The following is a 57,671-nucleotide window of genomic DNA, read 5'->3' on the forward strand; positions in this document are numbered from 1 at the left end:
GGCGCCGGGGTTTGGGTCCCAGGATCGGGCCGCGCGCGTGGCGGTAGTGGGTGGCCCGGGAACGTCCCAGCAGTCGGCACGCTGTCCGCACGGGTGTCCCGGCCTCGGTGAGGGCGTGCAGGGCCTGCTCGATCAGCGGCTCGACGGCGGCGGTGTGTCCGTGCTCTCGGCCAGCGACGCCAAGAGCTCGTGTGCTTTTCCCATGATCGACAGGGCTGCCTGGGTCTGGGCGAGTTTCGCGTTCAGCCGGGCATTCTCCGCGCGTAACCGTTCGGTCTCGCGTTCGGCCCGCGACAACCGGGCCGTCGTCGACGGGCCTGCAGAACCATTCGTGGATCCGGCCGGCGCGACGGCGTTGCGAGCCCGGGTCCATTCCTGGACGTGGGAATGGAACAGACCTTCCCGGCGCAGGACCGCGGATTTCTCGCCGTGCGGCGCGGCCTCGTACTCGGCCACCACCGCAGCCTTGTAGTCGGCGGTGAAGCTACGCCGGGTCGGACGCGGAGCCGGATCGACCGGCCCAGACCCGTTGGTCTCGGACGGCTGCTTGTTGCTGCTCACGTACGCATCTCCAGTCACGCCCTACAAGCCAACCCCGATCGCCGGGGTGTCTCACGACAGCCTGACAGGGAGGGCTTCGCGGGGCAGGTCCGCGTCCTCGACCACGAAGGAGGTCGGGGTGATGAGCGATGCGACGGCGGCAGTGACGGTCAACCGCATACCGACGGAGACGGCGTCCATCGTGTTGAGGGCTTTGCTGTGCGTCGGTTCCGGTTCGACGGCGTCCCGATCGCTGAATGCGGAGCAGCCTGTCAGCAGGACGAGGATCAGCAATAGCGGCGGGAAGTGCCACCGGACTCTCGACGACGTTCCTCGGACCATGCCCATGCCCGTGACCTGTCTGGACGGCGGTGCGGCGATCGGACTCCGACACCCTTCAGGCCACGCTAGGCGGGAGAGTCCACGCTGTCACCACAGGTTCATGTCGATCCCGTGACATCGACGCCAGGCGCCGCAAAGTCTTGATCGCTCAGGAGCGTCCGCTCGTGGTCCTGACAAGAGACAGCCGCCCTAGCACTGCGTGGTCTCACGACCGGCGCAGCACCACGAACGCCATCGGCGACAGTGCCTGCACCACAGTAGTCAGGCATCCGAAGTCGACGGGCTTGGGCAGGTAGCCCTGCACCGGTAGATCCTCCCGGCGCAAGATGCGCTCGGCGACCGGCGAGTCGACCAGAAGCATCACCGGCACCTGAGCGGTGTCGGCCCGAGTGCGCAGGTGCCGAAGCAGGAACCGGCCGTCGTGACCGGGCAGGTTGAGATCCAGGAGCACGATGTCGGGTGCCGGGGCGTCGGCGTACGGCGGCTCGCGATCCAGGAAGGCACACGCTTGTCGCACGTCACGCACGGCGTGGACCCGGTTGACGACCTTGTACGCGTTGAGGGCCTCGCGGGTATAGATCTCATCGACGGCGTCGTCCTGCACGAGAAGGAACTCGGCCGCTGCACCGCCGCTCATAGGCTCCCCGGTTACGTGCATGGTCACACAAACACCCCGGGGACTGCCCAAGGCCCGGACACCACCAACGGAACTGTCGACAAGCTCTCCGGCTGTCGGGTCACGCCGATCCAGGCCCAGGTCGCTTGCGAGTGGCACCGGGTACTCATGATCAAGCCAAGGGTCGCCGTCACGTATGGCGAGGAATACGCGTTCGTGTGACAGTTCGGTGACGAAAGTTGCCCGCCTCGCGCACGTCGGCTCACCCCGGGCCGATGAGCGATGAGTAGTCGCTGCTGTACAGCGGCCCCCGGGACAGTGAGCCGTCGGCACGGGGCACCTCCAGCCGGTCATTCCCCCGGGTGAAGACCACGGAGCCGACGTCTTCGCGGGCCGTCAGGGTGCACACGATCTGCGCGTACGCGATCATCTCGTCGTTGCGGGCGTTGGCCTCGTCCGCCTCGGTGACCTCCACCTGCGCCAGGGACGTGCCGTTGGGGAACTCGACGGCCAGGGACAAACCGGCGAGCGCGGTCGTCAGCCCCATCTCCCGCTCGGCGTCGGTCGGACCGGCAACTAGATGATCCGCCTGGCGCTGTGCCGTGGGCACCGACTCGATCCGTCGTACGGTCTGCACCAGCCGGCCGTCACGGACCAGACACAGCACCTCAGCGACCTCCCCGGCAGGACCAGGGTCGCCGGCACTCGGCGACGAAGTCGTGAACGGCCGCCGGGGCAGGTCCACGGCGTGGGGCTCGTCCTCCGCCGGCACCCCACACGCGCCCAACAGCAAGCCGGCGAGGATCAGGGCGGTGATCCGGACCGGTCCGCTGCTCACGGCAGACATCCGGCGAGCTCGAGCCGGAACCGGGCGCCCCCGCCGGGACGATCGGTGACGCTCACCGAGCCCTGGTGCGCTGCGGCGTGTTGCGCGACGATCGACAACCCGAGCCCGGTGCCGTCGGTGTCGCCACGCGCATGCGCCGCCCGGCCCCGGACGAACCGGTCGAATATCACCGCTCGGTCCTGCTCGGCGACACCAGGACCGGAGTCGTCCACCTCGACGAAACACCGGTCGGCGGCGGTGCAGCCGATGCGCACCGCGACGACCTCTCCGCCGTACCGCACCGCGTTGTCGATGAGGTTTCCGAGTGCCTGTTCGACGCGGCGCCGGTCCACGCGCCAGACACTGGGCGTGTCGGCCTGCACCTGCAGCACGTCCTCGGCGATCCCCCGCGACCGGCAGATCCGATCAGCGAGTTGCCGGACATCGACGGACTCGCGGTGCGTCGGCCGGTCGCTGCGGGCCAGCTCGAGCAGGTCTGCGACCAGCGCCTGGAAACGGGTGATCTCGCCGGTGATCAGGCCCACGGCCGCGGCCGCCTTGGGGTCGAGATCGGCACGGCGCCGGTCTATCACGCTGGCAGCCGCGGCCAGGGTCTGCAGCGGTGAACGCAACTCGTGGCTCACGTCGGCCGCGAAGCGGCGATCGCGTTCGATCCGCCGGTTCAGCTCGTCGGCCATGTGGTTGAAGGATGTGGACAGTTCAGCAAGGTCGGGCTCGGCATGCGGATCGAGCCGGGCGTCCAGATCGCCGTCGGCGATGGTCCGGGCCGCGTCGGCGACCGCGGTCAGCGGATACAGGGCGTGCCGGGTCACGTACCACCCGAGGGCGGCGCCGCCACCGGCGACCATGATGGCGACGGCGGCCAGGACCAGCGCGAGCACCTGCAGGGTGCGTTCCAGTTCACGCAGGGACACCACCTCGTAGAAGACCGCCGACGAGGACAACGGCACAGCGACGACCAGCGCCGGCTGGCCGTCCCTGCGCACACGCTGAGCGCCGGCCTCGCCGCGTTCTGCCATCGCCTGCAGCGCGGCCGGGATAGCTGCGCTGGCGTCCGGGTCGGCGAAGCGGGAGTACCACTGGCCGTCTCGTTCGAGCAGCACGTACCGGTCGGTGCCGGTGTCCAGTGACCGCAAGACCTCGATCACCGGGGGATTGCGCCCCGCCAGTCCCGCGTCCACCGCTGCCGCGTCGAAGTAGGTCGCCCGGACAGCTGTGCGTTCCCGCTCGCTGAACAGGGTCCGCCGGACCAGTTCGTAGGAGATCAGGGTCACGCACGCCGACAGCAGCAGGGCACCGATGGCGAAGGCCGCGCTTACCCGCGTCCGCAGTCCTACCCGCCTCATCGTGGCGTCGCCGGGTTCAGGCCGAGGATCTCTGTGGGCGGCACACGCGTCATATCCGCATGATGCCCCCGGGAACCCTCGCCGGCACGCCGCCGGCCGCCGGCCGCGCCTTTGTCATCCAACTGTCACGAGCCCGGGCAGCTTCCGCCGCATCCGCCCGGCAGTCTTCACGGCATAACGGAACTTCTCGCCCATGGAGGTGCGGTGATCAACAGTGCAGCCCTGACCGACCGGACACCGTTGGTCGCGGACCGGCTGCGGGACTACCCGCACCGGGGGGCGTCGAAGGATCTGCCGCGGTGACGGCAACCAGTCTGCTCACGGCGGTGACGGTCGGACTCGTCCTGGGCATCGTCGTCCGCTGGCTGGTGCCCGCCTGCCGTGGTGTCCCCTTCTGGCTGCCCCTGGCCGTCGGCGTGGGTGCGGCCTTGTCGGGCACCGTCGCCGCTCGCCTCGCCGGGGTCGACACCTCCCAGGTGAGCCTCGTTGAACTGGTTCTCCAGGTTGTACTGGCCGGCCTGGGGGTGGGTGCCGTCGCCGTGACCGCTGATCGGCAGCCTCGGACCAGCCGGTACGGCAAGACGGGCAAGCCCCGATGACCGTCGTGCCTCGCACTGCGGGCACCGCGGTCCTGATCTGCGACCGATGCGGCACGCAGGACCAGGCCGCCGCTGCCACGTCCGACAACGACGTGGTGTGGCCCTTGGTCGCCAGCGCCGGCTGGACCGGCTCACCTTTCGCGACCGGACCCCACAGCTGCCCGCACTGCGGTGATGTCGTGCCCGAACCCGCCGTGGCCGCCCAGCAGCCGCCGCCCGCGCCCGGCGCGTCGTACGGCATCCAGGTCCACGAGGACATTGACGCCATCGTCGTCACGCCGCTGATGGACATCGACGCCGACGTCGCCGAGACGCTGCGCGACGGGCTCACCGCCGCCGTCAACACCGGCCGACACGTCGTGCTGGACCTGCACGCTGTCCACCTGATCGACTCCGCGGGCCTCGGCCTGCTGGTCCGCGCCCATCAGCAGGCCAAGCGTCGCGGCGGATCGTTGTGCCTGGTGGCGCCGTCCCGGTACGTTCTCACCGTGCTGCACACGATGCGCCTCGATACCGTCTTCGCCGCCTATCCCGACGAGGAGGCCGCATTCTGTGCGCTACGCCTGGACGCAGGCCGCGCCAGCGCGCATGGGGCGGAATAAGAGTCGGTCGGCGAGCCATCCGCAGCGAGAGGGCGGACAGCGCCATGCCGCCCTCCTTCCGCGTGTGCTCAGCCGATCCCCACGATTCCCGGACGCGGCCGTCCGGCGGCGGAGCGGTGAACCGATCGCGCTGAAGTTGCCGTCGGTCCCGCATCGGTGACCGACCGGCCCCGGGGACTTGAGCGCCCCGGCGCGAGCGAAGCTCCGATGTGACGACCGGGTCGTTTGACGGTGCCGGCCAATGCTCCCCGGCGCCCGGTCCTACGCCCCACACGCCGGGAACGTCATAGGGCTGTCACCCGTTCTTGTCCGGACCACCACGACGACGGACCAACCTGGAAGAGACCCAACCAGCGGAGGGACGATGCGCACCTTTATCATGGCTGTCGCCGTTCTCGGCGCGGTCCTCGCCAGTGTCGGAGTCTTCCTGTCGTGGTGGTGGCTCGTACTCGTCGGCGCGGCGGCAGTGGTCTTCGCGGCTGTGACAGGTGCCCTCGCAGCACCGTCCACCCGGCGCGGCCGATGAGCGCGATCGATCATCGGCCGGCTCGTCGGCTGTGCCGGTAGCCCGCCACGGTGGGCCTATAACGGAGAACACGGATCCCCAAGATCACTGGCGACGAATACGACGATTGTCTCTGACATTTCAGTCAGGTAAGGCGCTTCGGCTGGTCGGCGGCGACACCCGTCCGCCCGCCTGGGCGCTGGCCTGGAGCGGCCCGACGCTGCCACCATCTGCGCCGACGTGGCCGCCCCTTGGCAGCCGCCCACACCCACGACCCGGTGCATCGCGACATCAAACCCCGGCAATATCGTGCTTTCCTGGCGACGTACATGTGGTCGTCTTCGGCCTGGTCGCACCCTACGGCACGGATCCCGCCAGCGACGGCCGAATCTGGGCACGCTCGGCTACCCAGCGGCGGGCAGTTCGACAACGGTCAGGCTGTTCCCGTCGGCGATGTCTACGCGCGGGGCGTCATGCAGTACGAATGCGTCGTCGGACGGTCGCCGTGGCCGGGTTCGTCGCCATGGTCCGCGGCCATGTCTCGCCAACCCCGGCCCTCCACCCAGATGCCGCGGCCTCGCCGGGCCGGAGGTTGTCACGGAATTGTCACCGCGCTGCGCGAGGTCTGCCATGTCTCCGCCGGACCGTGGAACTTCCCCGATTCGACGTGTTGGAGCACCCGATCATGGCATGGCCGATACCGGACGACCCGGACCACTGGAATCGTCAGCGGTTCCGGCGACGCGACGACCATGATGTGCAGTTGGCCTATCTGATCGTCGAAGAGCTGGTCGGCGACGTCCGCGTCAACAGCCAGCCGATCAACGTCGAGGTCCAGAACGGTGTCGCGGTGCTGACCGGCACCGTCGACACCGCGCAGACCAAAGAGCTGGTCGGCGACATCGCCCGGCGGGTGTACGGGGTGACCGACGTCTGCAACGCCCTTCAGGTCCCTGCCCCCACCGGTGGGATCACCGGTTCCCGGCAGTTCCACGACCTCGACTACCACTCCTCGGATCACCTGTTCCAGGAGATCATCGCCCGGCAAGCGAATGGCGATCGCGCACCGGACGGCGGTATACCGAACGCCCGGCAGTTCCGGGCGGTCCTGCTGTTTCTCGGAGCGGTCCTGTGGGGAGCGCTGACGAGCCTCATCATCTGGCTGGGCTGGGTGGGACTCGTGCTGGCCGGCGCCGCGGCCACGGTGATCGCGACGTGCTTGCACCACCGTGCCAGCCGTCGATGACTTGGCCGACCGAGAGCGGAACAACATGCCTGTGGAGGCCGCGTGGCGCTCAGGCCCGAACACCATGGGCGCCCGAGGATCTAGCCACGCTGACGGTCGGCAGGGACGTGAACGCGACTGGTCGTCACGAAGGTCCACGACCGCGTCATCCAGGCCACGCCAGTACCTGCACTCATGCACCGATCGAGGCGGGCTATCTCCGTACGCGCCGTAGGTAGATGCTGCGCGCCGCGGCAGCTGCCACCCCGGTCATCACGATCAGCACAGCCCACAACAGCCGCTGATCCACCAACGGCCGAATACCCACGTTCGCCTGCGCCAACGCCAGCTGTGAGGTGTCCTGCGCCGCCGGCAACGCGGCCGGAGCCAGCTCGGTGTACCGCACCAGACCGGTGCTCTCCAGCATCTGCATGTGGTGCATGACGAAGATGTTCGCTTCATCAGCCAGCTTGCGGACTACCGGGTTCCGCGTCCCCGCGCGGACCGCGCCGATAACCGGGAAGATCTTGCCGTGCGCCGCCCGGAGCCGGGCCACGAAGATCTCGTCGAAGCGGGTCCCGTTCGCCCCTTGCATTTCGTCGACCCAGCCCTGCTGGGCGGCGGTGGGGCTGGACGGCAACGCGGCGCCGAGCTTGTTCGCCGCCTCCACCACGAGCTGGTCCAGTTCCACGTGCTGCTGCGCGATCATCGTGCCGACCTTGCGCACCACCGCCGTACTGCCACGTTCGGCGGCCATCTGCCCTGCCGGGATCTCCCAGAGGCCGGCCTGACGCACCCCGTTGAACAGGGTCATGTCGGCGGCGTTGAGCTGGGTCGGCACGGCGGGAGCACCCGAAGCGGGAGATGGGGCCGCGGCGAGCACGATGCCAGCAACAATCAGCACAGAGGCTGCACGGACGGTCAACGTCGGACGGATCATCTCTACCTCCACAAGCGCACGCCGAGCGGCTGGGACGCGCATTCGGCAGGAGGTACGAGCGCCGCACCAAAAAGGTTCACATGTGCACCTGATTCGTGGATGAGGTCGCCTCGACGCCGTCCTCTTCCGGCACCGCGGAGGACCACTGTCTCCACCACTGGGCGTCCGGCACCTCGCCGGCAGCCTCGACCAGAGCGTGCAGTACCGCGGCGAAGGCAACGGGTCGAGCCAACGACAGGTCGGCGACGAGCGCGGCGATCGCCACGCGGCGGTGACGCATGACCTCGCCCACCAGATCCCGGCCGGCGACGGTAAGCGTCACCCAGGCCGCGCGACGGTCATCGGGCCGCTCCCGCCGGGCGACCAGGCCTTTGCGCACCAGCCGGTTACACATCCGGGTCGCCGTCGACGACGTGACCGCGAGTTCCTGAGCTAGATCGACAACCCGCTGTGGCCCTCGGGAAACGAGAATGACCAGCGTACGGAACTGTGCGAGGGTCACGTCCTCGCCCAGGCTGCCGAGTGAGCGGGCGGTCAGAGCGACGAATACGCGGCTGGTGGCCAGCAGCGCGTCGATGACCTCCTCTTCGGCGGCGGCCGGGGTGCGCTGCTGCGTCATTGCGTCGTCCATGGGTTTACTGTGCCACCAGGGCGAGACCAGTTGTCACGCGACTGTGATCGTTCCGATGGGAGATCGTCATACCTGCCGCAGCGCCGCCGGCGACGACACGGGGTTACCGAAGCGAACGTTGGTTTCCACGCTCGTCACCTCGATCCGCCTCCGCGCCTCGGCTGCACCGCAGCGCCTCGTCCTCCCGTCTGCCCGCTGGAACGGCGGCGGATGGCCCATCTGGCGACCGTCGCGGAGCAGCAACGCGGGCGTGGCCTCAAGCGCGTGCCATAGGCCGGCAGCCGCAGCCAAGCGGCGGCGAACTCTAGGACGACCGGAGTAGGCACTGCGATGCCCGCCGGCCGATGACGATGACCGCTTCGGCGGCCATGCCGTGCTGATCACTGGGGCCCCAGGCGAGCAGCGGCTCGATGTCAGGTCATCAGGACTCGCCGGTGCCGTCACGGCCGTCCGATGCGGAGCGGCGCAGGAAGTTCCACACCGCGGCGGTGAGCGTGCCCCACAGGCCGAACACCCCTACCAGCAGCATGATGACGGCGCCGGTGTCCACGTCAATCTCCGATCGATTCCGGAAGCTCCTCGTGGCGGCGCAACCTCTGCAGGACGAACGCCAGGATCAGCGTGACCAACACGATGCCCCAGCCCATCACGAGTAAGCCGCTGAGCGGATACTCCTCGTAACGATGCGTGATCTCCTGGTAGATGTTGATCGCCGCCATCACCGACAGCAGCACCGGCGTGATCACCATCAGGGAGACCGTCCACCACCACCCCACCCGAAGGTACGAGTCCCGGTTGATGTGCGCCTGGAGCGGGCCGAGCTGACGGGCGATCCAGGCGATCAGGATCACCTCGGCCAGCCCGGCGAAGATCAGACCGAAATTGTTCACGAAACGGTCCACCACGTCCAGGTAGTACAAACCGCCGCGGGTCACGTAGACGATGCTGATCAGCGCGGTGATCCCGCACGTCACGTTGATCGCGGCCACGCGCGAGAGCCGGAACTTCTCCCGGACACCAGCGACCGCGCATTCCATGATGGACACCGCGGAGGTGAGCCCGGCGAACAGCAGGGCGCCGAAGAACAATGCGCCGAACAGTGAGTTGAGCCCGGGCATCTCGTTGATGATCTGCGGGAAGGCCACGAAGGCAAGACCGACTCCGCTCTCCACCACCTCGGTGACACCGACGCCCTGCTGGGTGGCGAGGAACCCGAGCACGGAGAACACGCCGAGCGCGGCGAGAAATTCAAATCCCGAGTTGCCCATCCCGACGATGACGGCACTGTTGGACAGGTCGCTGCGACGCGGCAGGTAGCTGGCATACACGATCATGACGGCGAAGCCGATGCTGAAGGAGAAGAACACCTGCCCGTAGGCGGCGACCCACACCTGCGCATCGACAAGAGCCCCGAAGTCCGGGGTGAGCAGAACGTCGAGCCCGGCCGCGGCGCCCGGCAGCGTGAGTCCGCGGATGACGATAGCCAGAATCATCAGGACCAGCGCAGGAATCAGGATCTTCGCGGCCAGTTCGATGCCGCGGCGCACCCCGCGGCGCAGGATCAAATAGGTCAGCGCCCAGGCGACGGCGACGCTGAGCAGCACCTTCCACTGGATGCCGCCCACCGACCAGAAGCTGTCCGTGGTGCCCAGATAGGAGCCGAAGAAGAAGGCGTTGGGATCGTCGCCCCATCGGGTGCCGAACGAGTAGTAGAAATAGCTGAGCACCCAGCCGATGATCACGATGTAGTAGGTCATGATGATCAGCGAGATGCCGATCTGGAACCAGCCCAGCCACTCCGCACTCCGGCGCACGCGCCGAAAGGCGAACGGAGCGGCGTGGCGGTACTTGTGACCGAGGGAATATTCCAGGATCAGCACCGGCACCGCCGCCGTGGCGATGGCGATGAAATAGGGGATGAGGAAGGCTCCACCGCCGTTGTCGTACACAACGTAGGGGTAACGCCAGATGTTGCCCAATCCGATCGCCGAGCCCGCGGCCGCCAGGATGAACCCGAGCCGGGTGCCCCGCTGTTCTCGCGGTTCCGCCAGGGTGTCTCCGTCGGCCGCCATGTTCCCGCCTTCGACATAGCCGGATCTCATGGGATGTCGCATGCGTTAGTCAAGCTTGCTATATGCACCTTCGACCGGCACGCACGGCAGATGAGCCGCGCGGAGGGCGGCTATCCGCCGGTCCTCGACAGAACGAGGAGCTCCGCGCGCACTGCTGTGCTGCCTTCACCGAGTGCGTGCCGAGGACCGCTGGGCCAGGGCGCCCACCACAACAGACGCGACCAGGACCGCGACACCAGCCAGGATCATCCAGCCGATCGACGTCATCACGCCCACGAGCGCAAGCACAATTCCGGTCACAGCGACGACCGCACCGACTCGGTACATGAATGACGACCTCCCTCGACCCCGTGACGTGCGATCACCGGACAACGCGGCTGACCTGTGAATCCCGTTTCGTGGCTGACTATGGAGTGAAACTTCCCTCCATCGGACTCAGCCTGCACCGGTGACGTGGAGGATGCCGTGCAGAACTGTGACAGTTCGATGACAAAGCCGCAGGCACGCCAAGGTGTGTAGCCACACGGACGGTGGGCGCCGTGATCGCGAGCTGAACAACGGTTCCGACTGGTGGGCGCTTCTCGACGCCGAGCAGGCCGTTGTGGTCTCAGCGTTGACGGCGCAGGTCACGTCGTTGATCCCTGAGGTCGCGGGATTGCGTCGCCGGCTACAGATGGACTCTACGAACTCCTCGAAACCGCCTGTCAAGGCTCTTCCTATGCGCCGCCGCTGGCTGGTAGAACCACACTCGTGCGGTTCTCGCCGGTGTCGATGTTCGACCGCTGGGCGCCCGGGTACGACCACAGCGCGCTGCAGTCAGCCTATTCCCGTGCGCACCGAGCGATCCTGGGCTCGGTGACCCACCTGAGCGCTCCCCCACGAAGGATCTTGGACGTTGGCTGCGGCACTGGCCGGCTGCTCGCCGCGGCCAGCCACACCTTCTCGGAGGCCGAACTCCTCGGTGTCGACCCCTCTGCCGGCATGCTGTCGGTCGCGGAAGCGCGCAGGCCCGCGCGCTGCCGGCTGGTGCAGGCCAGCGCCGAGCATCTCCCGTTCCCCGACGACACGTTCGATCTGGTGACCGCGACGTACTCCTTCCGGCACTGGAGCGATCCGCATGTCGGGCTGCACCAGATAGCCCGCGTACTGGTCCCCCGAGGGCTGTTCGGCCTCGTCGATGTGTTTCCCGAGCAACGACGCCGGGGTTGGCCGTACCACCTCGGCGCCGACCGGCTGCTGCCGTCGGTCCTGGCCCAGACGCTGCGCTCGGCGCATCTGCGACCGACCGGAGTGACCACTATCAGCGGGTGCGGTGCGGTCACCGACATGACCGTCGTAATCGCCGTGAACGACAATGCGCAGCCCCACCAGCCAACTGGGCTCGACCGCCGCCGCGGCTGACTCGACCCGGGTCGACACCTGCCCGTGCGGCGGGAACGCACCCGATCCACCCTGAGGCGGCCAACCCACACGCGGCGATGGACGCAACCCACGGACGCCCGTCTGGCACCGCAAGCTCCCGCTCCATGTCGCGGGAGCTGTCCAGTTCTGGTGCGGTGTCGAACGGAGGTGTCAGCGGGCGAGGTCGCGGCGGCCCAGCCGCCAGGCTCCGACCGTGAGCATGACGATGGTGGCGGCGAGCAGCACTGCGGCGTCGATTGGTTGGACGCCGTTCTTCAAGGGCTCGCCACCGAAGTAGTAGCGGTACAGGGTGAGGTTGCGCAGCGAGTCGGCGCCGATTTGCGGGGCGAATCCGTACAGGCGTAGGTGGCGACGCCGAGGCCGGCGATGAGACCGAACACGGTGGCGCGGCCCTTGCCGGTGGCCGCACCGATGGCAGTGGCCAGGGCGCCGAACAGCAGTCCCAGCAGGGCCAGGTTGAGGAAGCCGCTCACGGTGATCGTGTGGAGCTCGGCGGCGGGGTCGTTCCACCGTTGCCAGAACGTGAGCTCGGGCAGCGTGCGGCTATGCCGAGGCCCGTGCCGGTCCTGCCGGGTGCCTGGGTCGGCCGCCCGGCAGGAGCGTCGGGCGGCCGATCATTGGGCGGTGGCTCAGCGGAGATTGACGTTGAAGATGGGGTCGGCGGCGAGGTCGCGGAACGTGGCCAGTGCTTGCGGAGTGCTGGCGATGCTGATGTTGCGGTCGCCCTCGTCGTCGCGTTCGGTGTCGAAGTAGACGATGGCCTTGACGGCGGGGCGCTTGGCCAGCTCGGGGGCGACGGTGCGGAATGCCGGTGACTTGTCGACGGTGTGGGTGGTGCGGTGATAGACGCCCCACTCAGCGACCATGATCGGTTTGGTGGGGTGGGCGGTGGTCGCCCAGTCGTAGAAGCCGGTGCCGCCGCCGGTGGGCTCGCGGTCGAGCAGGTCGGCGAAGTCGCCGTGGTGGTAGTAGCCGGGTTCGGCGCTGACGTAGGAGTCCAGGCCGATCCAGTCGACGACGTCGTCGCCGGGATACAGGTCGGACCACCAGGACTGCGCCAGCCACTTCTCGTTGCCCATGTACGCGACGACGTTGATCGCGTTGGTGACACCGGCGGCGCGTAGCCGCTGGATAACATGGCGGTACATGGCCGCGTAGTCCTTGGCGGTCATGCCAGAGCCGGCGGCCGGGTTGACGTCGTTCTCCGGCTCGTGGTGCAGGGCGAGGAAGAACTTCTCCGGGTAGGTGGCCTTGATGTAGGCGGCCCAGTTGTCGATCCGGGCGTCCTTCTCGCCGGCGGCGACCTTGGCCCAGGTGGTGCCGTAGGCGATCTTCCAGTTGAGCAGCAGTGCCCGGGGCTTGGCGGGGTCGCGGGTCATCGCGATCTCGGCCTTGGTGGGGAACTTCTCGTCGCCCTTGTGGTACTGGTGGAAGATCGTCGCGGTGCGGCCGGTGGCCTGTTCCCACTGCTGCAGCGCGATGTCGCGGGGGGTGTCGGTGAACCCGCCGGCGGCGGCTCCCCACAGCACGCCGCAGGACGGCACCAGCAAGGTGTCCACCACGCACTGCTGGGCAGCGGCGGGCGTGGCGGGTGCCGGTGTGGCTGGCGCGGGAGCGAGGGTCGTCTTGCGGATGGTCAGGCGCAGTTGGGGGCCGCCGGTGGTGGCGGTGCCGTACTCGACGGAGCGTAGCCGGGTGACGGCGGTGGTGGCCGACGACTTGAGCGCGAAGGCGTACACGCCGGGCCTGGTGACGACCTTGCTCAGGTCGAAGGTGGCCCCGGTGGTGGTGGACGTCAGTTTGACGGTGCCGACGGTGGCGCCGGCGCGCGGTGCCCGGGCGGTGGTGAGGGTCTTCTCCGTCCAAGCGGTGCTGGGTACCCGCATGAGGGTCAGCGTCGACGCCGGGGGCTTGGCGGCCAGCGGCAGCTTGAGCTGGGCACCGGCGAGGGTGGCGCCGGCGGGCAGGGCCTTGACGGTGAACTTGAGGTAGGACATGCGGGTCTCGCCGTTGGCGCGTCCGACGACGAGTTTGTCGGCCTGGCCGAAGGCGGTCGTCCGTCGGGTGCTGGAGGTGTAGGTGTCGTCGCTGGCGTACACGCTCGTCGTCGTCGTGGTGATAGTGGCTGCGTTCGCCGTCCCGGCCGGTGCGAGACCGGTAACGGCCACTACCGCGGCCACGGCCGCTGCGATGGCGCTGCGTTGTGCTGGCAAGACCCGTACTCCCGTCGCTGACGTCGCTGGTCAGTTACGACGGTGCGGGCCTGCCGGTACGGGCACCGACGCCAACCGGGAGCAGGACGGGTGCCGTTGCCACCGGCGACCCGCGGGCCGGCCACGCAAGCTGACAGCCCGTCACCGCCGAGCGGGAGCCGCGCGACAGGCTCCCGCTTGCCGCTTGTCCTGCAGCACCTGACCCGGTTCGCTGATCAGCCGGGCGCCGTCGGCGATGCCGGCCCGCGAGGCCGGCACTTCGTACGGCCCTCATGCCTGCTGCGAGCCGTGGCCGCCCCCCGGTGCGCTGGGCCTCGCGACGCTCGCGGTCGAGAGCGCACCGTCCTGCGCTGCCGCGACCACACCACCCAAGCCGCAGACCCCATAGGTTGGCCGACCTGCGTGGCCAGGACGCGGCAGTCGCCGACGGCGCGCTCCAACAATTGGATCGACGTGGGACGTGATCGCTTCTGATGTCGAGCTCGAGAGCGCTCAATCGCACGAGAACAACACGCTCCGCCAGTCCTTTCGCACCCGTACGGCAACCGCCCGGCCACCGCTCGGGAACCGCCGGAAGACAGGCACCCGGGCGGATACTCAGCACTAACGGCAAGGCACCTGAATAGGTGTCAACGAACCCCGCACGGCCGCCGAAAAAGGGAAGGCGTACCCGGCGATATGCGCCGGGCGGAGTTCGTCGAAAGGCTGTGCCCGTGCAGAAGACCCTGGTCCGTCGCCTCGCCACCCTCGCGCTGATCCCCGCCGCAGCACTGATCGGCCTGGTCACCGTCGCAGCGCCGGCACAGGCCGCGGTCGTGTCCACCTCGACGCTGCAGACGCAGGTCGTGGCCCTGTCGAACCAGGCGCGGGTCAAGGCCGGCTGCAAGGCACTGAAGGTCAACGCGGCGCTGCTCTGGGCCGCCCGCGGGCACAGCAAGTACATGGCGACCACCGGCCGGTTCAGCCACACCGGCTCGCGGAACTCCACGTTCATCGCCCGCGCCCGTGCCGCCGGCTACACCGCCGCGCGCAGCGAGAACATCGCCTGGGGCTACCGCAGCGCCCGCGAAGTCGTCAACGCCTGGCTGAAGTCCCCGGGCCACCGCCGCAACCTGCTCGACTGCCGCGCCAAGGCCTTCGCCGTCGGCGTCATCAACTCCACCAACGGCACCCCGTACTACACCCAGGACTTCGGCAGCCGCTGATGTTTCCACACCCGAAGACCGGTGGCATGCCCGTATGCCAGCCGGTCTATTTCTCGTGCGGGTGACGACGAAGGCGACCGCATCATCAGCGTGCCAGCACCCGCATTCCTTCGCCACGTGCCGCGCATTCGCCGCCGACATCCTGTTCAACGTCGACCTGCGCTGCCACCGCCACAGGCGGCGAGCCGGGCCGGCGGCGCCGACCAGGTGGCCCGCCGCCGTCCGAGGTTGGGGTTCGCCGCGCCGGCCAACCGACCGGGCCAAAGTATGCCCCGCACTGCCGTGGCTCACATCTTCAGGTGGTAGAAGCGCCAGAATTCGTTGTCGATGGGTAGAGTCTCGGCCGTTCCGAAGCCCGCGTCGAGTGCGTATCGGCGTACGGTGTCGGTGCGCATGACCGCTCCGGTGCCGGCGGCGGGCGGGTCGGTCATGCCGACGGGTAGGCAATGGGTCAGGCTGAAGCCGTAGTAGAGGCGCTCGATGTCGTCGCCCGGTGCGGTGAAGGTGTCCGCGACGCGCTCGTCGACGACGATGACGGATCCGTCGGCGGTGAGTAGGCCGCGGGCCGCCCGGAGCACCCGCGCGGGGTGTGACATGTCGTGGAGTGCTTCGAAGATGGTGACCAGGGTCGTAGCGGCCGCGCAGGTCCGGGTCGGCGGCGTCGGCCACGTGGAAGGTGACGCGGTCGGCTGTGCCACTGCCTTTTTGGTTGCGGAACGCCAGCTCGATGGAGGCCGCGTCGAGGTCGAGGCCGTCGACGAGGACGGTCGGGTACGCCCGGGCGATGGCGATCGTGGAGTGGCCCGCGCCGCAGGCCAGGTCGGCGACGCGGGCCGGCGGGTGGGCCTGGAGTCGTGCGTGGACGTCGGCCACCGCGGGGAGCCATTGGCTGCCGAGGAGGAACGCCGCACGAGCCACCAGGACCGTCTACTCCGGAATCCGAACCCGCGACCGCGACCACATCGACACCCGCACATCCCATCCCGCAGCCGCTGACGGAAGGAAACACGACCGCGAACAGGGATCATCACCCCACGACCGGCCAGACAGAACGACCTCGACGGCGTGTCACGAATTGGAAAGCAGAATCACGTGAGGCCACCTTCAGATTGTGCTCAGCAATTCCTCAGCACTCCGACAAGGATTCCGTGCACCCGGTCGGGAAACTCAGAGGCGTCGGTCGGGGTGCTGCACACAGACCCACGGTCCGGCGTCCAGTTCAGACACCCGAGAGAGTGAGGACACACGAAGATGCGCATCAAGATCGGAACTCCTGCCCCGACCCGCCGTCTGCGCGGCCTGGCGCTGGTCATCGCCACCGGAGCCACCGTGGGTTCGGTTCTGGTCGCGGCCGCCCCGGCGAACGCGAACGCGACCACCAAGAGGGTGGCCGCAGACGGCAACTCCGTCACGTTCACCACCAGTGACAGCAGCCGGGACGTCAGCGGGAGTGTCGAGTTCACGATCGACCGTGACGGCAACTGGAAGATCGACGCCGACGCACGCAACGGGAACCTCGTCGGCCGCAAGGTCCACTGGATCTGCGACCTGACGCTGGGGTCGTCGAACCTGCGCAAGTCGACCGGCACCAAGAAGGTGCCGGGCAAGAAGACCCGCAGCCTCGACGCCGCCGCTTACGAGCCGTTCATCGACGCCAGCTACGACCAGCTCGCCACGGCCGGGCAGGCCGACTGCGACATCGTCATCGGCTGACAGCACGTCGCGCGGACGCACCACGGCGCCCGGCGCCGGGCGGGTGCCAGAGCACGCACCGGACCAGGGTGTGGTGCGGCGATTCACGGCCGCACCACACCTCGAACGCCGAGTACAAGTGCCTGTCGGAGCGGGCTTCCATGGCCACCATGCCGGCAAATGTGCTCGGTGCCGCGCCGGCCCTCATGCGGGGTCAGAGGTTCCTCGAGCACCGACTTGATGTCAGCGGACACCGCGGATGCCGAACATGAGCAACCCGGATGCCACCGCGCACAGGGATCCGAAGAGGAACAGTGCAGGGTAGCCACCGAGCCAGGTGATCAATGCACCTGCCATGGCTACGGCGAGCAGCTGTGGCAGGCCGATAGCCACCTGAAGGATGCCCAGTTCACGACCCTCGCTGTCGGCATCGGGCAGGACCAGGGACATGACCGCCAGGTCGACGGCGAGGTGGGTGCCGATCGAGGCGCCCAGGCAGGCGGCGTAGATCAGCATTCCGTTCCAAGTAGGCATCGCCAGGGGGAACGGTCATCGATATGGCGACGCCGAGGGCGCTCACCTCGACGAACACCTTCCGGCGGTCCACCCTGTCGGCGATCCAGCCCGCCAGGACGGCGACGACCACCCAAACCCCGATGCTCAGGGTCAGCATGGTGGTCACCGCCGCTGCCACGTCACCGCCGGGCACATTCCCGGAGCCTATGGGGTCCTGCAACGTAGAGAAGGTGTATCCGCTGACCACGTAGTAGGACGCGAAGAGCATGAACCGGCTCGCGAAGGCCAACCGGAAGTCGCGGGTGACGAAGGCGGCGAAGAACGACCTCGGCAGCTGTGCGAGACTTCGCCGCTTACCCGCGCCGACCGGCAGATCGCGCGCCGAGCCTTCCCGGGCTCCCAGCAACAGCACCGCAGTCGTGAGCAGCAGAATCCCGGCGATGACGGCGTAGTCGGTCAGAGTTGAGCGCAGCCGATGCGGGACGGCATGGCCGCCGCGGCTACTTTGGTGCCCAACGTTCAAAGACCTTACGAACCTCTTGCTGCCATCTCCGGTCGCCGTCGGTCCAGCCGGACCCCGGCTCGCCCGTCTCCTTGTTGACTACCAATGCAGCAAGGGAAGCCTCGCCCGCCGCGTGGCAGCCTTCCGACACGTCGTCAAGGACATGCCGAAGCTGGTTGCGCAGGATGACCCCCTCCATGCCAAGGGCCATTCCGAGTTCCCCGTAGGTAAGCAGCGTTCGGCGAGTTGCGGCGATGATCAGCGCGGCGCGGGCCTGTGCCGCCCATAGGTCACGTTTCTCAGATGGCATTGGCCGATGATGCCTCACCGGCTCGCGTCGGTACACCGTCGAACGTACGAGGCAGGAAGCCGCCGATTGCCTGGGCAAAGGCGTGCCCATCTGGCTGTGTGCCCCTCGGAGTCGTGGCGTCAACAAGCTTTCGATCGGTGACCTGATCGCCGTGCGCGCCGGCTGGCCCCGGTTACCTGGCAAGACGTTGAGCTGGGCGCCGGTACGGCGCCACCGGGCCTTGACGCAGGTCTATCGAGCGGGTCTGATGATGGGGAGATGTCGCTACCCACGCACACCCCTCGGCACGCTGTCGTCATCGGTGGCAGCCTCGCCGGGCTCTGCGCCGCCCGGGTCCTCGCCGACCACGTCGAGCACGTCACCGTCATCGACCGGGACCACTTTCCCGCCTTGCCGGCCGTCCGCAAGGGGCTACCCCAGGCGCACCACCTGCATGTGCTGATCCCGGCCGGCCAGAACACGCTCGACCAGCTGTTCCCCGGCCTGATCGCCGGGCTGCACGAGCGTGGTGCGGTGCCGGTCGCGGCGCCGACGGAGGTTCTTTACCTCAGCCCCACCGGCTGGCGTGACCAGTTTCCCGCCACTCACCGGCTCGTCGGTGCCAGCCGGGAGCTGATCGACTGGGCGCTGCGCCAGCGTCTGGTGGAGGACGGGCGGGTGCGGTTCCGTACCGGATACGAAGTCGTTGGATTGTTGCCGGCTCAGGGCGCGCAAGCGATCGGGGGCGTGCTGCTGCGCGCCCAGTCCTCCGTTGCGCAGGCCGAGCCGTTTCCCGCGGACCTGGTGGTCGATGCGAGCGGGCGCGCCTCGCATGCCTCGGACTGGCTCGAGCAGCTCGGCTACGGGCGGCCCGAGGAGAGCCGTGTCGAGTCCGGCCTCGCCTATGCCAGCCGCCGCTACTCGCTGCCCGAGGGAGCAACCGGTGGTTGGAAGAACATCCTGCTGATGCCCAAGGCGCCGGACGTCCGGCGGGGCGGGGTGCTCTATCCGATCGAGAACGGCAAGTGGATGGTCACTCTCGGCGGGCTCGGCGGCGACGTCCCGCCCACCGACGAGAACGGCTTCCTGGAGTTCGCGCGTAACCTGCGCAGCCCGGTGCTCTTCGACGCGATCAAGAACGGCACCCCGGATTCCGCGATCCACGGCTACCGGCGGACCGCGAACCACCGGCGGCATTACGAGAGCATGCCGCGCTGGCCGGAGGGTTTCCTGGTGGTCGGTGATGCCGCCTGCACCTTCAACCCCGTGTACGGCCAGGGGATGACGGTCGCCGCCCAGGCCGCGGTGCTGCTCGACAAGCACCTGCGAGCCAACCCGGGCACGTTCGGCCGCGCCGCGCAGGCGGCAGTCGCACGGTGCAGCGAAGCGCCCTGGCAGATCGCCACCGGGGCGGACCTGCGGTACCCGACCACGGTCGGCCCCCGGCCGGGCCGGGCGGCACGGCTGGCCAACTGGTACCTCGACCGCACCTCCGACGTCGCCAACCGCGACGGGTACGTCGCCCGCGTGCTCGCCGACGTGCTGTACCTCGTCGCACCACCGACGGCGCTGTTCCGCCCCGGCGTCGCCCTGCGGGTGTTCCGCGGCAGGCGCAGCCCCGCCTTGCCGGCTCCGGCGGCACCAGCAGTCCCCTGACCTGGGAGAGCCGAGGCCTCATACGGCCGCCGGGCGTTCCAGCTCGATCGGTTGTTCGTCGCGTTCGCGCCGGGCCGCGGTGGACCGGACCCTGCCCTGGCCAGGCGACCGGCCGTGGAACTTCGAGCTGCCCGGCTGCGCGGCGACCTGCACGGTATGAACCGCGCGCGGCGACGGGTCGCCGCACGAAGAGCTGACGGACGGCGTGGTGGCACTCCGCGCGTACGAACTGACCGGTCAAGGACGATCTATGTGGCGGACCCGGATGACACCCTAAAATTCCGACATGTCGGATTCAGGATGGCGTCGCTGTTCCGGATTTCAGGTCTCCTCAGACTTTCCGCAGAAGTCCCTCAAGCGTTACGAGCGCTGATCGCCCAACATTTGGCTGTCCCCATCACGTGGTGTTCAAACAACGTACGTAGAAGGGGTCAAAGGCGGACGTCAGGCACAGATGTGGTTCCAGCGATACGGCGGTGACACCGCCGATCGGCGAGCGCCACACCGTGGTCACCGAAGTAAACCGGATAACGACGATGTGAGGATGTGGGGTCCGAGTTGGTGTGGATCCATCTGCTCGAACGGTGCCCGTGCGCGGTGAACGGATGAGCCTTGTCGACCGTACGCGGGTAGTGCTCGGCCAAGCCGTCGACGTGTACCGCGACACGCCCTACGAACAGCGGCTGGCCGCCATGCGCGACCGGCTCGACGAACCGCTCCGGGTGGCGATCGCCGGCCGGATCAAGGCAGGGAAGTCGACGCTACTCAATGCCCTGGTCGGGGAACGGCTGGCGCCCACCGACGCGGGTGAGTGCACCCGCATCGTCACCTGGTATCAGGACGGGCACACCTATCAGGTCGTGGCCCAGCCGTATCAGGGTCCGCCGCGGCAGGTCCGGTTCAGTCGTGAGGACGCCGCCATCGAATTGGACCTCGGTGACCTCGGTGCGGACGACGTGGCACAACTGGAGGTCAGCTGGCCGTCGCAGGCGCTGCGGGCCATGACGCTGATCGACACTCCGGGTATCGGGTCCCTGTCCGAGCAGATCTCGCAGCGGTCCTGGAGTCTGCTCGTCCCGGATGACGAGGAGACGCCCGCCGACGCTGTCATCTACCTCATGCGCCACCTGCACAGTAACGACGTCGAGTTTCTTCGCGCTTTCCACGATGTGGAGGTGTCCCGACCCAACCCGGTCAACGCCATCGGGATCCTGTCCCGCGCCGACGAGATCGCCGTGGGCCGGCTCGACGCGATGGCGTCGGCGGGCCGGATCGCCGCCCGCCTGAGCACCGACCCGAGCGTCCGGAAGCTGGTGCAGTCTGTCGTTCCTGTGGCTGGTCTGCTCGCCGAGACCGCGGCGACCCTTACCGAGGTGGAGTTCGCCCGGCTGCGCCGGATCTCGGAGCTGCCGCCGGCGGAGGCCGATCAGCTGTTGCTCTCTGCCGACAGGTTCGTCCAGACCATGCCGGAGCTGGGCATGACCTCGATCGAACGGGAGTCATTGCTGGACCGCTTCGGCATGTTCGGGCTGCGCCTGTCCGCAGCTTTGCTGAGGCATGGCACCTGCACCATCTCCACCGAGCTGGCCCGGGAGCTGACCGAGCGCAGCGGACTCGCACAGCTTCGGGAGATCCTCGGATCGCTGTTTCTCGAGCGCCGGGACGTGCTCAAGTCGAGGTCGGCCCTGCTCGCCCTGGCCGAAGTCACCCGCGTGCACGCCCGGCCGGGCAGTGAGATCATCGCCGCAGGGGTGGAGGAGATCATCGCCTCCGCGCACCCGTTCAACGAGCTGAGAGTGCTCTCCGGTCTGCGGGCCGGATGGGTGACCGGAAAGCCAGGCGTCGTAGCCGAACTGGAACAGCTCCTCGGCGGCAGCGGCGCAGCGCCCCATCAGCGACTGCGGCTGCCATCGGAGGCGTCCGGCGCGGAGCTGGAGGCGGCGGCGGACGGGGCACTGGCCCGTTGGCAGCGCCGCGCCGAGAATCCGCTGACCTCGGCGGCGATGGCGGTTGCCGCGCGGGTGGCCGTCCGCTCCTGCGAGGGTTTGATCGCCGGTCGGCACAGCTACGGTACGGCCGATACCAAAGCTCCATAGAAGACTGAGGTGTTGAGCCGGCCGCGGAGCTGACCGTCGCACGACTTGGGTGTTGGCGCCTCGCTACAACGGTCGCGAAGAGCGGGCCCGGCAATCTTGCGCCGGGCCCGCTCGAGTGTCTCTGCTGTCGGCGATCAGTAGCGCTGGATCGGGAAGCAGTTGCCGGTGTGATAGCTGCCGTCGTTGGCCTTGGCCAACTGGTGCCCGTTCTTCGCGATCCGGGCACAGATCTTCTCGGCGTCGGCGACGGCCTCGAAGTCCTCGTCCGAGGTTCGGCGCACCGAGGGCTGCTGGTCCTCGAAGTAGTACGTGCCGTGACTGGTGGCCTGGCTTCCCATCAAATCCTCGTCGGGCCGGGTGCCGTCGCCGCCGTAGAGATGCAGGTGAAAGCCGTTGGAGATGTTCGGCTTGCTGCCGTTCCACTCCGCGTCGAACCACACCGTGAACTTGCCGTCCTGCACGGTCGCCTTGGTGATGCAGACCCAGCGGGTGCTCTTCTTCAACTCCGTGCAATCCTCGTCCGGCGGGACCTCACCGGCGGTAGGCGCGGCGCCGGCCTGCTGCTCCTTCTGCGGCTGCCCCGCTGCCGCGGCGGTGATGTCGGTTCCCTGGCCGCCCGGTTTTTCCTGGCCGTTGCTACCGACCAGGGCCCAGGCTGTCCCGCCGCCGGTCAGCAGGACCACCACGACGGCTGCGGCGGCCAGCAGCGGGCCGCGCCGCCGGGCACCTTTGTCCGCAGTCGACGGTGTCGTGGGCATCTGCCCAGTGGAGTCGGCATCGTGACTCTTCGGAATGCCTGGCACGGCCGCGGCCCCGTAGCCGGTTGGGGGCCAGTTGCGTACAGCCGTTTCCGGCGCAGCCGACGCTCCGGGGCTCGAGAACGTGGGCATCGCGGCGGTCGGCTCGGGTACGACAACCGCGGTCGCGGACCGGGCGGCAGCGGGGCCGGGCTCGGCCTGCGCCGAGCCGAGGCCGGTGATCGCGGTGCTCGCCTGCCACGCGGCACCGAGTGCGACCGCGTGCTTGGGATGGGCGTCCACTGCCACCGGGCGGCCCAGCTCCGAACCGACCAGCTGAGCCACGAGCGGTATCCGCGACGAGCCACCGACCAGCAGGACCGAGTGCAGATCCTGCGGTTCCACCCCCGCGGAACGGACGGCTCGCCGCAACGCCTCGATCGAGCCGTGCAGCGCCGGACGGAGCATGGCTTCCAGTTCGGCGCGGGTCAGCCGGATCTCGGTGTTGATGTTCGGCAGCATCACCGGGATCGCGGCGTCGGTGTCGGCGGAGAGCGCCTCCTTGGCCTGCACACATTCCTCACGCAGCCGGGCGACCGCGGCGATCACCGCTGGGTCGTCCTCGTCCAGCTCCGCCAGTTTGTCGCCGATGGCCGCGGCGACGTGGCCGAAGATCGCGGCGTCGAAGTCGATGCCACCGAGCCGCTCGATCCCCTCCGGCGCGCCGATCAGGTCGAAGCCGCTCGACGTCTTGCGCAGCACGGCCGCGTCGAACGTCCCGCCGCCGAGGTCGTAGACGGCGACCACCGCACCGGGCTCCAGGCGCTGCTGGTGCGCGTAGAACACCGCCGCCGCCTCCGGCTCGGTGGTGAAGTGGACCGGCTGGTCGATGCCGGCCAACCGGACCGCCTGATGCATGAGGTCCATTTTGTATGGTCCCCAGTTCGCCGGGCGGGAGACGCAGATCGAGGCGGGCTCGCCGCCCTCGCGCGACACCACCTCGTCGACGGCCGTCCGCAGCATGCGGGCCATCAGCGCCTCCGCCGAGTACGGCACCCCGCCGAGCAGAATCGGGACGGAGTCGCCGAGGCGTCGCTTGAACTCCCGGGCCACCCGGTTCGGCTCGCTCAGTCCCCGGCGGTTGGCGCTGTCGCCGGTCAGGAACGTCTCGTCGGCGCGCAGGAGCACCACCGACGGAATCGCCGCCGAGTGGCTGCCCAGCGGGGCGATCTCGGCGCGGCCATCACGCCAGACAGCCGCAGCGGTGTATGTGGTTCCTAGATCGATGCCGAGTGCGTACATCCCAATGCTCCGGAGTTCGTCGAAGGTGAATCGCTGGCGGGTAACGGACTACGGTGATACCCCTGCTTACCTGGTCGACAGGTTCAAGGTCGGCGTGAACGGCCACCTGGCGCTGAGTTCCGCAAGACCATCGAACTTCTCAACGCCATCGTTGAGGATCTGACTGTCAGGACGGACAGGACCGGAAGACTCGCGTACGCCGACGGTGCCGCACCGGGCGATCCACGCCATCGGCACACCGGACGGGTGGGTGGCGAACATCCACGCGGCTTCCCGATCACCGACGACGTCCGAGGCGAGATCGTTCATCGCTTCGATCACGTCGTCCGCCGTCCTTGTCTGTGGTTTGTGGCACCGAGCATCGGCGCCGGGACACGACAAAAGCGTGCCAGCAGGTGCCGGTGCGGGGCATCGGGGTAATCCCCGTCGCTGCCCCGGGGTAGGGAACCCAATGACATAGCGAACCCCGAGCGGCCCAGAGACGACGACCGCGAAAACGGCGATGGGGGGGCGGTTGGGGGAAGTCCCCCTGTCGACACCTATGGCGCTTTTCCTACCGTAGCGACATGGCACCGGCCCGATCCCTCCACGAGATCATCACGGGGTTGACCGGCGAGGCCGGGACCTCGGACGATCTCGCCGCAGCCCTGCACGCCGGTGGCTATCCGGACCTGCCGCAGGACCTTCTGGCCGAGGCCGTGGTCAGCTTCGCCCACACCGCCCCGGCCGAGATCGCCGAGCAGCTGGCACCGTTCGTCATGGCACACGGTCCGATCGCCCACGGCGACACCACGGCGGGCGATATTGGACGGCTGCCCGACCTGCTCGCCGCTGCTCGCGCAGCGGAACCGGACGGGGGTTCGGTCCTGGAGATTCCGGAGATCGATCCGCCGGCCGACACCGGCGACGTCGGCGCGGCGGATCTGCTGGATGAGGAGGGCTCGGCCAGCACGGACGCCCCAGCGGGGCCCTGGTCGGACCTACCGGACACGGCGTTCGGTCACGGCGCCGACCACGATCGGACGGAACCGGCCGATGATGTGGCACTCGATGCCGTGACACCGCCGGCCGGGTATGCCGATGCGCGGCAGCCGTCGGCGCTGGACGATCCGGCGGTGCTGGACGAGGAGCCGGATCCGGGCGCTGATCCGTGGGTGGTGCTCTCGGTTTCCGATGAGGCGCCGGAGATCGACGACATCGACGACATCTGAGCCCACCCGCGGCGGAAGCCCATACGAGTTCGTTGCATGAGTCCGGCCGGGTCAGGAAACCATCGCCGTCGCGTGTTCTCGCAGCTGCCGCAGCCGGTCGAGTTCGGCGGTCAGATCGTGCAGGCGGCTCTCGCGCTCGGACTTGGTGCGCTGCGCCGCCTCCGCCGCGGCGCTGAGCGCTCTGGTGTTGGACTGGGACAGTTCGTCGGCCAGGCCGCTGTAGTGATCGCGCAGCTGACGCTGGATCCGGCGCAGGGTGTCCCGGGAGTCCTTGGTCATCACGAAGCTGACCTCGTCGCAGTAGCGCCGGATAGCGTTGCGGGCCTGGCTCTGCCGGTTCGTCCGTTGCCGCTTCTTCTCCTCGCGCAGGCCCTTGCGGCCCATCACCAGACCGATCCCGACACCGATCGGACCGAGGGCGACGCCGGCCAGCGTGCCGAGCATGGTGAACATCAGCGCGCCGCCGTAGGCGCTCTTGAGTGCGACCATCGCCTGTTTCCCGACTTTCATCTTCGCCAGTTCGATCTTGTGGTCGACCTGGGCGGCGCCGGCCAACGACACCGGGTCGGTGACCGCCACCTGGCGAAGGGCCTGCCCGGCGGCCTCCTGGAAGTGGGTGGCCACGTCGTCGCTGAGACTGATGGACCGGTCCCGGAGCATCATGTAGTTGGCCAGCAGCTCTTCGGAGATCCGGGCCTGCAGCCACCGTTCTGTCTCGTCCCAGACGTCGGCGGGGTCACTTTCCTCGATCTGTGCGTCGGCTTCCTCGATCAGCCGGCGGAACCTGCCGCGTAGGTCGTGGTCGATGTCGGAGCTGAGATCGGCGATGCCGTCGCTGAGGGTCTGCTGCCACTTCGCCGCGGCGGTCTTGAGCGCCTCGACTCGCCGCTTCACCTCGGCGAGGTCGTCCATCACCTTTGCCGCGGCGGCAGGGTCCGCGAGCGCGGCCTGTTCCGCCTCGAACTGGCTTTCGATCTGCTCGCAGACCCCGATGACCTGCGCGCCCGCCTGGGCGGCGGCCCGGGTGGCTGCCCCGCCGGACACCCGCTGGGCGACGAATTTGACCAGGTCGGGGAACCCGGACTCGGCGTTGAGTTGCTTGTCGCCGTCGGCGACGGCACGCCGCCGGATTTCGGAGGAGACGGCAATGATCGGCATGTCGCCCTCGCCGCGTAGGTGTCCCGCGTCGAGGTCACGGATCTTGCGCCAGTGCGGATAGAAGTCGGTTTTGGTGAGGACGCATACTGCTGTGGCGCACACCTCGCGGGCTTGGCGCAGGAACAGCACTTCGCTGTGGGTGAGTTCTTGGGCCGCATCGGTGACGAACAACAGTGCGTCGGCCATGGAGGCCGCAGTCAGGCTGGCGGCCGAGTGCACCGAGCCGAGGCCGCCGACCCCGGGGGTGTCGACGATGACGAGGCCGCTGGAGAGCAGTTGACGCGGCAACCGGACCTCTACCCCGGTGATACCGGCCGCTGTGCCTTCGGTGCCCTTGTCCAGGACGAACTCCCGGATCCGGTCGATCGGCACCGGCTCACGTCGGGGCGGGACCTCATCGAGGAGTAGCTGAGCGGACGGCTCCTTACCGTAGCGGATGTAGGTCGGCAGGGCGGTGGCGACATCGTCGTTCACCGGGCAGATGTCGTGCCCGACCAGCCCGTTCACCAGGGAACTCTTGCCCTGTTTGAATTCGCCAACGACGACGATGTGCACGACCGGGTCGGCTAGGGTGGCGCGGACGACGGCGAGCCGGCCGGCGAGGTCCGCCCGGTCGTAGGCCTCGCAGGCGCGTTGGGCGAGCTCGACGATCCGGGTCGCCTGTTGCAGCGTGCCGTCGGCGTCAGATGTTGCGGTGGTTGTGGTCAACGTCGTTCCTCCCCGTCCCATTGGGGTACGGCGGACCGAAGCCGGTCGGTCGATCGGCCCGAGCACGAGCATGGCGTGGGGGGTTCGCGAACCCCCCACGCCACGATGTCGTCATCCGGCTCGCCGTACGATATTCGCGAAGCTCTGTCCGAGCCTCGGCTCAGGCGCCGAGGCCCGGGTCCGGCTCGGCGTTGTCGCCCGAGTCTTCGATGCTGGTGTCGTTGTTGCTGAACGCGTCCACGTCATTGTTGAGCGAGTCGTCGTTGTTGAACGAGTCGTCAGTGGACTGGTCGTTGAACGAGTCGTTGGTCGACTTGTCGTTGAACGAGTCCTGCGCCGTTGACGCGTCACCGCCGGCGGACAGCGACGAGTCCTGCACATCGTTGGCGTTGACGTTCTGCTGGCTGCCCCCACCGAAGTTGAAGTTGATCGGGCCCAGGGCGCCACCAGCCCCACCACCGGCGTTGCCGCCGACGCCGTCGCCACCTGCCGCGCTCCCGCCGCTCGCGGTGCCGCCGGCCCCGCCGGCCCCGCCGTCACCGCCGTCGCCGTCGCCCTCGCCGCTGCCGCTGCCTTTACCCCGCAGCCCGACCCCGACACCGGCGCCGACACCGACACCGGCCGCGCCGTCGCCGCCGCTGGCGCCGTCGGCGGAGGCCGCACCGCCGGTGCCCCCGGCACCGCCGGTGCCGCCCGCGGTGCCGCCCGCGCCGCCGCTGGTGTCGATGTCGAGCTGAGCGGCCTGGTTGTTGTCCCCGACGACGGCCTTGTCCACGTCATCGCCGACGATGCCGAAGTTGTCGCCCAGGATCGCCTTGTCGACGTCGCCGTCGGCCTGGATGCCCGAGTTGGTGCCGGTGTTGACGACACCGTCGATGTCATCGCCCGCGGTCACCGCGTTGTCGCCGGTGTTACCCACCACGTCGCCGTTCTCCGAGGTGCCGAGGAACGCGCCGTCTCCGGTCGCGCCGAGCACGTCACCGGTGCCGGTGCCGACCACCGAGCCGTCGCCTGCGGTGACCTTGTCTCCGTCGACGAACTCCACCGACGAATTGTCGCCGGTGGCCGCGAACGCATCGTCCCCCGCGGCCACCGAGCCTCCGGTCGCGGCGACCTGGTCCCCATCGCCCTGCTGGGCCACCGCACCGTCGCCGGTAGCGGCGTTGACGTCACCGTCACCGGTGCTGGCGACGTTGCCGTCGCCGGTCTGGTTGAGGTTCGTGGAGTCGATGTCGATGTCACCGAGGACCGCGCCGTCCACGTCCAGGTCCACCGAGTTGTCGATGTCGGTGGAGTTGTCGGTGAAGGTTCGGGAGTTGTCCACGAAGTTCTGGGTCGTGAAAGTCTGTGCGACGTTGCTGACCTGTTGCACGGTCTGCACGGCCGGCCCCGAGGCCGCAGCGCCGCCACCACCGCCGCTGAAACCCCCGCCGCCACCACCGCCACCGCTGAAGCCACCGCCACCACTGCCACCGCTGAAGCCACCGCCGCCACCGCCGCCGCCGAAGCCGCCAGGGCTCTCGCTGCTGCCGAAGGCGGCCTCGTTGACGATCTGGTTGACATCGACCGCGGCGAGCGTCGCGGGGTCGATGTCGTTGGCGGCGAAGGATCCGGCCGGGTCGGCGAGGAATTTCGCGGTTTCTGCTTCGTTGCTGAAGATCTTCTCGAACAGTGTCCGGATGTTCTCGATGATCAGTGGGGTCACTTCTACAGTGGACATTGTTTCTCCTGCTTTGTTATTGGTTGGCCTCAACGGCCGGACACGTAAAAGCTTGCGTGTTGCTGCTGATGCTCCGCATCGGGGCTATCCCCATTCCAGGCGACGGGGATCGGCGATCGGTGGTCGGTCGGGATGGCAGGCTTACGGTTCGGTAGGAAGATGGCTGCGCAGTGCGGCGATCATCTCTGCTCGGCTGCCGGCGCCGAGTTTGGCGCGGATCCGGGCGGCGTGGTGTTCCACCGTCTTCGGTGACACGTAGAGCTGCGATCCGATTTCTCGGTGTGTGCGGCCCGCCAGGATCAGCCGAGCCACCGCCACTTCCCGGTCGGACAAGCCGCCTCGTGCTGCGTCCTGGGCTGACTCGTCCGAAACGAGGTCCACGTAGGACATCTCCCGGGCACGTTCCAACAGACGGCGTGCGGTCGACGGATCGCTGGTCCGGATCGCGGCGTGTCCGAGCAGCCGGGATGATTCCCATGGCAGGCCGACCGCGTCGAGTTCGGCGGCGTCGGCCAGCACGGCGTCCGGGCGTACTTCGCCGGTGAGTGCGGTGGCCCAGCGGGTGGCGGCACGGCACTGGGCCTGCTGCCGGGCGCCCTCCGGATCGAGGCTGCCGAGGTGGCTCGCGGCGACGGCCGAGGCCCTCTGGTCCTCGCCGACGATGGCTATCTGCAACCGGATCCAGCCGAGCGACACCGCCCAGTCGGCCGGCCGGCCGAGCCGGTCGATGAGCGCCTCAAGGTCGTCGAGGATCGGTGTGATTCGCCGGTGCTGGCGTAGCCGCGCGGCTGCGACCAGGATCTCCTCCATCATCTCCAGGTGCACCAGGTCCACCGCGCGCCGGGCAAGGACCGGCTCGGCGTACGCCCACGCCGCGCGGAGCTGAGCGATATCGCCCCGGCGCCGGGCGATCCCGGCGGTGAGACATGCGAACGCCAAACGTTCCCGGCCCGGTAGGGCCGTTCCGGAAAGGCGATCGAGTTCGGCCAGAGCGGTGTCGTATCGGCCGGCCCGCAACCGGGCCCAGGCCAAGAGCATGCGGTGCCGACTCTGTGCGACCGGCCCACCGAGCCCGGCGCTCAACGCCCGCTCCAGGAGACGCTCTGCGGACGCGGTGTCGCCGGCGGTCACCGCGACCAACGCACCAAGCGCGTGTGGCAGATCAGGGACGGGGACCGCCGGCGGGGCCTGTTCGTAGGCTTCCGCCGCCTCGATCAGCAGCGGCAGGGCGATCGTGGGGCGGCCGATCATCAACGCCGCCTCGGCGAGCAGGCGCAACGGCAGTTGGCCCGCACCGGTCGCCGCTGACCGCGCCCGTCCCGGCTGACCGGTCGCCATCAGTGCCGGAACGGCCAGGACCGGACCGGGGTGGTTGGCGCTCAGCAGCGCCTCAGCGGCGCGGCTGGCTCGGCCGTCGTGGGCGGCGGCGGCACCGGCGACCACCATCAGCCGGGCGGCGTCGGCCGGGCACGCGGTTGCGGCGTCCAGATCCACGGGCAGTCCGAGCAGGATGGCAGCCTCGGCCCTCCCGGCGGCCACGGCGGCCGGGGCGGCGCCGGCGTCGAGGGCCTCGGCGTACCAGAACAGGGCGCGGTCGGGCGAGGCGAAGCGGAGTCGGTCGGCGGCCTGCCGGTAGACGCCGGCCGCCGTGGGGGTACGGGCGCGGGCCGCGCGCAGCTGCTCGGCGGCCTGAACCGGGTCCGCGCCGGTGGCCAGCAGGGCCGTCGCCACAGTCTCATGCAGCCGTCGGCGTTCCGGCGGTGACAGGTCGGCGAGGATCGCGCGGGCGGCCGCCGGGATCATCTGTTCGCCGTCGGGCACCAGCAGTCCCTGGTCACGCAGCGAGCGTGTCGCCGCCGCCGCCTGCGCCGGGCCCAGCCCGGCGGCCGCGCAGACGACCTCGTCATCGAGTTCCAGTCCGAGCGCGAGAATCATGGCCAGGTCCGCGGTGTCGCGACCGGGTCCGGCGAGCCGGCGTTGCAGCCGGGCGACCAGTGCGGGCGGCGTGCCGTCGGGGGCTGCGGCCACCGCCTCGGCCAGGGCGGCCAGGCCGGCCGAGGCGGTGTGGACGGCGGCCACGTGCTCGGCCGTCGCCGGCCGGCCGAGCACGGCGGTGACCATCGCGGAAAGGGTGTCGTGGGCGAGCGGGCCGAGGTGCTCGACCGTCCCCACCGCGGCGACCGCCTCGTCGAGGTCGGCCAATTCCGGCCTGTTGATCGTGGGGCGGCGGGTGATCGCCATCGACACCCCGGTGCGGGCAGCGGCGGCCAGCATCAGCAGCGCTTCCGCAGGCAGTCGGTGTGCGTCGTCGACCACGACGATCGCGCCGTCGGTGCGGGCGCGGACCAGGAGCGTGCCCAGCTCGTCGACGGACGTGGCGGCAACCGGGAGGACCGGTCGGCCGGAGGCCGCAGCGACCTCGCCGAGCCGGCGAGTTCGCCCGGCACCGTCCACACCCACCACCACAGTCACCCGTGCGGTTTCCTTTCGTCCTCGTCGTCCTGGCAGTTCATGGCTGGTACCGGAAGGGGGTGCCGCTGTCCTGATGCGCGCAGAGGGGTGGTCACCCGCCGGCGAGGCGGAAGAGCTCCGCGTGGACCTGGCGCTTCGGGACTCCAAGCCGGCGCAGGGTGTCCAGCACGGCCACGGTGAGCGGTGGCGGCCCGCAGATGAAGACGTCGCGCTCGGTGATGTCGGGCACGAGCCTGGCGAGGCTTTCCGGAGCGAACGGGTTGTTGTCCGGTCCGGTGCGGCCGGTCAGCAGGTGCAGCCGGGCGCCGCGGGCCTGAGCGAGGTTGCGCAACTCGCCGCCCAGGACGGCGTTGGCGGCGTCCCGGACGCGGTAGAGGATGACGACGTCGGTCAGGTCCGGGTCTTCCAGCAGGGCACGGATAGGGGTGATACCGATCCCGCCGGCGATCAGCAGGGTCGCCTGCCGGACGCGTTGCGACGCGGTGAGGGCACCGTACGGGCCTTCGGCGAAAACTCGGGTGCCGGCCCGGAGCGCGCGTAGTCCCGCACTGGTGGTGCCGACACCTTTGGCGGTCAGCCGCAGGGAGCGGCCGTCCGGGGCGGCGGACAGGGAGAACGGGTTGACCTGCCACCACGGGTTGTGGCCGGGGAAGCGCCACAGGAAGAACTGCCCGGCGCGGGCGGGCAGCAGGTGCAGGTTCCGGCCGGTGATGTGCACCGAGACCGCGTTATCCGGTTCGGGGACCACCGCGGCGACCTGCAGCCGGTGCCGGGCGTTACGGACCAGCGGGAGGAACAACCGGCCGGTGAGCAGGGCACCGATGGCGAAGGCCCACAGCCCCCACCAGTAGATCTGGGTCAGTGCGTTGGCGGTGAACGCGGTGCCCTCGTACACCTGGTGGATCACGGCGAGCAGGACCACCGCGTAGAGCAGCAGATGGATAGTGTGCCAGACCTCGTACGGCAGGCGTTTACGGGCGGCCTGCACCGAGACCGCGACCACGACGATGATCAGGGCGACGGCGATCATCCCCAGCAGGACCGGCATCTGCTGGGAGAAGACGACCGTCTCGCGCAGGAACGAGACCTTGTCGTAGCGGGCGAAGCCCAGCAACACCACGACCGGGTGCAGCACCGCCAGCCAGAAGATCGCGAACCCGGTCCACCGGTGCCAGACCGTGAGGTGGTCCATGCCGAAACCGCGATCCAGCAACGGCAGCCGGGCGATCAGCAGCAGCTGCACCGTCATCACGAAGGCCAGATACAGCCCGAGAAGACGACCGATCGCACCGAGCGCGTTGTGCGCCGGCGGCCCGGCCAGGAAGAACATCACATGGACTATGACGACGTTGACAAGCAGGAAAGCCGAGGTCACGACGCGCGCGACCCGGGTGGAGTGGAAGGTGGTCGATATCGGTCGCTGGGATACAGCGGTCATCCCGATCTCCTGTCGGTCCGTCATGTCAGAGGGCTGCCGCAGTCCTCGGCACCAGGTCGGCACGCAACACGCGTACGGCGTAGTAGGCACGCGACTTCACGGTGCCGGGTGGGATGCCGATGGCCTCGGCGGCCTCGGCAACGCTGCTGCGCCGGTAGTAGAGCTCGAAGAGCACATCGCGGTGCTCGGCCGTCAGCCGACGCAAGGCGGGTACCAGCGTGGCGTTGGCGATCGCCGCGTCGGCGTGGTCCGGGACCGGGCGTAGCAGGCTGTCCCAGACATCATCGCCGGCGAAATACACCATCCGCCGTCTGCGCATCAGATCGACCGCGATGTTGTGCGCAACCCTGAACAGCCATCCGCGGACCGAACTATCACGACCGGTCAACGACTCCACATTTCGCCAGGCCCGCAACAGCGTCTCCTGCACCACGTCCTCGGCCGTGCTCCGATTTCCGGTTAGCCGTTGCACGTAGGCCCGGATCGGCTCCTGGTGCCGGGCGACCAACGCCGCGTAGGCCTGCTCGGCCGTGCTCGCCCCGCGCCACTCACCCGCACATCCGCCTGCGGTGTTCTGGAACCGCACCTGCCGTTTGCCCTTCATCGCGCCGGCGTCCTCGGCAACGGAGCCCTGGCCCGTTCTCACGTGCGGTGACCTTTCCCTCGGCAGACGGGGCCGTGATGTCAGACCCGGCCATAGCTTCCGGGCCCGGCACGCCCCAGACTTGGGGAAGATCTGAGGGATTGCTGAGGAACTCAGAAAAGGTCCTCACGGACCCTGCTCGGCGGCCTGCCGTCAGAAACCCGACCGCACCGGACCTACTTCTATTGACGACTCCGAGATCCGGAGTCGATACGCTGCGGCGATGGGCTCGGTGACGTATCGCTTCGGAGGGTTTGACCTGGACCCAGGCCTCGGCGAGCTCTGCCACGACCGGCGGCCGATCCGCATCGAGCCCCGGGCTTTTGCCCTGCTCTGCTACCTGGTGGAGCACCGCGACCGAGTTGTATCCAAAAAGGAACTACTGGATACGGTCTGGGACGGCGGGTTCGTCACCGAGGCTGCTCTGACCACCGGGTTGCGCACGGTCCGCCTGGCGATCGGCGACACCGGCCGCCAGCAAGGTTTCATCCGCACCGTACACGGGCGTGGTTACCAGTTCGTAGCCCCGACGACCGAGTCGCCGACCGGATCCGCTGCCGCCGCAGTGGCGGACACGACCGCCGCACCGATCACCACAGTGGCGGCCGACACGGCCGCCGGGTCCCGCGACATCATCCGGTTCTGCCGGACGGCGGACGGCACGCGCATCGCCTGGGCCGCCACCGGCACCGGGCCACCCCTGGTCAAGACCGCCAACTGGTTGAGCCGGATCGACCTGGAACGAACCACGACCCTGTTCACCCACTGGTTCGAAGGCCTGACCCGCGGCCGGCGACTGATCCGTTATGACGAGCGGGGCTCCGGGCTGTCCGACTCAGCGTCGGGTTTCACCCTGGACGAGTGGATGGATGACCTGGACGCCGTGGCCGACGCGGCAGGGCTCGGTCGTTTCCCGCTGCTCGGCGTCTCTCAGGGAGGTCCGCTGGCGGTGGCGTACGCCGCGCGCCGGCCCGAGCGGGTCAGCCGGCTGGTGTTGTGCGCGGCCTTCGCCCGCGGCCGGCTCGCCCGGGCGACCACCGCCGCCGAGCGCGCCGAAGCGGACCTTGACATGAAGCTCACCCTGGCCGGGTGGAACGAACAGAACCGCAGCTACCTTCGGTTCTTCGGCGCCCAGTTCTTCGCCGGCGACGCGCCGCATCGATGGGACGAATTCACCAGCTATCAACACCTGACGGCCTCAGCTGCCAACGGGGCCCGGTTCCTGGAGGAGCAGTCCCGCTTCGACGTCACGGACCTCGCCCGCCGGGTGTCCTGCCCGACGCTGATCGTGCACTCCCGCGACGACCCCCGCATTCCCGTCTCGGAGGCGATCGAACTGGCCGAGCTCATCCCGGACAGCCAACTGGTCCTGCTCGACGGCCGTAACCACCTTCTCACCGCTGACGAGCCGGCGTGGCCCCGGTTCCTGGACGAAATGTATGCCTTCCTGGCAGAGGAGGGTCCCCGCCGCGGTTGAGCCCGGCGGGGCAAGATCAGTAGGCTGCGTCGGTGGCTGGTGAGGCGTTCCGCTTCGGCGAGTACGAGTTGGACGTTGCTGGTCATCGGCTGCGCCGGGGCGGTGAGCCGGTCCATGTGGAACCGCGGGCTTTTGATCTGCTGTGTCACCTGGTGGCGCACCGGGATCGGGTCGTGGGAAAAGACGAGCTGCTCGACACGGTGTGGGGTGACCGTTTCGTCAGTGAAGCCGCGCTCACCACGGCGTTGCGGACCGCTCGCCTCGCGATCGGGGACACCGGCGAGCGTCAACAGCTGATCCGAACCGTGCACCGGCGGGGCTACCAATTCGTGGCCCCGGCCTCGGTGACCCGGCCCGCCCATGCGGCCCGCCCCGGGCGCGGTCCCGGCGTCGACGCGGCAGCGGTACCGATCGGCGCGGGCCGTCAGGTGATCCGGTTCTGTCAGGCCGCCGACGGCACCCGCATCGCCTACGCCACCGTCGGTACCGGCCCGCCACTGCTCAAGGCGGCGAACTGGATGACCCATCTCGACCTGGAGTGGACCACCCCGGTGTGGTCGCATTGGCTCAACGGCCTCGCCCGCGACCGCGAACTGATCCGCTACGACGAGCGGGGGTGCGGCCTGTCGGACTGGGAGGTGCCCAGCTTCACCTTCGACGACTGGGTCGACGACCTGGAAACCATGGTCGAGGCGCTCGGACTCGACCGATTCCCCCTACTCGGTGTCTCGCAAGGCGGCGCGGTGGCGGTGGCGTACGCCGCGCGGCGCCCTGAGCGGGTCAGCCGGTTGATCCTCGCCGGAGCGTACGCCCGGGGCCGGCAGGTCCGGGCCCGCGACGACGCCGAGCGTGACGCGGCCGCTGTCGATCTGGAGTTGGCCCGGGTGGGGTGGGGCAATCAAGATCCCCGTTTTCTCCAGGTCTTCGCCTCTCAGTTCCTGCCCGACGGCACACCGCAGGATTGGCAGGACTTCACCGCGTTTCAGCGGCGGACGACCTCTCCTGCCAACGGCGTCCGGTTCCTGGAGGAGTTCGCCCGGATCGACGTGTCCGACATCGCCCACCGGGTGCAGTGCCCGACGCTGATCCTGCACTCCCGCGACGACGCACGGGTCCCGGCAGCCCAGGCCAGCGAGTTGGCCGCCCTGATCGCGGACAGCCGGCTGGTCCTGCTCGACAGCCGCAATCACCTGCTCACCGCGACCGAACCGGCCTGGGCCGAGTTCCTGTCCCACATCGACGCCTTCCTGGCCGAATGACCCACCCAGGCCCGGCCTCGGGTGGGTCACTCGGCCGGGCGGTTGGCCACCACGGCCGGGGAGCGGCGGGCGGCCAGCAGAACCCGAAGGATCATGGCCGGGGTCATCAGCGTTTCGGGCCGGGCAAGCAGGTTCTGCACCCGCCGCGTCTGGTGGGCCACTGCACCCGAGGTGTGGCAGGCCCGGAACACCATGTCGAGGTAGCGGTTGAACAGGTCGGTACCGGCCGGTTTGGGTCCGCTGGCGCGAGGATCGGCGAAGGCGGCCCGGGCTGCGATCTTCCACGGCACGTCGACCACCTTGGCGGCCCGCCGGTAGAAGGCACGGGCCAGTCTCGGTGAGGTAGGGCCGTGACGCGTGACGGCCCGGTCGAGTGCCTGAGCCTGTAGGGCGGCCGACGACATCCCCTGCGCCTCGAGGGGGTTGAAGCTGCAGATGGCATCACCGAGCACGAGGAACCCCGCCGGGGTCTGCGTCAGTCGTTCGACGTGGCGGCGCTGGCTGGTGGGCATGCGGTGGGTCAGCACCGGTGTCGGTGCCTCGCTCCGGGCCAGGACGTCGGCGATCAGCGGCGACGGCAGGGACCGGGCGAAGCTCTCGTACGCCGCCGGCTCAGTCGGGGACACGTCGTCGTGGAAGGATCCGAGGGTGATGATCCACCGGTCGCCCTCCGCCGGCACCATCATGCCGATCCGATGGTGGTGGGCCGGGTCGTCGACCACGACGGTGAGGGCGCCGGTGAGGTCGTCCGGCCGCCGCGGCACCACGCATGTTCCGCAGGCCACATCGATGCGGACAGCCGATACCGGTGGTGCCGGGAAACCCAGCTCGGCCAGTTGCTCCAGGAAACGGGTGTGCCGGCCGGAGCACGCGACCACCAGGTCGGCCCCGTGCCGCACGCCGTCGACCTGAACACCGACCACCCGGCTGTCCTCAAGGATCAGCCTGTCCACCGCCGTTTCGTCGGTAACCGTCACGTTGGGCCGCTGCCGCAGCAGCCGCCTACGGATGGTGCACTCGAGCAGAGGCCGGCTCATAGACAAGACACGGCAGCCGAGATCGGACGGTACCCGGTGACCACCGCTCTGGTGCCACACCAGCTGGCCGGCGTCCAGGGTGACCGCGCCACCTGCCACCAGTTCGTCCGCGAGGCCCGGGAACCAGCCGTCCAGCAACCGCTGACCGGCGGCCAGCAGGACATGGGCGTGGCGTCCCTGCGGGACACCGCTACGCGCGACCGCGTCCTCGGGCAGGCGGTCCCGCTCCAGGATCCGTACCCGGTCGACGTGGTCGCTCAAGACCCGGGCGGTCAGCAGACCCGCCATGCCCGCGCCCACGACGATCGCACTCGTGCCCTCACGCCTGCTCATCCTCGCCCGCCTTCCGACTCACACACCCGGCCTGCCACGGGCTAGAACGTGGCCGAGGCCAACGCTGGTTTGAAGGCCGCCTCGGGTTCGAGTACGCCCGCTGTCAGCGCGTCGGCGTACAGCGCGCCGATCTCGGCGGCGTACTTCTGCGCGATCGGCTTGCGGCGCAGCTTCGAGGTCAGCGTGAGCTCGTCCCCGCCCGGCTCCCAGAAGACCGGCAGGAGCCGGAACCGCTTAATCTGCTCGGACCGAGACAGTCTGGCGTTGCCGTCGGCGACCCCCACCCTTACCCGGCGAACCACGTCCGCCACGGCGGCGAGGACCGCCGCCGAGGCATCCGCGAGCCCGTGCCGGGCGGCGTAGACAGCCGCGGCGTCGGCGTCCAGCACGACCAACGCGGTGTTGTACGACCGCCCGTCCCCGACGACGGCGATGCCACCGATCAGGGGGCATGCGGCCTTCATAACGTTCTCGATGTGTGCCGGCGACATGTTCTTGCCGGCCGCGTTGATGATGAGCTCCTTCTTCCGGTCGACGACGGTGAGGTAGCCGTCGCCGTCCACGGTCATCACATCGCCGGTGTACAGCCAGCCGTGGCCGTCGATCGCCTCGGCGGTCTTCGCCGGTTCCCCGCGGTAGCCCTTCATCACCAGCGGCCCGCGCACCAGGAACTCACCGTCCTCGGCGATCCTGCCCTCCATCCCGGGCAGCAGCCTGCCCACTGTGCCCAGCCGGTGCTCGGCCGGCGACACCACCGTGGCGACACAGCTCAGCTCCGACATCCCCCAGACCTCGCAGATCGGGACACCCAGCCCGCTGAAGAAGGCCAGGACCTCCTTCGGGATCGGTGCCGCACCGGAAACCGCCCACCGCAACTGATCCAACCCCAGCTTGGCGCGCAGCGGGGACAGGACCACCGCGTCGGCCTTGGCGTACTCGGCGGCCACCTCCGTAGGCAACAGTGATCCGGACATGTCGGCTTCGGCCTTGCGTGCCGCGACGCCCAGCGCCCACTGCAGCCCTTGCCGCCTGGTCTCGTCCGGCTCGGCCGCCACGGCCGCGAGGATGCCCGCCTTGAGTTTCTCCCACACCCGGGGCACGGAGGCCCAGATCGTGGGCCGGCAGTCGGCCAGCGCCGCGGCGATCTGCCGGGCGTCGGGGACCACGGTGATCTGCGTGCCCATCGTCTCGTGGAAATACAGCGCCGCCACCCGGTCGGCGATGTGCGCGCTCGGCAGAAAAGAGGTGGTCCGGTCGCCGAACTCCACCGGCAGCACGTCGGCGACGGCGTACACCTCGAACAGCAGGTTCTCGTGGGTCATCTCGACGCCCTTGGGTTCGCCGGTCGTGCCCGAGGTGTAGATCAGCGTCAACACGTCATCCGGCTTCACGGCCCGCCACGTCGCGTCGAAGTCGAAGTCCGGCGAGCCGCCGCCGACCAGCTCCGCCACAGTCATGGCGCCCTCGGGTGCGCCGTCGACGCACACCACGAACTCGACGGCGGCCCCGGATCGCCGGATCAGTTCGACGTACTGCTGCTCGCACATCACCACCTTCGCGCCGGCGTTGGCCAGCACATGAGCCAACTGCTCGGCCGCGAGGGTGTTGTAGACCGAGAACGACGTGGCCCCGAGATGCTGCGCCCCGACCTCCAGCGGATAGAACTCCACCCGGTTGGCCATCATCAGCGCGACCGTGTCGCCCCGGCCGACCCCCAGCGCGCTCAACCCCGCGGCGACCGCACGAACCTCATCCGCGTACTGGCGCCACGTCAGCGCTCGGGTGCCCCCGATGGTGCGCAGCGCCACCGCGTCCGGAGCCACGGCCGCGGTCCGCTGAAACGCCTCACAAAACGTCCCGGGTCTTCCCCCATCGGTCATCGGGCGATTCTCAGGTCCGGCCGTGCTGTCTCCCATGACGATCGCGGTGTCGCCGCTGTGCGTGCTCATGCTCGATCCATCCTCCGATTCGGCCCGGACCGGTAGCGGGCCGGGACCGTACGAACACTCGTCCACTCGTGAGGCCACCGCTTGGTCGAAGTCTGAGGATTCCCTGAGGAAGTATCGAGATCCGGATCTTCCGGGCCAGGCGCCGCGGGCCGGCTCACTCCCTGCTGCCGGCGGAGACCCGAGTTGGACGGCCCAGGGCGGCGGAAAAGGGCGACGGACCCCAGGACCGTCCGGTCGGCCGGGTATCGGAGGCTGCCTCGGCCAGCTACCCCTGACCGCCTGACCCGTACGACCTGCCCCTCCCAGCAGAAGACCGTTCCGGCATCAGGAGAACCGGCGCCCGCAGCGACACGCGCCACCCTTTGAACAACGTCCTTCTTGGACACAATCCGGTCGCGGTGCTCCACCGATGGCAGAGCAGGTCATATGCTCAAGGCTCGATGTGGACCGATGGGCCGAACATGGGCGGGCGACCAGAATGGGTCTGGCCTCCATCCCGCCGCTCCGCTCGCCGCCCGCGCGTGTCGGAATCAGGTGACCGGCGAGTGTCGGGACGCTAACTCACCGAGTTCGGTCACCGCGCGGTCGAGCACCGCCGGCCCGCCCAGCTGCGCCGCTTCGTTGCGCACATGCTGCAGCTCGTCCTCGTCAATGATCTCCTCCACACGCACAAACGATCGTGTGCTGTATCGGGCGATCTCCGGGCTGACGGCGGCAGCCGCGGGGATGGCGTCGGCAACGACCAGCAGCAGGGCCGCGGTTGACGGGCGGCCGGCCGAGGCGAGCAGCTCGGCCGCGTTGCGGGCGGTGGTCCATAGCTGAGTCATCTGCCCGGTGCGCCGCCAGAACTCAATGAGGTACGCGAAGCCGTCGGCCGCACCCGCCGCGTCCCCGGTCCGTGCCTGTGCCGACGCCAGGGACACCCGGGCCACCCCCTCGACGAAGCTGCAGCCCACCGAGACGGCCTCTCGGATGGCGGCCGAGTAGCACGCGATCGCCTGCGTCGGTGGCAGCAGCTCACCCTCGACGTAGGCGACGAAGGCGCGGTGCGATCCGCATCGAGAGGTCACCCGCGCCCGGTCCAGCAGCAGACGGGCCGATGCACGGTCACCGTCGTACGCCGCGGCGAGCGCGGCGGAGCCGACGAACGTCGCCTCGTCGGGGCTGGGTGTCACGGCGGCGCGCAGCCAGTACTCGCGAGCCGTGCCGAAGTCACCACGAAAGTGCGCGACAACCCCGAGCACGCTGCAACCGCGGATCTCGTCGCCCGTGTCGATCGCCTCGCGGGCGAGCCGTTCGGCCTCGTCCAACTCGCCGGTGAGACGCGCGGCTTCCGCCGCAGCGGCGAGTACGGCCGGGCGAGCTGGATGACCGACGATCGTCGAGTCGGCGGCGAGCTCCGCCGCCCAGGACCAGATTTCGGGTAGATCGCGCCACGTGGACGCCTGGTTCACGCCGAGCGTGATCGCCACCCGGTCGTCGAAGGACGCGAGGCCGCGCGCGGCGCGCAGATTGTCGAGCTCGGCCCGCAGCCTCCGATCGACGCGCGCCTCCTCGGCCCCTGACATCCGGGTGCCGATCTCCTCGGCGACGACGCGGCACCGGGACACGAACCGCGCGGACGCTTCGTCGCGCTCGGCGAGGAGATCGATCTCGTCGTGAAGGAATGCACGGACTGTGAACAGCAGCCGGAAGCGACCCGCGACCGCGTCCGCGACCAGCAGCGACGCGTCCACGAGCCGGTGCAACAGGTCCAGGGGGTCGTCGGGCAGCCCGACGCTCAATGCTTCGACGGTGGCGACGTCCACCCCGCCGGCGAAGGGCGCGATCGCGCGCAGGAGGGCCTGCTGGTCGGGTGTGAGCAGGCGATATGACGACGCGATCGTCGCCCGCAAGGTCCGCTGTCGCTGGGCCTCCGGGCCCTCGAGCCCGGTCGCGAGGTCGAGGGCCCGGTCCAGGCGGGTGAGCACATCGCGCATCGGCATCAGTCCCACCTGTCTGGCTGCCAGCTCTATGCCGAGGGGCAGACCGTCGAGGCGTTGCAGGATCTCGACAAGATCGGCCGCTTCCTCGGCAGCCAGCTCATAGGACGGCCGGCGCCGGCGAGCGTGCTCCACGAAGGCGCGCACGCTCGGCATGCGACGCAACGCGTCGAGGTCGGTCGCATCGCGAGGAACCGGGAGTGTCTGCAGCCGCACGACGTACTCCCCAGGCACCTGCAGCGTCACGCGCGAGGTGGCCAGCACGCGCACGCCCGGCGACGAGCGGCGGACGGCAACCACCAGATCGCGACAGGCGGCGGCGACGTGTTCACAGTTGTCCAGCACAAGGAACAGCGACCGGTCCGCCAGCGCGGTCGCAATGTGGGCCGGGTGGACCTCGCCGGTCATCCGTAGCCCGAGCGCGGACGCCACCGCTTGGCAGACGTGCTCGGCCCGGTCGACCACGGCCAGCGGTACGACCACCGCCTCATCGACGTCGGACGCGATGTCGAGCCCCAACCGGGTCTTGCCAACCCCGCCCGCGCCAGTGAGGATCACCACCGCGTGATCGGCGAGCAGTCGAAGCACCTCCTCGCGCTCGTGCTGTCGACCAACCATCGGACCGCTCGGTCTGGCGACACGCGCGGCGACCGCGAGGCGCCCGAGGGAGCCGGCCGCGACCCGCTTCTCCAACTCGGCCAGTGCCGGCGTCGGGTCCAGCCCCGTCTGGTGGACCAGCCGGCGGCGGAACGCCTGGGCCGCCGCCATCGCCTCCGCTGCGCGGCCCTCGGCCGCCAGCGCCCGGATCTGCAGGAGCGTAGTCCGCTCACGCAGCGGCGCGGCCATTGCCGCGGCGGCGGCGTCCACGGCGACATGCTCACCTGTGGCCAGGCGTCGCTCCAGGAACTCGTCGATCAGCTCCAGCTCCAGCCCGCCGAGCCGGACCGATTCCCTCGCCAGCTCGGGCAGCGAGCGGAACTCTTCCAAGGCGGGCCCGCGCCACAGCGACAGCGCCGCCCCAGGGTCGTCGGGAGCCAGGCGGTGTACGGCATCGACATCGAGCTCCCACGGCTCCAGGTGGAGGCGGTAGCCGTTGGCCCGCCGTTCCAGCCGCCCTGCCAACAGACCGAGGTGACCGCGCACACGAGAGATGTGGTTGTAGAGCGCCTGCACCGCGTTGTCGGGCGGGTCGTCAGGCCACAACGCTTCGATCAGCCGCTGGACCCCCACCGTCCGCCCGGCTTCGAGAGCGAGCAGCGCCAGCAGGGCTCGCCGCCGACTGCCGGGGACGTCGACGGTCCGGCCCTCGACAATGACGGCCAGCGGACCGAGGAGGTCAACGCGCAACGGGAGCCGGGATCGGTCCATTCCCGCACTGTGCCGCAGCGCGGACGCGAAGTCACGCGGTTCGCAGCGGCGCGGCGTAGGCCTCCTGTGACACCCAGGTGCGGAAGCGATCCAGCCCCACCGCCTCAACGAGGCCGCCGGTCTGTGACCACTGGCGAAGCAGTGCCTCGACCTTGCGATCCAGAAGCTCGTCGTCAAGCTCAAGCAGCAGCGCGAGCTCATCGTCAGCACACACCCGTGGACGACCGAGTTCGAAGACGTTGAAATTCTCGTCCAGGTCCGCGTCGAGCGGCTCCGGCCGTGCGACCGGATGCAGCAGCAACGGTGTCTCGCGGGCGCCGAGGATGGCCAGGTCGGTCCACCCGTTCACCGCCCGGTGGTCGGGGTGCCCCGTGAACCCGTCCGGGCCGAAGGTGACCACCGTGTCGGGCCGCACGTCGTCGAGCAGACGGCCCAGCCGGTTTGCGGCCTCGGCCGGGTCCACCGAGGCGCAGGCGCCGTCGTCGTACTCCAGCCAGTGGTGCTCGGTCACTCCGAGCACTGCCAGGGCGGCCTCCAACTCGGTGCAGCGCACGTCAGCATCACCGCCGGCAGCGCCGCGGGTAGCCGTCACGCACACGACACGGTGACCGGCCGCCGTCAGCGCCGCCGACAGCCCGCCGGCCAGATAGGTCTCGTCGTCCGGATGAGCCCAAACCATCAGGACCGTTCCCAAATGTTCCATGGTCACGAGGATCCCCGCGACAGCTGTCACGACGCTGTCACCGCAAGGACAGGGCCGTGGGATCGGCCTCCTCCACACTCGTCAACAGCGCAACCGGGCGCCCCGACGAAGGGCAACAACGCATCATGACTGCACAGCTCGACGCACCCGTCCTGGACTCCGGCCGGCTTGAGCAGTTCGCCGGCAAGGTCGCCGGCGACCAGGCGGCAGCGTACAACGCGATCCTGGTCTACCTCGGCGACCGGCTGGGGATCTGGCGATCACTCGCGACGCTCGGCACGACCACCGTGGCCCAGCTCGCCGAGCACGCCGGCGTCGCTCCGCGATACCTGCAGGAGTGGCTGGCCGCCCAGGCCGCCAACGGCTACGTGACCTATGACGCCGCCGGGAACACGTTCACCTTCTCGCCCGAGGCGGCCTCCTGCCTCGCCGAGGAGGAGAGCCCCACCGCGCTCATGTCCGGCTTCGAGCTCATCGCCGCGGTGTGGGCCGACAGCGACAAGCTCGCGAACGTCTACACGACCGGCGAAGGGCTCGGCTGGCACGAGCACGACCCCCGCTTGTTCACCGCCGTCGCTCGCTTCTACGGAACGATGTACCGCAACTCGATGCTCAGCGAGTGGTTCTCCGCGGTGGACGGATTGATCGAGCAGCTCGAGACCGGCATCCGTGTCCTCGACGTCGGCTGCGGTCTGGGCGTCCCGACCATCCTCCTGGCGGAGGCCTTCCCGAACTCCACATTCGTCGGCTTCGACTACCACCAGGACTCGATCCGGCAGGCTGTCGCTGCGGCGGCGGAGGCCGGAGTCTCCGACCGCGTGGAGTTCCTCGTCGGTGACGCGACGTCGTATGACGGCGTGTACGACCTCGTCCTGTTCTTCGACGCGGTTCACGACTTCGGCGACCCCGTCGGCGCCCTCGCGCATGCCCGGAGCGTACTGGCACCCGGTGGCCGGGTCGTGGCAATCGAGCCCTATGCCGAGGACACGCTCGAGGCGAATCTGGCCAACCCGATCGCTCCCGTGTTCTACGTCGGCAGCTCGGCGCTGTGCGTCCCACACAGCATCTCCGACGGCGGCGCGGCGTTCGGCGCCCAAGCCGGCCCAGTCCGTCTCACCCACGCGTTCCGCGACGCCGGCTTCACGTCCGCGCAGGTCGCCGCGTCGACGATGACCAACCTCGTCATCGAGGCCCGCGCCTGACCCTGGCGACTCACCACCACATCACCGGGTGAGCAACCGCATCACGAGGCCGGTCGATGAGCGACCCTAGGCCAGGTACCGAACAGGACCCGCTGCCGACGCAAAGCCGGCAAAGTCGAGAGCCTGCAGCGGCGTGAAACATCAACGGCGGCAACGGTTCTGCACAGAGGGCCCACGTCGGCCCCGAGGCTGCGGCTGTCCGACGGCATCCTGCTGGACGTCGCCTGTGAGAAGACCGGGTGGCCGCGCGGGAGGTGCGCGACGCGACCGGCCGGTGAGGGAATGCGAGCCGGCAACAAAAGCCCTGCGATCGAAATCGCCGGGGTGGTGTGATCGACAACGAAGGAGTTCACGATGACCACAACGCTCGAGCCGGCCAGCCGCCACTCCGACCTGCTGGCCACCCCGACCCCCGGCCTACCTGCCGAAGCTTTCGCCGAGCGGCTGCTCGCCGCCACCCTCGGCACGATGGAGATGTACGCCGTCTACTTCGGCGACCAGCTGGGATGGTACCGCGCGCTGCACGAGCGGGGCCCGCTCATCTCGACCGAACTGGCCCACGCCACCGGCACCGCGGAGCGCTACGCCCGGGAGTGGCTGGAGCACCAAGCCGCCAACGGCTACCTGACCGTCGACGACGCAGCCGACGCACCGCAGGAGCGACGGTTCCGGCTACCGGCCGCGCACGCCGAGGTGCTCCTCGACGGCGACAGCCTCGCCCACCTCGCCCCCCTGGCCCGGATGGTCGCGGCCAGCGGCCTCCACCTCGACGACATCCTTGAGGCGTACCGCACCGGCGCCGGCGTGAGCTGGCAGCGGCTGGGCAACAACGCCCGCGAGGGCCAGTCCGCGATCAACCGGCCGCTGTTCCTCCACGCCCTCGCGCAGCAGGTGCTCCCCGGCGTCGCCGACCTCGACGCGCGCCTACGGTCCGGCGCCCGGGTCGCGGACGTGGGGTGCGGCGAGGGATGGTCCTCGATCGGTATCGCGACGGGCTACCCCCACGTCACGGTGGACGGCTATGACGTCGACGCGACGTCCGTCGACGCCGCCCGCCGGCACGCCGTCGGCTCGGACGCCGCCGACCGCGTGACGTTCACGCTGCAGGACGTCGCTGCCCGGCCGCTCGGCGACGGGACACCGTACGACGCGGTGTTCGCGTTCGAGTGCGTGCACGACCTCTCCGACCCGGTCGGCTTCCTCCGGACCGTGCGCGGCGCGGTAGCCGACGACGGGTTCGTCGTCGTGATGGACGAGCTCACCGAGGAACGGTTCACCGCGCCGGCCGGGCCTTGGGAGCGAGTGCTCTACGGCTTCTCGATCACGACCTGCCTGGTCGACGGCATGGCCCACAAGGACAGCGCCGGCACCGGAACCGTCATGCGGCCGGAGACACTGCGCCGGTACGCCCTCGAGGCAGGGTTCAGCGAGATCGAGATCCTGCCCTCACCAGCGGAGATCACCTTCCGGTTCTACCGGCTGCACATGTGACGCCGGACCACCTGCGGCGCCTAACCACGCGGCTGTAGTACCGGGCCTTCTATCGGCGGATCGGGGACGTGTTCGTCATCGGTGCGATCGGTCCGGAGGCCGAAGTCAACCAGCGAGGATTCAGGCGGGCGATCACGACAGCCGAGGAGCGCCTCGACGCAGTGAAGGGGTGAAGAGTGATGATGCTGTCTGAGCTGAAGAACGCCTCCCAGGTCGTGGAAGAGGACTACCGCGACGACCCTCAGTTCCGCGCAGAGTGGGACCGCACAGCCTTCGCCCGCGACGTCGTTCTCAGCATCGTCCGTTACCGCACCGAAACGGGCTGACCCCATCGGCGCTGGCTCGCCGTGTCGGCATGACCCAGTCTGCAATCGCGCGCCTGGAGTCCGGTGACCAGCCCCCATCCATCCCGACGGGCATGACCACCTGAAATCGCCTCGCGTAGGCGCCGCTGGCGGTGCGCTACTGGGCCGGTCGGCACTACTGACCCGAGGATCCGGCGTCAGGGGAGTTGTTCGAGGAGCCGGGTGACGTGCCGCTGGACCATTGCGAAGCCGAACTGCTCTGCGATCTTCTGTGCATCGGCCGCCATGGCGCGTGCTCGACCGGGCTCGGCTCCGGAGAGTGCCTGAGCGTAGGCGAGGTGGGTGCGGGCGACGAACAGAGGCGCCCGCAGACGATGGTTGACGGTGAGGGCGAGCTCGTAGGCGGCGGCCGCCTCCTGCGTACGGCCGAGGGTTGCGAGCGTGCGGCCCAGTCCGTAGACGATGGAGCCCTCGGTGGTGGCGCCGGTGCTGGCGATCTGCTCTCGCCATCGGCTGAGCATCGGCAAGATCCGGGAGGCGGGCTCGGGCAGGGCAAGCGTGTGGCAGACCTCGGCCCACAACATCAGGGCCGTCGACCAGAACTGGGGTGCGCCGCCGGCTGAGACGTCGATAGCGTCGGCGAGCGCACGGGCCTCCGCTTCCCGGCCGAGTTCGCACCACACGCTGGCGAGGCCGGCACGGAAAACCTGCAGCTCCGGGTTCTCCTGAAGGACCTGCTCGAGGGCTTCGGCCGTCTCGGCGAGGCGGTCCTGGGCTCGGCGGATCTGAAAGATCTGGCCGGCGTAGCCGAAGAATGCCTCCGGTTGTCCGGTGGCGACACCGAGTTCGAAGCCGGCCTGGGCGATGGACTCGGCCCCTTCCAGGTCGCCATCCAGAAACAGGTGCATCGACTGGGTTTGGGAGGTAGTCCAGCGAACGAACGGCTCCGGGCTGGCCCTGGCGAAGGATTCCAAGATCAGTCTCTCCCGATCCATGGCGTCGCGATCGCCGAGCTGGAGTTCGATCTCGTGCTGGGACATCGCGAGTATGCCGCGTAGCCGCGCGTCGCCGGTCGATTCCGCGGCGGCGAGACCTTCGGGCAGCAACTGCGCCCGCTGACGGAGGACGTCGGGGGTGCGCAGTGCGCTCTGGGCCAGGCTCACCACCTCCGCGATGATGCGGGCCTCGCCGGCCCCACGGGCGAGCGCCATAGCCCGTGCGGCCACTGGTTCGACCTGTTCATCGGGCGCGCCGTGCAGCTCGATGGCGAGAATCGAGTGCAGGAGAGCACCGTCGGGTCCGCCGGGTCGCACCCCTATCGCCCGGCGCAGGATCTCGACCCGCTCGTGGTCGATAGACCCGAACCTGCTGACGTCGCCGCGGTTGTTGGCCAGCGCCGCCCGGACGAGCAGGTCGTCGTGGCGCAGCGCGATGGCGAGCCGGCCGGCGCCGAGGAGCGTTTCGCGATGTGCCGGGTCGCCGGCCTGGCGTTGGGCAGTCCCGAGGCCGACCAGAATTTCGCAGCGCTGTGCCGGGCCGCCGTCGGGAAGGAAGTCGAGGGCCTTGCCGTACCAGGTGACGGCTTCGTCGGGCGCCAGGTGGGACAGCGCATAGTCGCCCGCCGACCGGGCGTACTGCGCGGCCTTTCCGCGGTTGTGCGGGGTGATGGCGTGGATCCAGTGGTGGGCGATCTCGCTGGCGCGTTCGCCCACATCGTCACCGCATCGTCGCTCCAGCGCCACGGCGACGGCCTGATGGCCAAACGCGCGCACCGTCGGGCTCAGCTCCGCGTACAGGGCGTGGGCAACGATGGCATGCGTGAACGCGAACCGCCCACCGGCATCGATGACGAGCGCGTTGGCCACGGCGGGCTCGAGGCGCCCGAACGTTTGGACAGGGTCTTCACCGAGCAACTCGGCGAGCAGGTCGAGCTCGAAGTCACGGCCGACGACCGAAGCCGTATCGAGAACCTTGCGGGTTCCGGGTCCAAGGCGCTGGATGCGGCTGTTGACGACTTCACGCACGCTGACCGGCAGCCCGCGGCTCCCCAGCCGGGTCGGGGCCGCCCAGCGACCATCGGCGCGTTGACTGATGGCTCCGGTCTCCCCGAGATGGCGCAGGATCTCGGTGACGAAGAACGGGTTGCCTTCCGTTTCGGCCCGCAGCAGGTCCCGCAACATAAGCCCATCGCGGTCCATCGCGTGACCCGCGACCCCCTCCAGGAGGCTGAGCAACTCGCTGTCGTCGAGTCCGTCCAGCGCCAACCGGGTGGTGCCCGACTCCCGATGGGTCGCGGACAGCAATCCGGTCAGCGGATGTGACGCGTCGATGTCAGAGTCCCGGAACGTCGCGATCACCAGAACCGGCGTGGCCACCGCCCGCTCGACGAGATGGCGCAGCAGGGCGAGCGTCTGCACGTCCGCCCAATGCAGATCGTCGAGCACCACGAGCGCGGGCTTTCCCTGTGCCGCAACGGCGTCGAGAACGTCGACGACCGAGCTGTAGAGCGCGAAGCGCGCCGAGTCCGAGTCCAGGTCTGCCGCGCCGGCGACACCCATCAGCGGCGCGATTGCCACGTGATGGCCGGCGACGACGTCGGGCAAGTGGCGGTCGAGACTCGTCAGCACCTCGCGCCAGGGCTGATAAGGGACGGACAGTTCCTCGTCGCAGCGCCCGTACACCACCACGGCATCCCGGTGCGCCGAGGCCGCGAACACCGAGCACAATGTCGTCTTCCCGATCCCCGCTTCCCCACTGACCAGCGCGAAGCGACGCTGCTGCGATGCGACCATCTGCTTCCAGAGGTGTTTGAGCACCGTGCGTTCATGCTCCCTGCCGGCGAACCCCAGCCCCGTCGACATCGCCAGCCGTTCCGGCAAGGGTAGGTCACGCTCCGCCACCAGCCCACCCGCCGACTGCTCGACCGTGCCGACGAACTGATAGCCCCGGCGGTGTACGGTCCGGATCAGGCGCTGTTCCTTGCCAGTGTCACCGATCGCCACCCGGACCGAACGCAGCGCCGTGGTGACCGCGGCCTCGCTGACGAAGCGATCACCCCACACCACGTCGAGGAGCTCCTCTTTGGGCACCACCCGATGACGGTTCGTGATCAGGTGGAGGAGGACGCTGAACGCTCGGGGCTCGAGCGGTATCCGCTTACCAACGCGCCGCAGCTCGAAGAGAAGGGTGTGAAGCTCGAATCCGGCGAAACAGTAAGGCGCCCCGTGCACGAGCGCAATCGTACAGCTCGATCATCAGCCGACCTGCCGTAGAAGACGATCCGGTTGGTGCCGAGCCGCTTCTGCGGGTGCCGGGCATCGAGATGAGTTCCGTAGACGTCGTCGTGATCGGCGGTGGCCAGGCCCTGTACCGTGCCAGAACTCGTCGCACATACGGTGAGCTGGGGATTTCCCGGCTCGCGTCGAGGATCATCAGTATGTTGGTTCGACTGGTGTACCTGATGATGATCCGGCTGGTTGGCGCTCGGGGGCTGCTGCTCCGAAGCGACACCGCTCTGCTGGCGGAGGTCCTCGCCCTGCGCCATGAGGTGGCGGTGCTGCGCCGGCAGCTGAACGGCCGGCCCCGGCGGCTGCTGCGCCGCCACTGGACCCACCCACGTAAGGCCGGTCGGCCGTCGGTCAGCGACGAGGTCCGCGACCTTGTCCGGCGCCTCGCCCGGGAGAATCCGCGGTGGGGGCATCGGCGCGTCCAGGGTGAGCTGCTGAGGCTGGGCCATCGGGTCGACGCGGGCACGATCCGGCGCATCCTGTCCACCCGGCGGCTCGGCCCGGCACCCCGTGAACTGGACACCAGTTGGCGGACGTTCCTGCGCGCGCAAGCGCACGGCCTGCTGGCGATCGATTTCTTCCACGTTGACACGATCCTGCTCAAGCGGCTCTACGTCCTGGTGGTGATGGAGGTGGCCACCCGCCGGGTCCACCTGCTCGGGGTCACCGCCAACCCGGACCACGCCTGGGTCGTCCAGCAGGTCCGCGACATGATCATGGATCTCGACGAACGAACCAGCCGGTTCCGGTTTCTGATCCGCGATCGGGACGGCAAGTACACCGCCGCGTTCGATGAGGTCTTCACCACAGAAGGCATCACGGTGGTCAAGATTCCGCCGCGGACTCCGCGAGCGAACTGCTACATCGAACGCTGGGGCCGCAGCCTCCGGGCCGAATGCACCGACCGGTTGCTGATCTACCACGAACGGCACGCCCTCGCAGTGGTGGGCGAGTACGTGGACCACTTCAACAACCACCGCCCCCATCAAGGCCGACAACAGTTGCCACCGAACCACGACCCGGCCGTCGTCATCGCCATGGACACCCCGATACGACGCCGACAACGCCTCGGCGGCGTGATCAACGAGTACCGCCGGGCAGCCTGAAGCGATCTTCAAAGTGTCAGCTCACGGCCACATACAGAGTTTGGCACGGTACACCCTCCGGCGGTATCCGGCGACGGTGCAAGCCGCGCTTCCCGCGCCGTCCACCCGCACCGTGAACTGCCTGCGGCGCCGCGACGCGGACGGCCCGCGTTCCGCGATCATTCGTTGCGCTCAGACCTTGACGGCCGAACTCGCGTCCACGACCGGAAGCAGACTTTTCTAGAGCGTGGACGGTGCGGTCGTGCCGCCGAGCGGCAGCGGACCGAGGCCCAGTTTCCGGTGATCCCAGGACCGGGTGCGTTCCACGTCGAGGCGTACGGCGACGCGCTTGTGCAGCATGAACTCCACCAGCGGGCGGACCTCGTCGTTGTACGGGCCGTGATAGCGCTCCCAAATGTTCACGCCGACCTGCCACAGCGCCGCCGGGTCATCGACGATGGTGGCGTGGCCTTCGAGCGAGACGCCGCGTAGGGCGTCGTAGGTGAGGCCGTCCTCGACGAGCACGGTGGCCCGCGGGTCCCGGCGGAGGTTGCGCGCCTTCTGCGCCTTGGCCTTGGTTTCGAACCAGATGGTGCCGTCGAGGCAGGCGAACCACATCGCGACCGCGTGGGGATGGCCGGTCGGGCCGAGGGTGACCAGCGTGGCAGTGCGCTGGCCGGTCAGGAAGGCGGTCGCTTCGTCGGAGGTCATGGCGACCTGGGATCGCTGGTTGATGCCCACGAGTTGCTCATTTCGCCGTGGTGGGGGTGCTCCCGGACGCCGGTGGGCCGGCAAGGATCGCGGTCACGACGTCGAGAAGATCGTCGACGATGTCCTGCCGTGACCACGTGTCGTTGTCGGCGGACATCAGGGCGCGGGTGCGCTCCACGTCGCCGAGCACGTCGAGGGTGATGCTCATGGCCTGAGTCAGGCGGAAGCCGAGCGTCCGCGGTGCCGTGCCGGGTGTCAGCCGGCCGAGCAGGCGAACGAACTCGGCGTTGCGGTCGAGGAACGTCGTGGAGATCTCCGCGAGGCCGCCGGGCCCGCTGCGGAGCAGACCGCCGAGCAGCCGCAGCCAGTGCTCGCCCCCCGATTCCAGCACGACGACGACCGGCCGCACCAGCGCGCCGGCCAGGTCGTGGAATCCGATCACGTCGGCGTCGGCGAGGCCCTTGACGATCGTGTCTCGCTCGGCGGTCACCTGGTCGATCCGGCTGCGCACCACGGCGGCGAGCAGGGCCTGCTTGGAACCGAAGTGGTAGTGGACCGCGGCGACATTCGTGCCGGCCTGCTGCATCACCGCTCGCAGCGAAACTGCACCGACGCCGTGCTCGGCGAACAGCCGCTCCGCGGCGGCCAGCAGACGGCGTTCGGTAGACCCCTCGACAGCCTCCTGCGCGGTCACGAACGCGAATCTATCACTCGATTGAATCGGTCGATAGATTCAGCTCGCGAAGCGGATGGGCCGTCGTGGCGAGGTCGGCCGCACGATGGGGGTGTGATTCAGTCACTCGGGTCTTGCCCGTCGCGTTGTTGATGGGTCGTGCGGAGCATGGCGCGGTAGATCTGCCCAGCTGTGGGCGGGTCGGGTAAGGGTTGTGCGGCCGGGACGGCGCAGGCCTGCAGGAGGTAGCCGACGAGCCGACGCCAGGTTTCCGGGGCGGCGTCGGCGGTGGCGGCCAGGACGCCGGCGTTGGCCATCAGGAACATCGGCATGTCCTCGGTGACGAAGTCGGCGCGCAGTTTCCCTGCGGCTTTGGCGCGGTCGACCAGGGCGATGAAGTCGGCGTAGGCCCGCGCGCGGTCGGCCTCGAACCGTTTCGCGGTGGGGAAGGTCATGGTCAGCACGGTGGTGAAGCCGCGGTCGCCGGCCTGCATGGCGCAGATCTGCTCGACGAAGTCGCGGAATCCGTGCCACGGGTCGGGGTCGGCCAGCGCCTGCCGTGCGGCGTCGGCGTACGCGGTCATCTTGGTCTCGAAGGTGGCGGCGACGAGGTCGGCGCGGGTCGGATAGCGCCGGTAGAGGGTGCCGACGCCGACGCCGGCGCGGCGGGCGATGTCCTCCATCGGCACGTCGACGCCGAGTTCGGCGAAGGCCAGCCTGGCGGCGGCGATGATGCGCTGGCGGTTGCGTTCGGCGTCGACGCGCAGTCGGGGGCCGTCGGAGGTGGGGGGTGGGGCGGGCGATGTCATGCCCACCACTCTAGCCGATAAGTGGAGGCTGCCGTCCGGTTGCGTGCTACGCTACCGAGCATCAAGTGGAGACATGCTTCCGCTTCTATCGAGGAGACCTCATGCGCGCAATCGCCATTGCTGAACAGGGCTCGAGTCCGGCGCTGACCGACCTGCCCGCCCCCGAGCCGGGCGCCGGTGAGGTGCTGGTCCAGGTACAGGCGTCGTCGCTGAACGGATTCGACACGGCGGTCGCCGCCGGATATCTCGCCGGCATGATGGAGCACCGCTTCCCGGTGGTGCTGGGCAAGGACTTCGCCGGCACGGTCAGCGCGATCGGCGAGGGCGTGACCCGCTTCGCCGTCGGCGATCCGGTGTTCGGCGTGGTGGCCAAGCCGTACCTGGCCGACGGCGGGTTCGGTGAGTTCGTGGTGGTCGGCGATCAGATGGGCATCGCCGCCCGGCCGGAGGGTGTCGACGTGGCCACCGCGGGTGCGCTGGGCCTGGCCGGCACCGCCGCCCTGGGCGCCCTCGACGCCGTCGCCCCGCAGGCCGGCGAGACGGTGCTGGTCAGCGGCGGAACCGGCGGAGTCGGTGCGATCGCGATCCAGTACGCCGCGGCGACCGGCGCCACGGTCATCGCCACTGCCCGGCCGGGCGCGGAGTCGGACTTCGTCCGCGGGCTGGGCGCCACCGAGGTGGTGGACCGCACCGGGGATGTGGCCGCCCAGGTCCGCGCGATCAGCCCGGACGGGGTCGACGCCGTCCTGCACTTCGCCGGTGATGCCGGGGTTCTCCGCAACGTGCTCACCGGCAAGGGCCGGATGTCCAGCACCCTGAGCCTGGGATCGGACCGGCACCCGGAGACCATTCCGGTCATGGCCAACCCGGCCGCCGCCACCCTCGATCGGCTCGCCGCCGACGTCGCGGCCGGCCGCATCACCGTGCCGGTCAGCCGCACCTACACCCTGGCCGAGGTGCCCGCCGCGCTCGCGGACTTCGCCGCCGGCAAGACCGGCAAGCTCGCCGTCACCGTCGCCTGACCCACTTTCATCCAGGAAGAGACCCGCGCCTCATGAACATGTTCCTGTGGATCGTCCAGGCGATCCTCGCCGCGATGTTCGCCCTCGCCGGCGTGATGAAAGCGACCCAGCCCAAGGAGAAGCTCGCCGCGAACCTGCCGTGGGTCGAGGACTTCTCCGCGTCGACGGTGCGGTTCATCGGCGTCGTGGAGTTCCTCGGCGCGGTCGGGCTGATCCTGCCCGCTGCGACCGGGATCGCGCCGATCCTGACCCCCATCGCAGCGACCGGGCTCGCGCTGACCATGGTCCTCGCCGCCGCCACCCACATCCGCCGCAAGGAGCCGTCCGGGGTCGCGTTCAACGCCGCCCTATTCGCCCTCGCAGTGTTCGTCGCCTGGGGCCGATTCGGCCCGTACGCCTTCTGACCGTCGTTTCACCCTCACCAAAGGAAACCGCATGCCCACCATCGTCATCGTCGGCGCAGGCGCAGGCCTGGGCCTGTCCATCGGTAAGGTCTTCGGCCGCAACGGCTACAACGTCGCGCTTGTCGCCCGGGACCAGACCAAGCTGGACGCGCTGGCCACGCAACTGTGCGAGTACGACATCGAAGCGGCCGGCTTCACCGCCGACCTCATGGACCGCCCGTCCCTGGTGGACGCATTCGACCGCATCAAACAGCGCTTCGGCACCATCGACGTGCTGGAGTACTCCCCCGCACCGCACCGCCCGGTCCCCGGCATCACCATGGCCGGACCGCTGGAGGCCACCGTCGACAACCTCCAACCCCAGATCGATTTCTACCTGCACGGCGCGGTCACCGCCACTCAGCAGGTGCTTCCCGCCATGCGTGAACGCGGCGCCGGCACGCTGCTGTACACCACCGGGGCATCCTCGGTGCAGCCCAACCCGATGATGGGCAACGTCGGCCCGGCCGCCGCCGCTTTGCGTAACTGGGCGCTCAGCCTGCACCAGGCGCTCGACGGCACCGGCGTCTACGTCGCCCACGTGCCGCTCAGCGTCTGGATCGGTGCCGGCGGCCCGGAAACTCAGCCTGACAACATCGCCGAGCTCTACTGGACCCTGCACACCAAGCGCACCGAAGCCGAACACCTCTACACCGCGGCCCCCTGACAACGGGTTCCACTCGCTGTGACGTCGAACGGATCGGGCGAGCCGGAAAACACACCGGCTCGTCCCGCTCGACTTCGCGACACAGGCGGAGCCAGACGGGCGGCCTGCCTCCTCAATCCAGCTCGTTGTCCCTTCTCGGATGGAGGCCCGGCCGTGCTCAACATCGCGGACACCTTGTATCGCTGGTGTCGTGACGCGCGTCCCTTCGCCCTCGCGACGGTCGTCCAGGTGAGCGGCAGCGCACCGCTTCCCCCGGGCACCTCGCTGGCTGTGGACGCCGACGGCGCTGTCGTCGGCAGCATCTCCGGAGGCTGCGTCGAGGGTGCCGTCTACGACCTGTGCCGGCAGGTTCTGGACGAAAGCGGCGCCGCGGTCCGAACCCGATTCGGCTACTCCGACGACGACGCGTTCGCCGTCGGCCTGACCTGCGGCGGCGAGATCGACGTCCTGGTGCAACGCCCGGGCTCCGAGGACCAACACCATCTCGCGGTGGCCTTGCAACACGCGGCACAGGACCGGCCTGTCGCCGTGGCCCAGGTCGTCGACGGCCCCGAGGATCTGCTCGGCCGCACCCTGCATGTCCACGCCGACGCCACCACGTACGCGGGAACGCTGGGCGCCGAGCACCGTGACCAGACGGTTGCCGCACAAGCCCGCGCCCTGCTCCGGGCAGGACACGGTGGCCGCGTCGAAGTCGGCGGGGGCGTCGACACCTGCCCGGAGGCCATCTCCGTCCTCGTCCATGTCGAGGCACCCCACCCTCGGATGCTGATCTTCGGGGCGGTCGACTTCGCCGCCGCGCTCAGCCAGGCCGGCCGTTTCCTCGGCTACCGGGTCACCGTGTGCGACGCCCGCCCGGTCTTCGCCACCGCCGCCCGTTTCCCGCACGCCGACGAGGTCGTGGTCGACTGGCCGCACCGATACCTGGCGGCCACCGACGTGGACGCCCGTACCGCGATCTGTGTGCTCACCCATGACGCCAAGTTCGACATCCCCCTGCTGCGTCTGGCTCTGAGCCTGCCCGTCGGCTACGTCGGTGCGATGGGTTCGCGCCGCACCCACGACGACCGTCTGGACCGGTTGCGTGCCGAGGGCGTCTCGCAGGACCAGCTTGCGTTCCTTCGCTCCCCCATCGGACTGGATCTCGGTGCCCACACCCCGCAGGAGACGGCCGTCTCGATCACCGCGGAGATCATCGCTCATGCTCACCAGGGTTCCGGCCTGCCCCTGTCACGCCGGACCGGACGCCTGCACCACCCTGTTGCGTCCGGCGCGCTTGGCCTGGTAGAGACCGCTGTCGGCACGGCCCAGTAGCTCGCCGATGGAGTCGCCGGCCGCGTCGAGGCAGGCGACGCCGACGCTGATCGTCACCGGCAGCTCGCCGGCTGCGGTCTTGATCGGCTGGTCGCCGATCGCGGCGCGCAGTCGCTCGGCGATGATCATGGCGCCGTCGGCGCCGGTGTCCGGCAGAATGATCGCGAATTCCTCGCCGCCGTAGCGGCCGAGCAGATCACCGGCACGGACCGTGGTGCCCAGCCTGCGGGCGACCGTGGCGATCACCTCGTCGCCGACCGGATGCCCGTGCACGTCGTTGACCTGCTTGAAGTGGTCGATGTCCAGCATCACCGCGGCCAGCGGGCTGGACCGGCGGGCAGCCAGGGCCAGTTCCCGAGTGGCGGCCGTGAAGAAGTGCCGCCGGTTACTCAGACCGGTCAGTCCGTCGGTAGCGGCGAGGTGTTCGACCTGCGCGAACAGGCGGGCGTTCTCGTACGCGGTCATGCCCTGCCCGGCGAGTGCCGCGCTGATCTCGGCTTGGCCGTCGCGGTATCCGGCCGGATGCGGGGCGGCCAACACGAGCACTCCGACGGCCTCCTGTCGGGCGTGCAGCGGCACGGCCAGCCACGGCGTTCCGGTGGCGGTGTCGAACGGTGCGGGCAGTGGCTGGTCCGCCGTGCCGGTGACCGGTGCGGTGGCGGCGAGCAGTGCGGCGAGTTCCGGCTCGCCGACCAGGACGGTCTCGCCCGGCTCGTCCTGCTCGTCCCACACCCGCAGCTTGTCCCCGTCGAGCACGGCGAGCCAGGACCGGGCGGCGGGCAGGGTGCGGCGCGCGGTGGCGTGCAGCCGGTGCAGCACGGTGGTGGGATCCAACGTGCCGGACAGGTACGCGGTGGCGTCGCGCAGCGTTTCGGCGATGTCGCGTTCCCGGCGGGCGGAGCGGACCTCGACGGCCAACTCGGCGGCGCGGGCGGTCTCCAACGCGGTGGCGACATGGGTGGTGATGGCGGCGAGGACCCCGGCGTCGGCGTCGGTGAACATGCCCTTGGCTACTCGGCTGTCCAGATAGACGACGCCCAGCAGGCGGCCGTCCAGCAGCAGCGGGGCGACCATGATGCTGCGCAGGCCGTGCGCCAGCACGCTCTGCGAGCCGAGCGCCAGGCCTTCCTCGGTGCCGGTGACGACCAGGGTTTCGCGGCCGGCGCGGACGCGTTCGACCAGGGTCGAGCCGTATCCGGTCAGGGTCGTCAGGTCCGCGCCGGCGGCGTCGCGGCCCTGGCGCGGCTGCAGCCGGCCGTCGTCGTCGGCGAGGAACAGGTAGGCGCGTTCGGCGCCGAGCAGGCGGATG

General features: G+C 69.4%; 52 protein-coding genes and 1 pseudogene (1 of these 53 running past the window's edge). 22 read left to right on the top strand and 31 right to left on the bottom strand.

The features are described from left to right. Positions 1–132 precede the first annotated feature (132 nt). The 5 genes from DMB66_RS19300 to DMB66_RS19320 form a co-directional block, all read right to left on the bottom strand. Positions 133–561 carry a transposase gene (locus tag DMB66_RS19300; RefSeq protein WP_125805493.1) on the bottom strand — a complete coding sequence of 143 codons (429 nt, stop codon included), beginning with the start codon at positions 559–561 and terminating at the stop codon, positions 133–135. A gap of 51 nt (positions 562–612) precedes the next feature. Beyond that, positions 613–888 carry a hypothetical protein gene (locus DMB66_RS19305; RefSeq protein WP_125805494.1) on the bottom strand — a complete coding sequence of 92 codons (276 nt, stop codon included), beginning with the start codon at positions 886–888 and terminating at the stop codon, positions 613–615. Positions 889–1,087: 199 nt separating this feature from the next. Further along, complete coding sequence (locus tag DMB66_RS61245) at positions 1,088–1,519, bottom strand: response regulator (RefSeq protein ID WP_158647284.1); 432 nt, start codon at positions 1,517–1,519, stop codon at positions 1,088–1,090. Between the two features lie 241 nt (positions 1,520–1,760). Beyond that, positions 1,761–2,336, bottom strand: coding sequence for a GerMN domain-containing protein (locus tag DMB66_RS19315; RefSeq protein WP_233624699.1), 576 nt, complete (start codon positions 2,334–2,336; stop codon positions 1,761–1,763). Beyond that, the gene (locus DMB66_RS19320; RefSeq protein WP_125805497.1) at positions 2,333–3,691 is read right to left on the bottom strand and encodes a cell wall metabolism sensor histidine kinase WalK; all 1,359 of its coding nucleotides are present in this window, start codon (positions 3,689–3,691) and stop codon (positions 2,333–2,335) included. Before DMB66_RS19320 ends, DMB66_RS19315 begins: the two co-directional genes overlap by 4 nt. Before the next feature lie 299 nt (positions 3,692–3,990). On the opposite strand from DMB66_RS19320, the gene DMB66_RS19325 reads away from it, so the two are divergent. From DMB66_RS19325 to DMB66_RS19335, 4 genes are all read left to right on the top strand, one after another. Continuing rightward, positions 3,991–4,290, top strand: a complete 300-nt coding sequence (locus tag DMB66_RS19325) for a GlsB/YeaQ/YmgE family stress response membrane protein (RefSeq protein WP_125805498.1) — start codon at positions 3,991–3,993, stop codon at positions 4,288–4,290. Then, the gene (locus DMB66_RS19330; RefSeq protein WP_125805499.1) at positions 4,287–4,892 is read left to right on the top strand and encodes an STAS domain-containing protein; all 606 of its coding nucleotides are present in this window, start codon (positions 4,287–4,289) and stop codon (positions 4,890–4,892) included. Before DMB66_RS19325 ends, DMB66_RS19330 begins: the two co-directional genes overlap by 4 nt. Before the next feature lie 364 nt (positions 4,893–5,256). Beyond that, positions 5,257–5,418 carry a hypothetical protein gene (locus tag DMB66_RS61250; RefSeq protein WP_158647285.1) on the top strand — a complete coding sequence of 54 codons (162 nt, stop codon included), beginning with the start codon at positions 5,257–5,259 and terminating at the stop codon, positions 5,416–5,418. Between the two features lie 664 nt (positions 5,419–6,082). Then, a complete protein-coding gene (locus DMB66_RS19335; protein WP_158647286.1) occupies positions 6,083–6,643 on the top strand; it encodes a BON domain-containing protein in 561 nt (186 codons plus the stop codon). A gap of 193 nt (positions 6,644–6,836) precedes the next feature. Here the strand turns inward: DMB66_RS19335 and DMB66_RS19340 are convergent, their stop codons facing one another. The 4 genes from DMB66_RS19340 to DMB66_RS19350 form a co-directional block, all read right to left on the bottom strand. Continuing rightward, the gene (locus DMB66_RS19340; RefSeq protein ID WP_125805501.1) at positions 6,837–7,562 is read right to left on the bottom strand and encodes a DUF4142 domain-containing protein; all 726 of its coding nucleotides are present in this window, start codon (positions 7,560–7,562) and stop codon (positions 6,837–6,839) included. Between the two features lie 76 nt (positions 7,563–7,638). Beyond that, a complete protein-coding gene (locus DMB66_RS19345) occupies positions 7,639–8,193 on the bottom strand; it encodes a MarR family winged helix-turn-helix transcriptional regulator (protein WP_125805502.1) in 555 nt (184 codons plus the stop codon). Between the two features lie 421 nt (positions 8,194–8,614). After that, a complete protein-coding gene (locus tag DMB66_RS65245) occupies positions 8,615–8,743 on the bottom strand; it encodes a hypothetical protein (protein ID WP_255440845.1) in 129 nt (42 codons plus the stop codon). 1 nt (position 8,744) lies between these two features. Next, positions 8,745–10,265, bottom strand: a complete 1,521-nt coding sequence (locus tag DMB66_RS19350) for a sodium-dependent transporter (RefSeq protein WP_125805503.1) — start codon at positions 10,263–10,265, stop codon at positions 8,745–8,747. A 750-nt stretch (positions 10,266–11,015) separates the two neighbouring features. Here DMB66_RS19350 and DMB66_RS19355 point away from each other — a divergent pair. Further along, complete coding sequence (locus DMB66_RS19355) at positions 11,016–11,666, top strand: class I SAM-dependent methyltransferase (RefSeq protein ID WP_125805504.1); 651 nt, start codon at positions 11,016–11,018, stop codon at positions 11,664–11,666. Positions 11,667–11,941: 275 nt separating this feature from the next. On the opposite strand, the gene DMB66_RS19360 is transcribed toward DMB66_RS19355, so the two are convergent. Then, positions 11,942–12,160 (bottom strand): hypothetical protein, encoded by a 219-nt coding sequence (locus DMB66_RS19360; RefSeq protein ID WP_125805505.1) that lies wholly within the window; start codon positions 12,158–12,160, stop codon positions 11,942–11,944. Between the two features lie 156 nt (positions 12,161–12,316). Further along, positions 12,317–13,867: a DNRLRE domain-containing protein gene (locus DMB66_RS19365; protein ID WP_125805506.1), complete on the bottom strand. Its 1,551-nt coding sequence runs from the start codon at positions 13,865–13,867 to the stop codon at positions 12,317–12,319. A 746-nt stretch (positions 13,868–14,613) separates the two neighbouring features. Between DMB66_RS19365 and DMB66_RS19370 the strand changes: the two genes are divergently transcribed. Beyond that, on the top strand, positions 14,614–15,105 hold the full coding sequence (locus DMB66_RS19370; protein ID WP_233624701.1) for a CAP domain-containing protein: 492 nt from the start codon (positions 14,614–14,616) through the stop codon (positions 15,103–15,105). 287 nt (positions 15,106–15,392) lie between these two features. On the opposite strand, the gene DMB66_RS19375 is transcribed toward DMB66_RS19370, so the two are convergent. Together DMB66_RS19375 and DMB66_RS65935 are read right to left on the bottom strand one after the other, a co-directional pair. Then, on the bottom strand, positions 15,393–15,701 hold the full coding sequence (locus DMB66_RS19375; protein WP_125805507.1) for a hypothetical protein: 309 nt from the start codon (positions 15,699–15,701) through the stop codon (positions 15,393–15,395). 55 nt (positions 15,702–15,756) lie between these two features. Then, a pseudogene (locus DMB66_RS65935) lies at positions 15,757–16,023 on the bottom strand (trans-aconitate 2-methyltransferase); the annotation flags it as partial. 333 nt (positions 16,024–16,356) lie between these two features. Between DMB66_RS65935 and DMB66_RS19385 the strand changes: the two are divergent. Continuing rightward, positions 16,357–16,818, top strand: a complete 462-nt coding sequence (locus tag DMB66_RS19385) for a hypothetical protein (protein ID WP_125805508.1) — start codon at positions 16,357–16,359, stop codon at positions 16,816–16,818. Positions 16,819–17,040: 222 nt separating this feature from the next. On the opposite strand, the gene DMB66_RS19390 is transcribed toward DMB66_RS19385, so the two are convergent. Then, the gene (locus DMB66_RS19390) at positions 17,041–17,313 is read right to left on the bottom strand and encodes a hypothetical protein (RefSeq protein ID WP_125805509.1); all 273 of its coding nucleotides are present in this window, start codon (positions 17,311–17,313) and stop codon (positions 17,041–17,043) included. 41 nt (positions 17,314–17,354) lie between these two features. Between DMB66_RS19390 and DMB66_RS19395 the strand changes: the two genes are divergently transcribed. Next, positions 17,355–17,564, top strand: coding sequence for a hypothetical protein (locus DMB66_RS19395; protein ID WP_125805510.1), 210 nt, complete (start codon positions 17,355–17,357; stop codon positions 17,562–17,564). Between the two features lie 249 nt (positions 17,565–17,813). On the opposite strand, the gene DMB66_RS19400 is transcribed toward DMB66_RS19395, so the two are convergent. Beyond that, a complete protein-coding gene (locus DMB66_RS19400; RefSeq protein ID WP_125805511.1) occupies positions 17,814–18,125 on the bottom strand; it encodes a hypothetical protein in 312 nt (103 codons plus the stop codon). Between the two features lie 258 nt (positions 18,126–18,383). Here DMB66_RS19400 and DMB66_RS19405 point away from each other — a divergent pair, with 258 nt between their 5' ends. Together DMB66_RS19405 and DMB66_RS19410 are read left to right on the top strand one after the other, a co-directional pair. Next, entirely contained in the window at positions 18,384–19,760 is a 1,377-nt protein-coding gene (locus tag DMB66_RS19405) for an NAD(P)/FAD-dependent oxidoreductase (protein WP_125805512.1), read from the top strand. A gap of 605 nt (positions 19,761–20,365) precedes the next feature. Next, positions 20,366–21,856, top strand: a complete 1,491-nt coding sequence (locus DMB66_RS19410) for a dynamin family protein (RefSeq protein WP_125805513.1) — start codon at positions 20,366–20,368, stop codon at positions 21,854–21,856. 134 nt (positions 21,857–21,990) lie between these two features. Here the strand turns inward: DMB66_RS19410 and DMB66_RS19415 are convergent, their stop codons facing one another. Further along, the gene (locus DMB66_RS19415; protein WP_125805514.1) at positions 21,991–23,895 is read right to left on the bottom strand and encodes an Hsp70 family protein; all 1,905 of its coding nucleotides are present in this window, start codon (positions 23,893–23,895) and stop codon (positions 21,991–21,993) included. A gap of 66 nt (positions 23,896–23,961) precedes the next feature. After that, on the bottom strand, positions 23,962–24,216 hold the full coding sequence (locus DMB66_RS19420) for a hypothetical protein (protein ID WP_125805515.1): 255 nt from the start codon (positions 24,214–24,216) through the stop codon (positions 23,962–23,964). 245 nt (positions 24,217–24,461) lie between these two features. Between DMB66_RS19420 and DMB66_RS19425 the strand changes: the two genes are divergently transcribed. After that, positions 24,462–25,106, top strand: a complete 645-nt coding sequence (locus DMB66_RS19425; RefSeq protein ID WP_125805516.1) for a hypothetical protein — start codon at positions 24,462–24,464, stop codon at positions 25,104–25,106. 51 nt (positions 25,107–25,157) lie between these two features. Here DMB66_RS19425 and DMB66_RS19430 read toward each other — a convergent pair whose 3' ends face one another. The 5 genes from DMB66_RS19430 to DMB66_RS19455 all read right to left on the bottom strand — a co-directional run bounded on the left by DMB66_RS19430 (position 25,158) and on the right by DMB66_RS19455 (position 33,248). Then, positions 25,158–26,972, bottom strand: coding sequence for a dynamin family protein (locus DMB66_RS19430; RefSeq protein WP_125805517.1), 1,815 nt, complete (start codon positions 26,970–26,972; stop codon positions 25,158–25,160). Positions 26,973–27,132: 160 nt separating this feature from the next. Continuing rightward, a complete protein-coding gene (locus tag DMB66_RS19435; RefSeq protein WP_199752506.1) occupies positions 27,133–28,692 on the bottom strand; it encodes a hypothetical protein in 1,560 nt (519 codons plus the stop codon). Between the two features lie 141 nt (positions 28,693–28,833). Next, entirely contained in the window at positions 28,834–31,164 is a 2,331-nt protein-coding gene (locus DMB66_RS19445) for a LuxR family transcriptional regulator (protein ID WP_233624702.1), read from the bottom strand. 91 nt (positions 31,165–31,255) lie between these two features. Then, a complete protein-coding gene (locus DMB66_RS19450; RefSeq protein WP_125805519.1) occupies positions 31,256–32,602 on the bottom strand; it encodes a ferric reductase-like transmembrane domain-containing protein in 1,347 nt (448 codons plus the stop codon). Between the two features lie 25 nt (positions 32,603–32,627). Continuing rightward, positions 32,628–33,248 carry a sigma-70 family RNA polymerase sigma factor gene (locus DMB66_RS19455; RefSeq protein ID WP_233624703.1) on the bottom strand — a complete coding sequence of 207 codons (621 nt, stop codon included), beginning with the start codon at positions 33,246–33,248 and terminating at the stop codon, positions 32,628–32,630. 220 nt (positions 33,249–33,468) lie between these two features. Here DMB66_RS19455 and DMB66_RS19460 point away from each other — a divergent pair, with 220 nt between their 5' ends. Together DMB66_RS19460 and DMB66_RS19465 are read left to right on the top strand one after the other, a co-directional pair. Further along, the gene (locus DMB66_RS19460; protein WP_125805520.1) at positions 33,469–34,722 is read left to right on the top strand and encodes an alpha/beta fold hydrolase; all 1,254 of its coding nucleotides are present in this window, start codon (positions 33,469–33,471) and stop codon (positions 34,720–34,722) included. A 32-nt stretch (positions 34,723–34,754) separates the two neighbouring features. After that, positions 34,755–35,981, top strand: a complete 1,227-nt coding sequence (locus tag DMB66_RS19465; protein ID WP_125805521.1) for an alpha/beta fold hydrolase — start codon at positions 34,755–34,757, stop codon at positions 35,979–35,981. Positions 35,982–36,007: 26 nt separating this feature from the next. Here DMB66_RS19465 and DMB66_RS19470 read toward each other — a convergent pair whose 3' ends face one another. From DMB66_RS19470 to DMB66_RS63835, 4 genes are all read right to left on the bottom strand, one after another. Then, positions 36,008–37,351 carry an NAD(P)/FAD-dependent oxidoreductase gene (locus DMB66_RS19470; RefSeq protein ID WP_125805522.1) on the bottom strand — a complete coding sequence of 448 codons (1,344 nt, stop codon included), beginning with the start codon at positions 37,349–37,351 and terminating at the stop codon, positions 36,008–36,010. A 41-nt stretch (positions 37,352–37,392) separates the two neighbouring features. Then, complete coding sequence (fadD11, locus tag DMB66_RS19475; RefSeq protein WP_370318761.1) at positions 37,393–39,300, bottom strand: fatty acid--CoA ligase FadD11; 1,908 nt, start codon at positions 39,298–39,300, stop codon at positions 37,393–37,395. Between the two features lie 530 nt (positions 39,301–39,830). Beyond that, the gene (locus DMB66_RS19480; protein ID WP_255440853.1) at positions 39,831–42,650 is read right to left on the bottom strand and encodes a BTAD domain-containing putative transcriptional regulator; all 2,820 of its coding nucleotides are present in this window, start codon (positions 42,648–42,650) and stop codon (positions 39,831–39,833) included. 31 nt (positions 42,651–42,681) lie between these two features. Then, positions 42,682–43,353, bottom strand: a complete 672-nt coding sequence (locus DMB66_RS63835; RefSeq protein ID WP_125805524.1) for a PIG-L family deacetylase — start codon at positions 43,351–43,353, stop codon at positions 42,682–42,684. Positions 43,354–43,478: 125 nt separating this feature from the next. Between DMB66_RS63835 and DMB66_RS19490 the strand changes: the two genes are divergently transcribed. The 4 genes from DMB66_RS19490 to DMB66_RS65940 all read left to right on the top strand — a co-directional run bounded on the left by DMB66_RS19490 (position 43,479) and on the right by DMB66_RS65940 (position 46,476). Next, positions 43,479–44,555 carry a class I SAM-dependent methyltransferase gene (locus tag DMB66_RS19490; RefSeq protein ID WP_125805525.1) on the top strand — a complete coding sequence of 359 codons (1,077 nt, stop codon included), beginning with the start codon at positions 43,479–43,481 and terminating at the stop codon, positions 44,553–44,555. A gap of 354 nt (positions 44,556–44,909) precedes the next feature. Next, positions 44,910–46,046 carry a bifunctional 2-polyprenyl-6-hydroxyphenol methylase/3-demethylubiquinol 3-O-methyltransferase UbiG gene (locus tag DMB66_RS19495; RefSeq protein ID WP_125805526.1) on the top strand — a complete coding sequence of 379 codons (1,137 nt, stop codon included), beginning with the start codon at positions 44,910–44,912 and terminating at the stop codon, positions 46,044–46,046. Between the two features lie 179 nt (positions 46,047–46,225). Then, a complete protein-coding gene (locus tag DMB66_RS62635) occupies positions 46,226–46,372 on the top strand; it encodes a hypothetical protein (protein ID WP_199752507.1) in 147 nt (48 codons plus the stop codon). Beyond that, positions 46,303–46,476, top strand: coding sequence for a helix-turn-helix transcriptional regulator (locus DMB66_RS65940; protein ID WP_125805527.1), 174 nt, complete (start codon positions 46,303–46,305; stop codon positions 46,474–46,476). The genes DMB66_RS62635 and DMB66_RS65940 overlap by 70 nt, the downstream gene beginning before the upstream one ends. A gap of 72 nt (positions 46,477–46,548) precedes the next feature. Here the strand turns inward: DMB66_RS65940 and DMB66_RS19505 are convergent, their stop codons facing one another. Continuing rightward, on the bottom strand, positions 46,549–49,581 hold the full coding sequence (locus DMB66_RS19505) for an AAA family ATPase (protein ID WP_125805528.1): 3,033 nt from the start codon (positions 49,579–49,581) through the stop codon (positions 46,549–46,551). A gap of 206 nt (positions 49,582–49,787) precedes the next feature. Between DMB66_RS19505 and DMB66_RS19510 the strand changes: the two genes are divergently transcribed. After that, complete coding sequence (locus DMB66_RS19510) at positions 49,788–50,744, top strand: integrase core domain-containing protein (protein ID WP_125805529.1); 957 nt, start codon at positions 49,788–49,790, stop codon at positions 50,742–50,744. 219 nt (positions 50,745–50,963) lie between these two features. Here the strand turns inward: DMB66_RS19510 and DMB66_RS19515 are convergent, their stop codons facing one another. The 3 genes from DMB66_RS19515 to DMB66_RS19525 form a co-directional block, all read right to left on the bottom strand. Next, on the bottom strand, positions 50,964–51,464 hold the full coding sequence (locus DMB66_RS19515) for a pyridoxamine 5'-phosphate oxidase family protein (protein ID WP_199752502.1): 501 nt from the start codon (positions 51,462–51,464) through the stop codon (positions 50,964–50,966). A 7-nt stretch (positions 51,465–51,471) separates the two neighbouring features. Continuing rightward, positions 51,472–52,128, bottom strand: a complete 657-nt coding sequence (locus DMB66_RS19520; RefSeq protein ID WP_125805530.1) for a TetR/AcrR family transcriptional regulator — start codon at positions 52,126–52,128, stop codon at positions 51,472–51,474. Between the two features lie 98 nt (positions 52,129–52,226). Further along, on the bottom strand, positions 52,227–52,916 hold the full coding sequence (locus DMB66_RS19525) for a TetR/AcrR family transcriptional regulator (RefSeq protein ID WP_125805531.1): 690 nt from the start codon (positions 52,914–52,916) through the stop codon (positions 52,227–52,229). A gap of 101 nt (positions 52,917–53,017) precedes the next feature. Here DMB66_RS19525 and DMB66_RS19530 point away from each other — a divergent pair, with 101 nt between their 5' ends. The 4 genes from DMB66_RS19530 (at position 53,018) to DMB66_RS19545 (ending at position 56,362) form a co-directional block, all read left to right on the top strand. Then, on the top strand, positions 53,018–53,938 hold the full coding sequence (locus DMB66_RS19530) for an NADP-dependent oxidoreductase (protein WP_125805532.1): 921 nt from the start codon (positions 53,018–53,020) through the stop codon (positions 53,936–53,938). Positions 53,939–53,970: 32 nt separating this feature from the next. Next, on the top strand, positions 53,971–54,342 hold the full coding sequence (locus DMB66_RS19535) for a DoxX family protein (RefSeq protein ID WP_125805533.1): 372 nt from the start codon (positions 53,971–53,973) through the stop codon (positions 54,340–54,342). Between the two features lie 31 nt (positions 54,343–54,373). Beyond that, entirely contained in the window at positions 54,374–55,048 is a 675-nt protein-coding gene (locus tag DMB66_RS19540; protein ID WP_125805534.1) for an SDR family oxidoreductase, read from the top strand. A 153-nt stretch (positions 55,049–55,201) separates the two neighbouring features. Next, the gene (locus DMB66_RS19545) at positions 55,202–56,362 is read left to right on the top strand and encodes an XdhC family protein (RefSeq protein WP_125805535.1); all 1,161 of its coding nucleotides are present in this window, start codon (positions 55,202–55,204) and stop codon (positions 56,360–56,362) included. On the opposite strand, the gene DMB66_RS19550 is transcribed toward DMB66_RS19545, so the two are convergent. After that, positions 56,279–57,671, bottom strand: partial view of a diguanylate cyclase gene (locus tag DMB66_RS19550; RefSeq protein ID WP_125805536.1) — the final stretch only. The gene runs 3,812 nt beyond the window's last position; 1,393 of the gene's 5,205 nt are visible here — the last part of the coding sequence; the start codon falls outside the window, past its right edge — the gene reads right to left on this strand; the stop codon is at positions 56,279–56,281. The two genes, DMB66_RS19545 and DMB66_RS19550, sit on opposite strands and share 84 nt — an antisense overlap.

This window comes from Actinoplanes sp. ATCC 53533, assembly GCF_003947245.1.

Bases quoted from the DNA above. Each gene is read 5' to 3' on its own strand.
- DMB66_RS19305 (WP_125805494.1), bottom strand. From the start codon at position 888: ATGGGCATGGTCCGAGGAACGTCGTCGAGAGTCCGGTGGCACTTCCCG.
- DMB66_RS61245 (WP_158647284.1), bottom strand. From the start codon at position 1,519: ATGAGCGGCGGTGCAGCGGCCGAGTTCCTTCTCGTGCAGGACGACGCC.
- DMB66_RS19320 (WP_125805497.1), bottom strand. From the start codon at position 3,691: ATGAGGCGGGTAGGACTGCGGACGCGGGTAAGCGCGGCCTTCGCCATC.
- DMB66_RS19330 (WP_125805499.1), top strand. From the start codon at position 4,287: ATGACCGTCGTGCCTCGCACTGCGGGCACCGCGGTCCTGATCTGCGAC.
- DMB66_RS61250 (WP_158647285.1), top strand. From the start codon at position 5,257: ATGCGCACCTTTATCATGGCTGTCGCCGTTCTCGGCGCGGTCCTCGCC.
- DMB66_RS19335 (WP_158647286.1), top strand. From the start codon at position 6,083: ATGGCATGGCCGATACCGGACGACCCGGACCACTGGAATCGTCAGCGG.
- DMB66_RS19340 (WP_125805501.1), bottom strand. From the start codon at position 7,562: ATGATCCGTCCGACGTTGACCGTCCGTGCAGCCTCTGTGCTGATTGTT.
- DMB66_RS19345 (WP_125805502.1), bottom strand. From the start codon at position 8,193: ATGGACGACGCAATGACGCAGCAGCGCACCCCGGCCGCCGCCGAAGAG.
- DMB66_RS19350 (WP_125805503.1), bottom strand. From the start codon at position 10,265: ATGGCGGCCGACGGAGACACCCTGGCGGAACCGCGAGAACAGCGGGGC.
- DMB66_RS19375 (WP_125805507.1), bottom strand. From the start codon at position 15,701: ATGTCACACCCCGCGCGGGTGCTCCGGGCGGCCCGCGGCCTACTCACC.
- DMB66_RS19385 (WP_125805508.1), top strand. From the start codon at position 16,357: ATGCGCATCAAGATCGGAACTCCTGCCCCGACCCGCCGTCTGCGCGGC.
- DMB66_RS19390 (WP_125805509.1), bottom strand. From the start codon at position 17,313: ATGCTGATCTACGCCGCCTGCCTGGGCGCCTCGATCGGCACCCACCTC.
- DMB66_RS19395 (WP_125805510.1), top strand. From the start codon at position 17,355: ATGGCGACGCCGAGGGCGCTCACCTCGACGAACACCTTCCGGCGGTCC.
- DMB66_RS19400 (WP_125805511.1), bottom strand. From the start codon at position 18,125: ATGCCATCTGAGAAACGTGACCTATGGGCGGCACAGGCCCGCGCCGCG.
- DMB66_RS19405 (WP_125805512.1), top strand. From the start codon at position 18,384: ATGTCGCTACCCACGCACACCCCTCGGCACGCTGTCGTCATCGGTGGC.
- DMB66_RS19410 (WP_125805513.1), top strand. From the start codon at position 20,366: ATGAGCCTTGTCGACCGTACGCGGGTAGTGCTCGGCCAAGCCGTCGAC.
- DMB66_RS19415 (WP_125805514.1), bottom strand. From the start codon at position 23,895: ATGTACGCACTCGGCATCGATCTAGGAACCACATACACCGCTGCGGCT.
- DMB66_RS19425 (WP_125805516.1), top strand. From the start codon at position 24,462: ATGGCACCGGCCCGATCCCTCCACGAGATCATCACGGGGTTGACCGGC.
- DMB66_RS19435 (WP_199752506.1), bottom strand. From the start codon at position 28,692: ATGTCCACTGTAGAAGTGACCCCACTGATCATCGAGAACATCCGGACA.
- DMB66_RS19450 (WP_125805519.1), bottom strand. From the start codon at position 32,602: ATGACCGCTGTATCCCAGCGACCGATATCGACCACCTTCCACTCCACC.
- DMB66_RS19460 (WP_125805520.1), top strand. From the start codon at position 33,469: ATGGGCTCGGTGACGTATCGCTTCGGAGGGTTTGACCTGGACCCAGGC.
- DMB66_RS19470 (WP_125805522.1), bottom strand. From the start codon at position 37,351: ATGAGCAGGCGTGAGGGCACGAGTGCGATCGTCGTGGGCGCGGGCATG.
- fadD11 (WP_370318761.1), bottom strand. From the start codon at position 39,300: ATGAGCACGCACAGCGGCGACACCGCGATCGTCATGGGAGACAGCACG.
- DMB66_RS19480 (WP_255440853.1), bottom strand. From the start codon at position 42,650: ATGGACCGATCCCGGCTCCCGTTGCGCGTTGACCTCCTCGGTCCGCTG.
- DMB66_RS63835 (WP_125805524.1), bottom strand. From the start codon at position 43,353: ATGGAACATTTGGGAACGGTCCTGATGGTTTGGGCTCATCCGGACGAC.
- DMB66_RS19490 (WP_125805525.1), top strand. From the start codon at position 43,479: ATGACTGCACAGCTCGACGCACCCGTCCTGGACTCCGGCCGGCTTGAG.
- DMB66_RS19495 (WP_125805526.1), top strand. From the start codon at position 44,910: ATGACCACAACGCTCGAGCCGGCCAGCCGCCACTCCGACCTGCTGGCC.
- DMB66_RS62635 (WP_199752507.1), top strand. From the start codon at position 46,226: ATGATGCTGTCTGAGCTGAAGAACGCCTCCCAGGTCGTGGAAGAGGAC.
- DMB66_RS19510 (WP_125805529.1), top strand. From the start codon at position 49,788: ATGTTGGTTCGACTGGTGTACCTGATGATGATCCGGCTGGTTGGCGCT.
- DMB66_RS19525 (WP_125805531.1), bottom strand. From the start codon at position 52,916: ATGACATCGCCCGCCCCACCCCCCACCTCCGACGGCCCCCGACTGCGC.
- DMB66_RS19530 (WP_125805532.1), top strand. From the start codon at position 53,018: ATGCGCGCAATCGCCATTGCTGAACAGGGCTCGAGTCCGGCGCTGACC.
- DMB66_RS19535 (WP_125805533.1), top strand. From the start codon at position 53,971: ATGAACATGTTCCTGTGGATCGTCCAGGCGATCCTCGCCGCGATGTTC.
- DMB66_RS19540 (WP_125805534.1), top strand. From the start codon at position 54,374: ATGCCCACCATCGTCATCGTCGGCGCAGGCGCAGGCCTGGGCCTGTCC.